Origin of the sequence: Pseudomonas sp. Marseille-Q0931, from assembly GCF_940789645.1 — a bacterium.
Taxonomy (GTDB): Bacteria; Pseudomonadota; Gammaproteobacteria; order Pseudomonadales; family Pseudomonadaceae; genus Aquipseudomonas.
Window position 1 is genome coordinate 1 of sequence record NZ_CALNWT010000010.1, and the last position, 57,671, is coordinate 57,671.

Consider the following 57,671-nt stretch of genomic DNA (forward strand, 5'->3'; position numbering starts at 1 on the left):
ACAGGGCAACGAAGCCGGCGTACACCGCCGCCACGGCCGCAGCCTCGGTCGGGGTGAACATGCCGGTGTAGATGCCGCCGAGGATGATCACCATCAGCAACAGGCCCCAGAAGGCCTCGCGGGCGGAACGCAGCCACTCGCGGAAGCTGGCGCGCGGCAGGGCCGGCAGCTTCTTGATGCGCGCAACGATGTAGATCGCGATCATCAGTGCCAGGCCGAGCATCACACCGGGAATCACACCGGCCATGAACAGCTTGCCCACCGACTGCTCGGTGGCGGCGGCGTACACCACCATCACGATCGACGGCGGAATCAGGATGCCCAGGGTACCGGCGTTACACACGATGCCGGCGCCGAAGGCCTGCGGGTAACCGGAGCGCACCATGCCGGCGATAGCGATGGAGCCTACGGCCGCGACGGTGGCCGGCGACGAGCCGGACAGCGCAGCGAACAGCATGCATGCCAGCACCGCACCGATGGCCAGGCCACCACGGATGTGACCGACGCAGGCGTTGGCGAAGTCGATCAGGCGACGTGCCACGCCACCGGTGGTCATGAAGGCACCGGACAGCAGGAAGAACGGGATCGCCAGCAGGGTGTAGTGCTCGGAGGTCTCGAACAGCTTGATCGCCAGCGAGCGCACCGAGTCGGGGCTGAACAGCATGATGGTGATCGAGCCGGCCAGGCCGAGCGATGCGGCGATCGGCACGCCGATGAACATCAGCAGGAACAGCAGCAGGAAGAGGAACAGCACGGTCATTATTTGGCCTCCTCGTGCTCATTGATTTTCAGCGCATCGGCGGCTTCGTCAGCCAGGCCGAGGCCGGTCTGCTCGTTGCGCAGGATGCGCACGAGGATTTCCAGGAAACGGATGAACACCATGGCGTAGCCGAACGGCACGATCATGCCGATGTGCCATTGCTGGATGCCGTAGTGGCCCAGGTCTTCGGCGCCGATACCGGCCCTGAACAGGGTGCTGACCCAGTCGAAGCTGCCGACGGCGATCAGGCCGGCGTAGCCCAGGCAGGCCGAGCAGGCGATCACGCCGATGACGCGCTGCACGCCGCGCGGAGCGAGTTTGACCAGAGCGTCGACGCCGATGTGGCCGGCGGTACGCACGCCGTAGGCCAGGCCGAAGAAGATCAGCCAGCCGAACAGGGCCTTGGTCAGGGCGTTGCTCCAGGTCATCGCCTGAGCAAGGTCGAGAATGAAGTCGCCGATAGTAAGCAGAGCCTCGTTACCGCCGAAGGTGTCACCCAGCCAATAGAACAGGGTGTAGAAGTTGTTGAGGATCACGTAGACGAAAGTGATCAGCGTCATGGCCGCCAGGAGGAAAGCAATGAAGCCTTCCTCGAAGTGCTCCCAGACGCGCCGCAAGGCGTTCATGGTCGGTTCTCCCGAATGGAAAGGGCGTAGGGTGGGACGGCAGCCGGCCCACCGGTTACAGCATTGAACGACGCCCGTCGCGGGCGTCGTGGTGGGTCAGCGCTGCAGTGCCCTGCCCACCCTACGGCTCTCCGGCCTTATTGCTGGTTGGCGGTTTGCGCGGCCTTGATCAGGTCGGCACCGATTTCGCCTTCGAACTTCTTCCATACCGGCTGCATGGCGTCGCGCCACTGGCCGCGCTGCTCGGGAGTCAGGGTCAGGATCTCGGTAGTACCGGCATCGAGAATGCGCTGCTTGTCGCCTTCGTTGAGGGCGTCAGCCTGCTTGTTCACCTCGACGGTGACCTCGGCGATGATCTTGTCCAGCTCGCTACGTACGTCAGCCGGCAGACCGTCCCAGAACTTGGTGTTGGTGATCAGCATGTAGTCCAGCAGGCCATGGTTGGACTCGGTGATGTACTTCTGCACTTCGTGCATCTTCTGGCTGTAGATGTTCGAGTACGGGTTCTCGGCACCGTTGACCACGCCGGTCTGCAGGCCTTGGTAAACCTCGGCGAAGCTCATCTTGCGCGGGTTGGCGCGCACGGCCTTGAACTGCTCTTCCAGTACGGCGGAGGCCTGTACGCGGAACTTCAGACCACGGGCGTCTTTCGGCTCCAGCAGCGCCTTGTTGGCCGACAGCTGCTTCAGGCCGTTGTGCCAGTAGGCCAGGCCGGTGATGCCCTTGTCAGTCATGGAGGTCAGCAGCTTCTGGCCTTCCGGACCTTTCTGGAAGCGATCGACTGCAGCCATGTCGTCGAACAGGAACGGCAGGTCGAATACCTGCAGCTGCTTGGTGTAATGCTCGAACTTGGCCAGGGACGGGGCGATGATCTGGACGTCGCCGAGCAGCAGCGCTTCCATTTCCTTGCCGTCGCCGAACAGCGAGGAGTTCGGGTAGACCTCGACCTTGACCTTGTCGCCCAGGCGCTCTTCGGCCAGTTGCTTGAACAGCACGGCACCCTGACCTTTCGGGGTGTGCTCGGCAACCACGTGGGAGAACTTGATGACGATCGGGTCGGCAGCGTGAACCACGCCAGCGATGGACAGGGACAGGGCGCAAGCCAGCGCCTTGGCAGTCAGTTTGAACATGCGGATGCTTCCTCTTGTTGTGTTTATCGCATTTGCGCCGAGGCGCTGCTGACGAACGGACAAGAGCAAGTCTAGGCGGCTTGGAGAAAAACGCCGGTGGCATCAGCGAGGCCTGGACTTGTACTTGTGGGTTCGCTTGGAGCTAGCCTAGAGCAACCCTTGTGCCAGTCTGCCATGGGGTGCGTGCCTGCCTAGAGGAAAAGCCCGTGGCTGTGGGCTTTGATGGCGTTTTGCCGAGCGCCTGGCGGGCGTATGCGCCCGCTGACGGCCAGTCTTTGATGATGGCTTTGGCGGTTTGCCGCCAGTCAGTCGAAGTCCTCTGGCGAGCTTCCGCCAGCACCGGAGAAATTCAGCCCATGTTTGCGCAGCTTGTCGTGCAGGGTCTTGCGCGGCACGCCCAGCGCTTCGGCCAGGCTGCGCAGCGAGCCGTGCGGACGACTCAGCTCGGCGGCGATCAGCGCGCGCTCGAAGGCTTCGACCTGTTCGCTGAGCCCGCCGTTGACCGGTGGCAGGTTCGGCGCGTTGCTATCGAGTGCCAACTCCAGGCCCAGGGCGAAACGTTCGGCGGCGTTCTGCAGTTCGCGCACGTTGCCCGGCCATGGATGACGCAGCAGCAACGCACGCTGTCCCGGTTGCAGCTCACGCGGAGCCAGGGCGTGGCGGGCTGCCGCCGCTTCGGCGAAATGCTGGAACAGCAGCAGGGCATCCTCGCCGCGCTCGCGCAGCGGCGGGATGGACAGCGGCGCGACGTTGAGCCGGTAGTAGAGGTCGGCGCGGAAACGCCCGGCGTCGGCAGCCTGGCGCAGGTCTTCCTTGGTGGCGGCGATCACGCGGATATCCAGCGGGATCAGCTGGTTGCCGCCGAGGCGTTCGACCACGCGCTCTTGCAACAGACGCAGCAATTTGACCTGCACGTCCAGGCTCATGCTCTCGATCTCGTCGAGGAACAGGGTGCCGCCGTTGGCGAATTCGAACTTGCCGATGCGGCGCTTCTGCGCGCCGGTGAAGGCTCCGGCCTCGTGGCCGAACAATTCGCTTTCCACCACGGACTCGGCCAGTGCACCGGCGTTGATGGCGACGAAGGGCCCGTCGCGGCGGCTGGACAGATCGTGCAGGGCGCGGGCGACCACCTCCTTGCCGGCGCCGGTCTCGCCGAGGATCAACACGTCGGTGGTGATGCCGGCGAGCGCGCCGATCTGCTCGCGCAGGCGCTGCATGGCGGGCGACTGACCCACCAGGCGGCTGGACAGCTGCTGGCGGTCGTTGAGCGCCATGCGCAGGCTGCGATTGTCCAGTACCAGGCGGCGCAGCTGCAGGGCGCGGCGAACGCTGTCGAGCAGCGCCTCGTTGGCGAAAGGTTTCTCGAGAAAGTCATAGGCCCCAGCGCGCATCGCCTGCACGGCCAGCGGCACGTCGCCGTGGCCTGTAATCAGCAGTACCGGCAGCTCGGCATCGCGCTCGCGCAGTTGCTGCAGCAGTTGCAGGCCGTCGATGCCGGGCATGCGGATATCGCTGACCACCACCCCTGGCCAGCCCACCGGAATACGTGCAGCCAGACCCTGGGCATCGCCCAGGCTGAGGACCTTGAGCCCGGCCAGGTCGAGCGTCTGGCTGAGCGCCTGGCGCAGATGGGCGTCGTCGTCGATCAGCAATACCTGAATGCGGCTGTCGATGGCGCTGTCGCTGGTCATGGCGAAGGGTCCTCAGAAGGTTGCAGGTTGACGCCGGGGCTGGCCAGGCGCAGGCGCAGGGTAATCAGCGCGCCGCCGGCCGGATGATTGGCCAGCAGCAGTTCGCCGTCCAGCGCCCGCACCAGACTATCGCAGATGGCCAGACCTAGCCCCAGGCCCTGGGCGCTGGTCTTGGTGGTGAAGAACGGCTCACGCGCGCGGGCCAGGGATTCGCTTGAGAAGCCGGGGCCGTTGTCGCGCAGCAGCAGGTCGAGATGCTCGGCCTGATGCTCAATGCTGATCCAGATACGCCGTGGCGGCGCCTTGTCGACCAGGGCGTCGAGCGCATTGCCGAGCAGGTTGCCGAGTACCTGACGCAGGCGCGTTTCGCCAGCCTGAACCCAGAGCGTGGCGTCCGGCAGGTCGCGAATCAATTCCACATCCATGGCCCGGCGGCGTTTGGCGAGCAGGGCAAGGGCGTCGTCCAGTGCCGGTTGCAGCGCCACTCGCTCGGGCGCATGGCGGTCGCGGCGGGCGAAGGCGCGCAGATGCGCGATGATCGAGGCCATGCGCTCGGTCAGTTCGCTGATCAGCTTGAGGTTGGCGCGGGCATCGTCGCTGCGCTGGTGGTCGAGCAGGGTACTGGCGTTCTCGGCGTAGCTGCGGATCGCGCCCAGTGGCTGGTTGAGCTCGTGGCTGATACTGGCACTCATGGTGCCGAGCGCGGAGAGTTTGCCGGCCTGGACCAGTTCGTCCTGGGCGCGCACCAGCTCCTGCTGCGCCTGCTCGCGTTCGAGCACTTCCTGCTTGAGTCGGCTGTTGAGCAGCTCCAGGTCCTGCGTACGCTCGGTCACCCGCTGTTCCAGTTCGGCCTTGGCGCTAGCATCGAGGGCGATGCGTTCGAGGTAGTGTCGGCGGCGCAATATCAGCAGGCCGAGCAGCAACAGCAGGGCCAGCAGGGCAGCCGCCCCCACGGCCACAGCGCTGCGCACGGGGCGATCGAGAAGGATGCGCGGGGCGAGAATACTCACCGTCCAGCCGGTTTCCTCCAAGGCCCGGCTTTGCGTCAACCAGGCGTTGGGATCAAGGTCGAGCGCGGGCGGCGCCTGGGTCGGGTAGGGCTGGTTGGCGGCGATCGCCGATTGTTCGACGCGGTCCAGCGGGCGGCTGGCGTGAAAGCGCCAGTCAGGGCGCGAGGTGAGAATCACCACGCCATTGGTGTCGGTGACCAGCAGCTGTTCCGGGGTGTTACCCCACAGCGTTTCGGTGTGGTCGAGGTCGACCTTGACCACCAGTGCGCCAATGTTGTGGTCGTCCTCGCGCACCGGGTAGGCAAAGTAGTAGCCGCGTTTTCCTGAGGTGGTGCCGAGGCCGAAGAAGCGGCCCAGGCGGCCGGCCAATGCTTCGCGAAAGTACGGGCGAAAGGCGAAGTTGCCGGCGACGAAACTGTCCGGCTTGTCCCAGTTGGAGGCGGCCAGGGTGACGCCGCGGGTGTTCATCAGGTAGATCACGTCGGCCCCGGTCTGGCTCTTCACGCGGGCCAGCAGGCGGTTGGCGTTATCCAGTACTGCGGGGTCTTCGGGCGTCTTCAGGGCTGCGCGCAGGCCGGGCAGGTCGCCGAGAATCTGCGGCAGCACCTCGTAGCGGCGCAGCGTGCCAAGCAGGTTGGCAACGTACAGGTCCAGGGTTTGCCGGTTCTGTTCGATCAGGACTTCGCGGTAGTAGCGTTCGGCCAAAAAGTGTACGGGCAACAGCAGGGGCGCGAGCAGCAGCGCCAGCAGCACGAGGCTGCGCCAGCGCAGGCGGCGGGGAGTGGCAGTGTTCGTGCTCATGGAGAACCGTGCAGAAATGATCGGCGCATTATGCACGTTAAGCGTGCGGCCGGTGACGTGCGCCGGCCGCTGGTGATGAAATGTCGGGCGTCAGCCCATGCGCTGCAGGCAGGCGTCCAGTGCCGTTCGCCAGTCCGGCAGGCGAATCTGCCATTCCTCTTCCAGGCGTTCACCGTCCAGGCGCGAATTGAGCGGGCGCTGCGCCGGCGTCGGGTACTCGCTACTGGAGATCGGGCGCAGCCGGGCACAGGGCTTGCCGGTGGCGCGCAGGCGCTCGGCGATGGCGCTGGCGAAGCCGAACCAGCTGGTTTCACCCTGGCAGGTCAGGTGATAGGTGCCCCAGCGATGGCGTCCTTGTTGCCACTTGTCGATCAGCTCGGCGGTGGCGCTGGCGATGCTGCCGGCCCAGGTCGGCGCGCCGATCTGGTCATCGACCACGCTGAGTTCTTCGCGCTCCTGCAGCAGGCGCTGCATGGTCAGCAGGAAGTTGCGCCCATGCTGCGAGTAGACCCAGCTGGTACGCAGAATCAGGTGGTCGCAGCCACTGATGCGCAGTGCCTGTTCCCCGGCAACCTTGCTGGCGCCGTAGACACCCAGCGGGCGCGGCGTGTCCGCCTCGCGGTAGGGCGTAGTCTTGCTGCCGTCGAAGACGTAGTCGGTGGAATAGTGGATCAGCGGGATGTCCAGCTCGAAGCAGGCATCGGCCATGACGCCCGGCGCTTCGGCATTGATGGTGAAGGCCAGTTCGCGCTCCTGTTCGGCCTGATCGACGGCGGTGTAGGCGGCGGCATTGATCACCAGCGCCGGGCGTTCGCGCAGGATGGTTTCGCGCAGGCTTTCCGGGCGTGACAGGTCGAAATCCTGACGGCCGAGGCTGATCAATTCATGCTCGCGCAGGGCCAGTTGCAGCTCGCGCGCGACCTGGCCGGTGTGGCCGCTGATCAGAATCTTCATGCGAACGTCTCGGCGTCGGTCAGGCTCAGGCCTTGTTGATCCTTGGCCGACAGCTGTGGCGTCAGGCCGTCGAGCGGCCAGTCGATGGCCAGCTGCGCATCGTCCCAGCGGATGCAGCGCTCAAAGGCCGGGGCGTAATAGTCGGTGGTCTTGTAGAGGAACTCGGCGTACTCGCTGAGCACCAGAAAACCGTGTGCGAAGCCTTCCGGCACCCACATCTGGCGCTTGTTCTCGGCAGACAGATGCACGCCCACCCACTTGCCGAAGTTCGGCGAGCTGCGGCGTACGTCCACTGCGACGTCATAGACCTCGCCGGCACTGACGCGCACCAGCTTGCCCTGGGCCTGCTGCAGTTGATAGTGCAGGCCGCGCAGTACGCCTCGCGCGGAGCGCGAGTGGTTGTCCTGCACGAACTCTCGGGTCACTCCGGTCGCCTCTGCGAAGCGCTGCGCATTGAAGCTTTCGTAGAAGAAGCCGCGCTCGTCACCAAATACCTGAGGTTCGAGAATCAGCACTTCCGGTAGTGCGGTCGCGATCACTTTCACAGCGACTCCTCCGCCAGTTTGTAAAGGTATTGACCATAACCCGTCTTGCCCAATGCCTTGGCACACGTAAGCAATTTCTCTCGGTCGATCCAGCCCTGCTGATAGGCGATCTCTTCCAGGCAGGCGACCTTCAATCCCTGACGCTTTTCCACCGTTTGCACGTATTGCGAGGCATCGAGCAGGCTGTCGTGGGTGCCGGTATCGAGCCAGGCGAAACCACGGCCGAAGCGCTCCACGCGCAGGTCTCCACGGGCCAGGTAGGCATTGTTCACATCGGTAATTTCAAGCTCGCCGCGTGGCGAGGGTTTAACGGCCTTGGCGATTTGCACCACATCGTTGTCGTAGAAATACAGGCCGGTTACGGCAAAGCTGGACTTGGGTTTCGCCGGCTTTTCCTCGATCGACAGCGCGTTGCCGGCGGCGTCGAACTCGACCACGCCAAACCGCTCCGGATCGCTGACCCAATAACCGAATACCGTGGCCCCACTGTCGTGGCTGGCGGCGCGAAGCAGCATTTCGGTGAAGTGTTGGCCGTGGAAAATATTATCCCCGAGGATCAGGCAGACCGAGTCGTTACCAATGAACGACTCGCCGATCAGGAACGCCTGGGCCAGGCCGTCCGGCGAGGGTTGCTCGGCATACTGCAGAGTGATGCCGAACTGGCTGCCGTCGCCGAGCATCTTCTCGAAGTTGGGCAGGTCTTCAGGGGTGGAGATGATCAGAATCTCGCGGATGCCGGCCAGCATCAGCACCGACAGCGGGTAATAGATCATCGGCTTGTCATAGATCGGCAGCAGTTGCTTGGACACACCCAGGGTGATGGGGTGCAGACGGGTGCCGGAGCCGCCGGCGAGAATGATGCCTTTCATTGAAGCTCCTTAGAGTGCGCCGAGTCGCTGGCCCTGATAGCTGCCATCCTGCACGCGGCGACACCAGTCGAGATTGTCCAGGTACCACAGCACCGTCTTGCGCAGGCCGGTTTCGAAGGTTTCCTGCGGCACCCAACCCAGTTCGCGCTCGATCTTGCTGGCGTCGATGGCGTAGCGCAAGTCGTGACCCGGACGGTCCTGCACATAGGTGATCAGGTCTTCATAGCGCGCGAGGCCGGCGGGTTTCTGCGGTGCCAGCTCTTCCAGCAGGGCACAGATGGCGCGTACCACGTCGAGGTTCTTCTGCTCGTTGTGTCCGCCGATATTGTAGGTCTCGCCGACTTCGCCTTGGCTGACCACCTTGAGCAGCGCACGTGCGTGGTCTTCCACGTACAGCCAGTCGCGTACCTGCTGGCCGTTGCCATACACCGGCAGCGGCTTGCCGGCCAGGGCATTGAGGATCATCAGCGGGATCAGCTTCTCGGGGAAGTGATAGGGGCCGTAATTGTTCGAGCAATTGGTGATCAGCACCGGCAGGCCATAGGTGCGTTGCCAGGCGCGGACCAGATGGTCGGACGCGGCCTTGCTCGCCGAGTAGGGCGAGCTGGGGGCATAGGGGGTGGTTTCGGTGAACAGGTCATCGACACCGTGCAGGTCGCCGTAAACCTCGTCGGTGGAGATGTGGTGGAAGCGGAAGGCCGCCTTGCGCTCGGGGCTCAGGGTTAGCCAGTAAGCGCGCGTGTTCTCCAGCAGGCTATAGGTGCCGACGATATTGGTCTGGATGAAGGCCGCCGGGCCATCGATTGAGCGATCGACATGGGATTCGGCGGCCAGGTGCATGATGGCGTCTGGCTGGAATTCGCTCAGCGTCGCAGCGACTCGCCCGGCATCGGCAATATCGGCCTGAACGAAGCGGTACCGGGGGCTTGCGGCGATCTCCAGAAGGGATTCCAGATTGCCGGCATAGGTCAGCTTGTCGAGATTGAGCACTTCGTGCTCGGTGTCCTGAATCAGGTGGCGAATCAGTGCCGACCCGATGAAGCCGGCTCCGCCGGTAATAAGGATGCGCATTTACTGTGTCCTTGGCGATGAGTGACGGCAGACGAGGCCCTGGATCAATTGAAAGTCGCGGAAGCTGTGGCGCAGCAGGCCACGTAGAGGCTCAATAGCCATAAGCCTGAATGGTTGATGGCGCATTTTGTACATCAAACCGCTTGGGTTGCGCGAGTCGTTTTGGCGGTAGTACGAGCACATGGCGTTCTTCAACAAAGCTTCTTTTTTGCTGGCTTTCTGGCGCCAGAAATTAACTGTGCTATTCATCAGTGCGGATGTTGAAATGCCATCATAAAAGTGGTTAAGTCGCGCCATAAAACAATTTGACGATATTCTGTCGAAAATTTGATTTTTTGCATTTTACTGCCTGTTTTTTGACGTCATCGGATGTTCATGAGCGAAATTAAGGCGGGAGTGACTTTTCATGCGTCTGCAATCAGCCGGTGGTTCCTTGCTGGCGCGTCCTGGGTTCATCGAATATTTCTTGGCGGCCATTCGCCTGGTTCATGGCATTACCGCCATTTTGCCAGGGTTTGCTCTTCTGGTATGGCTATCGGATGAGCCCGTGCTGACACAAAGCTACGCCACGGTACTGCTCTTCTTTGGCGTTCTTACGGTAATGATGTTTCAAGCCCTGGGCGTTTACTCCGAGGAGATATTCAGTAGCCTGTTGCGCTTTCGCATGATGTTCTTTGCCTGGTCTGCGGCGTTCTGTCTGTTGCTCTTCATGCATCAGGCGCTGGCAATGTTCAGCTTCATGGAGTGGCATTTCCTCAGCCTCTGGTTTCTGGCCAGCCTCTTCGCGTTCGGCGCCGAGCGTTTGGCGTTGCTCGCTCTCTATCGGTATTGGATGCGTGCCGGACAATTTCTGCAGAGCGCGGTCATTCTGGGGGCGACTGAAAATGGCCTGCGCCTGGCGGAATTCATGCAGCGTCATAGTGACATTCGCTCCGGGTTGATCGGCTTCATCGACGACCGTATTGGTCGTTTGCCCGATACATTAGGCGGACTACCGCTGCTCGGAGATAGCTGTGCGCTCGAGCGTTTAGTGCGTCAGGACCGCGTAACTCAAGTGTTGGTGGCTCTGCCTTGGTCCGCCGAAAACCGCATCGGTCAGATTGTGCGCGAGCTGCGCAAGCTCCCTGTGAACGTCCTTCTGGTGCCGGACATGCTCGCTTTCCGGCATGCGCGCAACCGCATCACCGAGGTGGCCGGGCTGCCGATGTTCAACGTCTCGGAAAGGCCGCTAGACGGTTGGTCGCCTTTGATCAAGCGCATTGAGGACCTGCTTTTGGCGCTGCTGGCTCTGGCTTTCGCTCTACCTCTGATGATCTTGGTCGCACTGGCGATCAAGCTCGACTCGCCTGGGCCTGTGCTGTTTCGCCAGAAACGTTACGGCTACAACAACAAGCTGATTGAAGTGTTCAAGTTTCGTTCTATGTACTGTGACCGCGCCGACGCCAACGCCGAGCGGCAGACCACGCGCAATGACGACCGCATCACTCGAGTCGGGCGCTTTATCCGCAAGACCAGCTTGGATGAGTTGCCGCAGCTGTTCAACGTATTGCTCGGAAGCATGTCCATGGTTGGCCCGCGCCCGCATGCTACGGCGACCAAGGCGGCCGGCATCCTTTTTGAGGATGCGGTGAAGGAATACACCGCCCGGCATCGTGTGAAGCCCGGTATCACCGGTTGGGCGCAGATCAATGGCTATCGCGGCGAAACCGATACGCTGGAAAAGATCGAGAAACGTGTCGAGTACGACCTGCAGTACATCGAGAACTGGTCGGTCTGGTTCGACCTGTACATCCTCTTCCGCACCTTGCCTGCGGTCATCTTCACCCGCGAGGCCTACTGAATGAGTGCCCTGATTCCCTGTATTGTTGCCGGCGGGGCTGGCACAAGGCTTTGGCCAGTTTCACGCGAGGCTATGCCCAAGCCGTTCATGCGTCTGGCCGACGGGCGCAGCCTGCTGCAGAAAACCCTGGAACGTGTTGCCGGCTTGGATGACGTCGCTCAACTGCTGACGGTGATCAATCGGGAGCTGTTGTTTCGCACGCTGGATGACTATCGCGCGCTGAATCAGAAGCATCTGGGGCTGGATTTCCTCCTAGAACCCATGGGGCGCAACACCGCTCCGGCGATTGCGGCTGCAGCGCTGCATGTCGTGTGTCATTACGGTGAAGACGCCCAGTTGCTGGTGCTGCCTGCCGACCACTTGATTCGCGATCAGGCCGCTTTCGTCGCCGCCATCGGACGGGCTCGCGCTCTGGCCGATGCGGGTTGGTTGGTCACGTTCGGTATCCAGCCGGATCATGCCGAGACAGGCTATGGCTATATCCAGCAAGGCGAGGTGCTGGAGGGCGGTTACCGTGTCGCCAGCTTCGTCGAGAAACCCGACCTGGCGACGGCCGAGGCTTACCTGGCCGGTGGCAAGCACTTGTGGAATGCCGGCATGTTTTGCTTCCGCGCCGATGTACTGCTGCGTGAACTACGTGAACATGCGCCGCAGGTCGTCGAGGGTGTGGAGAAGTGTCTTGCCTTGAGCGCACCGGCGCAGGGCAAGCAGGGCGTGCAGTGTGAGCTGGATGCTGAAAGCTTCGCCGAAGTGACCGATATCTCTATCGACTATGCTCTGATGGAGCGCTCGGCCAAGGTCGCCGTGGTGCCTTGTGATCTGGGTTGGAGCGATATCGGCTCCTGGCAGGCGTTGCGCGAATTGACGCCAGCAGATGCCAACGGCAACCAGATCAATGGCGAGGTGATTCTGCATAACGTGCATGGTTGCTACATCGACTCGCCCAAGCGCCTGGTCGGTGCCGTAGGGGTGCGCGACCTGGTAGTGGTCGACACTCCAGATGCCTTGCTGATAGCTGACGCCCACTGCACGCAGGACGTCAAATTCGTCGCTCAGGAACTGAAGAAGCGCGGTCACGATGCCTATCGTCTGCATCGTACCGTGACTCGCCCCTGGGGTACCTACACCGTCCTGGAAGAGGGCTCGCGCTTCAAGATCAAGCGCATCATGGTTCGCCCCGGCGAGTCGCTGTCACTGCAGATGCACCATCACCGCAGCGAGCACTGGATCGTCGTCAGCGGCATGGCTCGGGTAGTCAATGGCGAGCGCGACTTTCTGCTCAATACCAACGAATCGACCTTCATTCCTGCGGGCCATCAACATCGTCTGGTCAACCCAGGGGTGATCGACCTGGTAATGATCGAGGTGCAGAGCGGTGAGTACCTGGGGGAGGACGATATCGTCCGTTTCAACGATATCTATGGCCGTGTACCGGCCAGCGAGAAGAGCAACTGATGCGTGTTGCCTTGATCATCCCGACTCGCAACGCAGGCGCTCACCTTGATCGTCTGTTACCTGCGATCGCCATGCAGACATTGCAGCCAGATGAGTTTCTGGTGGTCGACAGCGCATCTGGTGATGACACGGTGGCGCGCTTCCTTGAAGTCGGTGCACGGGTCGAGGTTATCGAGCCGAACCAGTTCAACCATGGCGGCACACGGCGTTGGGCCAGTCAGCAGGTCGACGCGGACGCGCTGATCTACCTGACCCAGGACGCGATTCCGGCCGACGCCGGTACCTTCGCCAACATCATCGCCGACCTGCAGGGCGAGGCCGATATCGGGGTTGCCTATGGGCGACAACTGCCGCACCCGGATGCAGGCCTGCTGGGCGCGCAGTCGCGTCGTTTCAACTATCCGCCGCAGAGCCGCACCAAGCGCATGAGTGATGCACCTGAGTTGGGGATCAAAACCTGTTTCAGCTCCGATTCGTTTTCGGCCTACCGGCGTGACGCGCTGGTCGCCGTGGGCGGCTTTCCCGAGGACGTGATCGGCAGCGAAGACGCCTACGTTGCGGCCCGCATGCTGCTCGGCGGTTATGCCGTGCGTTATGCAGCGACCGCCGAGGTGTATCACTCGCACGATTACAGCGTGCTCGAGGAGTTTCGTCGTTACTTCGATATCGGTGTTTTTTACGGACGTGAGCGCTGGATCAGGCAGGCGTTCGGTTCGGCCGGTGGCGAAGGCATGCGTTATGTGAAGGCCGAGATGGCAGCGCTGCGCGCGGCCGGCTGCCTCTACCGTTTGCCCGAAGTCTTTCTGCGCAGTGCGATGAAGCTGACTGGTTACCGTCTTGGTCAGGTGGAAATGTCTTTGCCATCAACCCTCAAGCGTCGCGTCAGTATGTTTTCCGGGTACTGGCGTTAGCCCCTACTTTGCTACAGGAAGTTCGATAAATGAAACATGTGATCTTGTTGTTATCCGTCGTGATGCTGGGGGCATGCACCACACCTGCGAGGGTTATGCTGCCTGATACGGACACCATAGAGGCCGGGCAGCAGGCGCTCGATCAGCTTGCCCTGGTGCCGCCACCGCAAGAGCGTGTGCGGGTGGGCGATACGTTACGCATCGTCCGCGATGCCGGTGAGATGCCGACGTTATCTGCCTTCAATGTCAGCACCATCTACGAGCTGACGCTGTTCACCGTACTCAATGACGGTTCAATCTATTACCCGTTCATCGGCAACGTGCAGGCGGCGCGTCGCACGCCCGGCGAAATCGCCGAATCCCTCACCGAGCGGCTTAAGGAGGTCTACCGCCAGCCCAAGGTAACGGTGAACATCAACAACGCGCCGGGCAATACCGTTTTCGTCGGTGGTGCGGTGCGCAATCCCTCGGCCGTGCCGATTCCGGCGGCCAACAACATCCAGCAGGCCATCATCGGGGCCGGTGGCGTGCTTCCCACGGCGGACAGCCGCAAGGTCGCCTTGCTGCGAGAGGATTCCGAGGGGGCCTATCACGCCTATTTCCTCGACTACAGCCAACTGCTCGTCACCGGAGAGCACGGGCGCAAGACAGTCGGGCTGCAGCGCGGCGATATCGTCTTCGTGCCCAAGTCGGCGGTCGGCGAGCGAATCGAGGGCGTGGACGTCTATCTGAACCAGCTCATTCCTTTTACCAAGTCGATGGGAATCGGCGCCAGTTACACAATCAATCGCTGAGGAGCGACACACTCATGATCGAAATTCGTTCCTTTCGCGACCTGCTGCGTCTGCTGTTTATATTCTTGCGAGAATTCAAGTGGGCGATGGGGATAACCCTGGTTGTGATCCTGCTGGGCGCATTCCTGCTGCCCGCCAAATACGAGTCCAATGCGCGATTGCTGGTGAAGCCGGGGCGTGATGCTGCCTTACCGCTGGAAATCAGCGATCGCCAGGCTATGGTGATGCCCATCAGCCAGCGTGATCCGATTGTCGACGAAGAGCGCATGCTCACCGGCCGGCCGATCGTCCGCGAGGTGGCTGAGCATTACCTGGAAGTGCTGGCCAACCAGCCGCCTCCGCCGTGGGTATGGAAGCGCATTAAATATGAAGTGAAGCGCGTTGTCGGTGCGGTTATCGATGGGGTGCGCACGGTCTTCGAAACCATCGGCGTGATCGAGGAACAGACCGACGTCGAGCGTCTGGCACGTGCCTTGGAGAAGAACTTCGAGGTCGACCATGCGCTGGGCTCGAGCGTTATGGAGATTCGCTTCACCTGGAACGAGCCGGATGTGGCGCAAGCCATTGTCGAGCACTGGATCGAAATCTATCAGCGCCAGCGTACCGATGCGCTTGGCCGAAAGAGCCTGTTCACGTTCTACGAAGCGCAGAGTGCGGCCAGCGCCCTGCAGATCAAGAGCTACAAGGAACAATTACTGCAGAAGATGACCGGGCTCGGCGCCGCCAGCATCACCGACCGTTTGGAGGACCTGTCGGAGCGTATCAACATCCTGCGTGGCGAACGCTTCAATACCCAGCGCCTGATCAGTTCTTCGGACAGCGTTCTGGAAAACACTCGCAATCAACTGAAGGGGCTGCCTCAGGAGGTCGTAACGGTTCGTCAGATCGCCCTGAACCCGGCCCAGCAGGACCTGCGTCGTCTGCTCAATCAGAAGCGTCTCGAGCGCGTCGATATGCTGCGCACCTATGTGACCACCGCCGAGCCCGTGCGGGCGCTCGACGAGTCGATCGCCTCGCTGGAGAAGCAGGTGGCCGATGAGGGGGATACGGTGCAGAGCTCCGAGGACCGTGCCCCTAATACGCTGTCCATTCACCTGCAGCGTGTTCTGCTCGACGAAACCAGCAATAACAAGGCATTGCGCGCTCAGCTCGCGGCTCAGGAATCTCAACTGCATGAACTAGAGGCGCAGCGCAACGAGGCGATGCGCGAGGAGCCTGAAGTGGCTCGCCTGCAGCGTGAGCTGGATGCGGCAGAGAAGAACTATGTGCTCTATACCGACAGCCTGGAGAAGTCCCGGATTGATCGCGAACTGGACAACAGTCAGATCAGCAACATCGCAGTCATCGAGGCCGCGACGCTAAACCCTGCCCGGGTCTTCCCCAAGACGCTGGTGATGCTGCTGCTGGCTTTGCCATTCTCGGCGCTGGTGGGCTTGCTGGTGGTCTATGTGTGCTACTTGCTGGATCAGCGCATCCATGATGGCGGCCTAGTGGAGTCGCGCTTTGGCCTGCCCCTGTGGACGACGCTTCCCGAGCGGAACAATTCCAGTGCCCAGACTAGCAATGCCTTCGCTGCCAGTGTCTACCGGCTGTATGGTTTCATGCCGCTCAAGCGCATCGCCAGCGATGGTTTGATGCTTGGCCTGACCTCGGCACGTCATGGCGAAGGGGTCGGCTTCGTCATCGAGCAGATGCGTCAGTTGCTTGAAGAGAATGGCCTTAATGTACGCGTAGGCGGCGCAGAGCCGGCCCAACCCGGCGAGGTCGTGCTGCTCGATGCGTCTGCTCTGCTCGACAGCCGCGAGGCGTTTGTCACGCTGCGCCGCGCGGACATGATCGCGCTGGTGGTAGAGGCACGACAAAGCTCCATTCCAGTGGTCCAGCACGTGCTGTCGATTCTCACCACCGCGTTCGGCAAGGTGGACGGCATCATCATCAACCGTCGCTGCTTCGAGGTGCCGGGCAAGGTTCTGAAAGTGATTGATCGTTTCCGAGGCGCGTTCTGATGCGCATTGCCCTGCTGGCGCCGTTGCCCCCCGAGAAGAACGGCATTGCCGATTACGCGGGGCATTTCAAGGCGGCGCTGGAAGCCGACGGGGTCGAAGTACTGACCCCGCTGGCCGGGTGTGGCGCAGAGCCGGGGGCCGTCAACGCCCGGGTGTCATCGTTCGACTGGAGCGGCGTCGATCTGGTTCATGGCGAGCTTGGCGGTGGGCGTCTGCGTGAGTTCCACGCGCTGGAGCTGCTGCGCATGCGCTATCCCGCGCTGCCGTTGACGGCGACCATCCACGATCCCGAGCGCCTGGTATGGCGTCAGGCGAAGTTGCCCCGCGTCCTGGCCTGGACGGAACGCTTTCCGGGCCTGCTGCAGCAGGCGGCGGTGGTGCTGAATGACCCGTTCACGTTGCGTCAGGAGCGCAAGCTGGCGCACGGCATGAATCGTCTGTTCACCCTGACCGGGCTCGGGGCATCCTGCCTGCGCCAGCGCATGGGGCTTGCCGACGGGCGGGTCGCCGTGGTCCCGCACGGCAATCTCGACATAGCGCCGGCTGCCCTGCCGGACCTGGATGTGATGCGTCTGCTGTATTTCGGCTTCATCTACCGGGGCAAAGGCATCGAGGATCTTCTGCAGGCCCTGGCCAGGGTTCTGCAGGCCGACGAGTCGCTGCACGGACGCCTGCGCCTCACGCTCGCTGGTGGTACCGCAGCCGAGATGGCATTTGGCGGGCGTAATGATTACCTCGACGAGCTTCGCGAGTTGATCGGTCGCCTTCAACTGCAGGAGAGCATTGATTGGCGCCTGGACCTGCCACGCGAGGAAATCGCCCAGGTCATTCAGCAGCACCATGTCATGGTTCTACCGTACCGGGAGTCGCAGAAGCTGCGCATCCTGGGTGAGCAACGTGGCACCAGTGGTGCACTTTCCTGGGCTGCGGCCTGCGGTCGTGGGGCGATTACCTCGGACGCCAGGGCATTTGCCGAAGAGGTCAGTAGCGGAAACGGCATGACCTATGCTCAGGGAAATGTCGAGGCGCTCGCGCAGGCGTTGCAGGGTATCGCTCGTCAGCCACAACTGGCTGCGGCCTGGGCGGACCGGGCAAGCTCGATCGGGCGTGAGCGCCGGTGGAGCAGTGTTGGGCGGCGTTTTCACGAGCACTTCGCCGAACTGTGCAGACAGGAGCCGATGCCATGAGAAAGATAGCCGCCGCCTTGATGATCGTTCTGCTTGGAAGCCTGTTGTTGTGGGGGATGCGGGTGGACGCCCAGATGCACGCGCTCAAGGCGCCGCGTGAGGTCGTCTGGAAGGATTTCCTGGGCGTGAATGCACAGTTCCTGTGGTTCAGCCCGGAGCGGTACAACCAGCAGATGGAGCGTTTGAAGGCGCTTGGTCTGCAATGGGTGCGCCTTGATCTGCACTGGGACCAACTCGAACTGGCTGAGGACCAATATAATGTAGCGGCCCTGGATGTACTGGTGCGTGATCTGGAGCGCCAGCAGCTCAAGTCCGTTTTCTATCTGGTGGGCTCGGCCCGTTTCATCACTACCGCCCCGCCGGAGTCTCCGTACCAGGATCAGTATCCGCCGCGCGACCCGGAGGTTTTCGCCCAGCGCATGGCGCTGCTGGCCATGCGTTACCCCAGTGTCGATGCCTGGCAGGTCTGGAACGAACCGAATCTGATTGGTTTCTGGCGCCCCGAGGCAGATGCGGCCGGCTACGCCCGCCTGCTCGAAGCCAGTACCAGGGCTCTGCGCAGCGTCGCCCCCGACAAGCCGGTGGTGGGCGCCGGGCTGGCATTCTTCAGCGATCTGCCCGGTGGCGCGAGCATGTTCGAGCAGCTCGGCCAACTGGGTGTGCAGCGGCTGAACACCATCGTTGCCTATCACCCCTACACCCAGCTGCCGGAAGGCAACATGCGTGGCAGCAACGATTTCGCCCTGCGCACACGCGAGCTCAACGATGTATTGCGCCGTTCCGGTGTACCCGCCATCTGGGCGACGGAGTGGGGCTGGTCCAGCTATTCGGGGCCCAAGGAGGCTCAGGACATCATCGGCCGAAACGGCCAGGCCGATTACGTTCTGCGGCGTCTGGCCTTGATGAGTACGCAGGATTTCGACCGGGTTTTTCTCTTCACCCTCAATGACCTCGACACCCGTGCAACCGTCAGAGACCGTGACTATGGGTTGCTTGATCTTGAAGGTAATCCCAAGCCTGTCTACCTGGCGCTGCAACGGTTCCTGAAAATCACCGGGCCGCGCCTGTTACCCGCCGAGCCCCCGCAGATCGCAAAGAAGATCGACGGGCTGTACAACATCGCCTGGAAGGACGAGAAGGGACGGAACCTGCTGATGTTCTGGGCGGAGAAGGGCGCTGAGCTTGAGCTTCCGGGAGTCACCCGCGCCGTTCTCCACGATCCGCTCACGGGGCGCGAAACGGCGCTCGGCAATGGCAGCTGGGTGAAGGTGAAGACCAAACCGTCGCTGCAGATACTGACCTGGGACTGAACCTAGATGCGTTTATTGTGGGTTCTCCCTTATTCGCCCTGGCCCACCACCAGCGGTGGCAAGACCCGCCAGTACAATCTGCTGCGCAGTCTGGCCGAACGTGGGCACCGCATCACGTTGCTGGTGCAGAGCAAGCAACCACTGAGCGCCGACGACCGGGCTATGCTCGAGCCTTTGCTCGAGCAACTGATCGTCGTGCCGCGCCGCCCGCTGCGCAGCTTCGCAAGTCTGTTCGTGGCGCTGTTCGCGCCAGCCCCTCTGCTGGCTGGTGTGAATGGTTATGCCCCACGCATGCAGGCCGCGTTCGTCGAGTTGCTGCAGCAGCGATGGGATGTCGTGCAGGTGGAGCACAGCTATACCATCGAGCCGTTGCGGAAGCCGCTCCGTGAACAGCGGCAGCCGTTCGTGCTGACCGAGCACAATGTCGAGTCATCGCTGGGGGCGGCCACCTATTCCCGCTTTCCGACCTGGGCGCGGCCGTTCGTCTGGTTCGACCAGTGGCGTTACCGGCGCTGGGAGCGCCAGGTGCTCAGGCAGGCGGCACGTGTGGTCGCCGTGACCGAAGCGGATGCGGCCGTGATGCAGCGCCTGGCTGGGCAACCGGTGGCCGTGGTGGTGAATGGCGTGGACTGTGCGCAGTTCGCTGGCGCAACGCCCGACAATGCTTGCCAGAGGATCCTGTTTCTCGGCAATTACGAGTACTCGCCGAACGTCGATGCCGTGCAGTGGGCGCTGGATGAGATCATGCCGCTGCTGTGGCAACGCAACCCGCGTGCGGTCATCAGCATCTGCGGGCATGCGCTGCCGGCCCAATGGCCTGAGCGCTGGCCTGACAAGCGAATCGAGTGGCAGGGGTTCGTCAGCGATCTCCCGGCGCTGCAGTCGCAGTCGTCGGTGTTTCTTGCCCCGTTGCGCCACGGCGGTGGCTCGAAGCTCAAAGTGCTGGAGGCCCTTGCCGCCGGCCTGCCGCTGGTAAGTACCGCGCAGGGGGTGTCCGGCCTGGCGCTGGAGCCGGGGAGCGACTATTTGGCTGGCGAGACGGCGCAGCAACTGGCCGTGGCGTTGTCCGAGGTGCTGGACCAGCCGGCGGATGCCGCGCGACTCGGCCAGGCCGGGCGCGAGTATGTCCGCGTCCATCACGACTGGGCGGTCGCTGCCAGTCAGGTGGAGGCCATCTACGAAGACCTGGCGCGCCAGCCGGTATCGGAGGCGTCATGCGCATAGGCCTCGACTATCGGATGGTGGCGTCTGCGCCGATGTCGGGTATCAGTCGTCAGGTGCTGGCGATGGAGCGCGTGCTGCGCGAACTTCCCGATGTAACCCTCACCCGCTATGCCGTCGCGCCGTCAGGAGCCGATCTGCGCCAGCAGGTCTGCTGTCCGCCCTGGGATTGCGCCTCGGCTTCGATGCACCAGCCTCACAACCGGCTGCGCTTCGAGGCCTGTTTTCTGCCAGGCGAACTGCGCAGGCAGGGTATCGATCTGTACATCGCGAACTTCAACATGGGTCTGCCCCTGCCTCCGCGTCCCAAGGGCACGCGTTACGCGCTGTTGCTGCACGATCTGTTTCAGATCACGCTCAAGAATTACCACGCCAATGCTTTCAAGGCTGCGGTCTACCGTGCCTGTGACCGCCTTTCGATCAGCTATGCGGTGCGGACGGCCGATCAGATCTGGACCCCTTCGCGCTTCACGGCCGACGAGGCGGTGCGGTTGTTTCCTGGCGTGGCCGACAAGGTTCGGGTACTGCCCAACCTGGTAGAAGGTTTCAGTGGGCAACCTGCGGCGCTTACCCGGCCATTGCCTTCACGTTACTGGCTGGTGGTGGGCACGCGGGAGTTGCGCAAGAACATCCCATGGTTCGTCGAAGCCTGGGCGCAGGCCAGGCGTGAGTCTGCTGAAATTCCTGATCTGGTGATGGTCGGCAGCCTGGACCACTTGCCTCAGGCGCAGCGTGACCTGCCAGGCCTGCATGCCTTGTCGGGACTCGATGATGCGCAGCTTCACGCCGTGTATGCGCGAGCGCAGCGGCTCTGGCAGCCCTCATACGCCGAAGGATTCGGTCTGCCGGTTGTCGAGGCCCTGAGCCTGGGTGTGCCGGTGGCCGTGGCTCGCGGCTCCTCCCTCGAAGAGGTGGCGCCTGCGATCAGCCCGCGTTTCTCGCCCAGTGATGGGCCGGCACTGGTACAGCTCATGCTGGGGCTGTCTGCGGAGCCGGCCGAGGACCCACAACTGTTGCGTCAGTGGGCTGAGCGATTCGGCCCGGCAACCTATCGTAATCGCCTGATCGAATTGATCGCGGAAGTGAGTTCGTAATGCCAGGAAAGCTAATTGCCATCGTCGTTGGCGTCGTATTTGGTGCGCTGCTGCTGTTTCTGTCCCCGGTCAAGGCCGTGGCGGCCGTCTTCGCGGTGGCGGTGGCCCTGAGCGTACTGCGCTTTCCGCTGTGGGGGCTGCTGCTGTTCGCGCTGCTTGCCACCTTCATGCCCTACGCGACGGTCAACCTGGGAATTCGTACCACGGTCAGCGAGGCGCTGCTGGCGCTGACCTGGGGTGCCTTGCTGTGGCAGGCGTTCATTTCCCCGGCCTCCCGGGTCGCGGTCACCGGCACCACCGAGCGCTGGCTCATGGTGCTGATGCTGTTCAGTATCCTGCCCTTCGTGGTGGGGCAGCTCACCACACAAGGCACCGCCAGCGGTCTGTCCAACTGGCTGCGCTGGTTGCTCAACCTTTCCGTCGTGTTCCTCGCTGCCAAGCTGCTGCAGGAGCGCAAAAACCGGGAGTTGCTGGTTGTCTGCCTGTTGCTCGGCACGTTGGCGATGCTGCTCCTGTCGATCGCGGTATTCCTGAGGACCCGCTCAGCTTCCGGCATGCTGCCGGTGCTGACGTTCTTCAGTTACGGCAACCTGGATATGCTCGGCTTCGCCCTGAATGCGCTTTCATCGCGCATGGGCTCGCCCTGGATGCACCCCAATGCCACGGGCGGCATCATGGCGCTGTTGTTGCCCCTGGCGCTGTGTTTTGGCCTTGCCAATGAAGGCTGGCGGCGCTGGCTGGGGCTGTGCGTCGCCTTGCTGGGGGCTGCGGCACTGCTGCTGTGCAGTTCGCGCGGGGCGATGCTGAGCCTGACCGTGGTACTGATCTGGATGGCGGGACGGCGAGTTCCCTATACCGGTCGCCTGTTGATGCTCGGTGCCGTGCTTGTCGTTGCGCTGGTGATGAGTTACCCGCCTCTGCAGGAACGCCTGGCGACGATCTTCTCCTCGGATAACGCCAGTACACAGGAGCGATTCGACGAATACCGGATGTTCCCCAGGGCGGTGCTTGCCTACCCGTTCGGTCTGGGCTTCAAGCTGGAGCCGCCTATCGAAGGCACTGACCTGATCGGCATCTCCAACCTGTGGCTCAACTTCATGTACAAGCTAGGGCTTGGCGGCATGCTGTTGTTCATCGCCGTCACCTGGCGCTGGTGGCGCGAGAGTCGGCCTGAGCAGGGGGCTATCGTGCTGACGCGGGACAATGCGATCTGGCTGGGTAGCCTGGGTGGTGTGCTGGCAGCGCTGATAAGCGGTCTGTTCGACCATTACTTCAGCTTCGCGGTGGTGATGATCGGCCTGTTCTGGTTGCTGGTGGGTATCAATCTGCTGGAGGCCAGGCGGCTGTTCCCTGCTCGCAAGCTCCATCGCGGATTGCAGCGCCAGCGCCTGGGTGTCGTGGTCAACGAGCGAGGCTGAGGGGCGACCATGCTTGGCTCCGCCGCGTCGCTCACCCTGGTTACCCTGTTCGGCCTGGCGCTGGGCTTTGCCCGTGAGTGGCTGCTGGTCAGCGCATGGGGCGCTGGCGCGCAGAGCGATGCCTTCCTTGTCGCACTGTTTCTGCCGGAGGCGGTTCGCATGTCGCTGGCCGGTGGGCTGCTCAGTGCCGCTGCGTTGCCTCTTTATCTGGCCGAGGACGAGGTGGGGCGTCGTCGCTGGATGGGGGCGCTGTTGCCGCAGCTTGCGTTGATCGGTCTGGCCGTCGCGCTGCTGGTACTCGTTACGGCTCCATGGATTGTCGGTGTGATCGGCCTGGGCCTGAGCGATGCCGGGCAGGTCCAGGCAGGTGACACCTTGCGGCTGCTTGCGTGGTGCATACCGGGTTTCGTGCTGCATGCGCTGCTCAGTGTGCCGCTGCAGGCCAGTGAGCGCTTCGTGATGGCGGGATTGGGCTCGGTGCTGTTCAACGCACCGCCCGTGATCTATCTGGCAAGCATGGGGACGCAAAGCAGTGTCTCCGGTGTAGCCGAGGCCTGCGTGCTGGGCAGCGTGCTAATGGCCGGCTCGCTGCTGCCCTGGCAATGGAAACAGGGCTGGAGGCCATGGCGCAGCAACGGCTCCCTGCAGGCACTTCGGCTACTGGGGCAGCGCATGTTGCCGTTGGTTGGCAGCAACGCGGCGAGCCAGGGGCTTGCCCTGCTTGAGCGTTCAGTCGCGTCGCTGCTCGGGGAGGGCGCTGTTACCTGGGTCAACCTGGCCCGCAAGCTGGTGAACCTTCCGCTTGTGGCATTGATGAGCCTCAATCAGGTGCTGCTGGGCCTGATGAGCAGCCGAGCCGATACGCAGCGTATTCCTTTGCTCAGACGTGGGGTCGAGACGGCAAGCCTGCTCGCGTTGCCGGCCGGCATCGGCCTGGTGGGCGCCGCCCCTGCGCTGGTGGCATTGCTGCTGCCGTCATCGCTGGGGGCTGATCCGCTACCGGCGCTGCTTGCCTGGTTTGCCCTGCCGCTGGTGTTCGGTTGTTGGAATGCCTTGCTCGCCCGTTATGCCTATTCAACCGGCGACACGGTTCAGCCGCTGTACTGCGAACTTCTGGGCAGCGGCGTCAACGCGCTGTTGTTGCTGGCGCTGCCCTGGTGGCTGGGGTTGGCCGGTATACCGCTGGCAGCCGTGGCAGGCGTGCTGGTCACGGCCCTGGCGCTCATGCGCCGCCAGGCGCTTCTGGGCCAGTTGGCCTGGGTGCGGTACTGGCTGTGTGCGGGCTTGTTGCTGGGTATCAGCGCAGGAGGTCTTTTCGGCGTGGCAGACACCTGGTTGCAACTGGGGCTGACTACGCTGTTCGCGGCGGCGACGCTCGCCGGCATGGCATTGATACTGCGGCCCTGGCGTGCCGCCTGAGCGGTGCGGGTACGTCTCACGAACACACGAACAGTCAGAGCCCCGTAGCGGGCTTTCTTGAAGGGGAAGCAAGGTGGAGCAGCGCTGGATTCAGATTGATATCGCCAAGGGCGTGGGTATCCTGATCATTGTGTTCGGGCATGGATGGTTCGTGGCCAGCTCGCCGGATTTTCTCTATCCGCTGGTGGCGTCCTTCATTCTGCCGCTGTTTTTCTTTCTCTCCGGGGTTTTCTTCAAAACCACTGGTACCTTCGCTGAAACGGCTATTGGCAAGGCCGATGCCCTGCTCAAACCTTTCTTCTTCACGATGTTGTTGTATGTCGTGGTGCGTGATGTGTTGCGAGGGCAGCCCCTGCTACCGGATATCGTAGGCTTGTTCTATGCCTCGGTCAGCACACTGCCCTGGCAAGCATTGTGGTTCCTGCCGCACTTCTGGCTGGCAATTCTATACAGCTGGTTGTTGTTGCGCCTGCTTGAGTCGTTGCGGTGCCCCGCTCCGATCATGTGGCTTGTCGTGGTCGTTCAGATGCTGCTGGGAATCTGGCTGCTTGGCTGGTCGTGGCATTCGCCGGTCACCTTTTTTGGCCAGTCCTATAGCATACCTGGGCTGCCGTTCAGTGCCGATGTTGTTTTTATCAGTAGCGCATACTTCTTGCTTGGCTATCTATTACGCTCGGCTCTGCGTGCACATAAAACCTCGTTGATAGGTCTATTAGTTAGCGTCGTATTGTTCGGTATGATTTTCTTTTTTCATCCCGTGACTATGGATTTGGCGCAACGACGTTATGATCATTGGCTGTGGACCACGTTGTTGGCAGTTCTGGGGGTGTATATCTGTTGGGCGTTGTCAGGTCTGATGACACATTGGAGCTGGCTTTCCAAAGCTATGACATATATCGGGCAATCGACTCTGGTTATCCTGATCTTCCATGGTGAGATTCAAAACAAAAGCTTCGCCTTGCTGAGATGGTTTTCTGTTCCTGACCATTTAGGTGCCGCTATTGCGCTTGTGTTTACCGTGATTGCTTCCTTGCTGATTGGTGAATTTATTAAGCGATTTAGTTTTTTGCGTGTGATGTATTTGCCTGTTTGGAAGAAAAAGAATAAGAAAAAATTGAAAAAGGCGACAGCCAGTCAGGTCTCAGAGTAAGAGAAGGGTTTTTTAATATTACGTTGGATTTGAGTTGCTCCGGCTTTTTAGGTTTATTTGTTTAGGTCAGGCCGCCAAGGCCTGACCTGTTTGTTGTTTTGTTACTAGTGGGGTTGGGTTCGCCTCCACAGGCGAAGTTATCGTTTTGAGTTCAGGAGGCGTCGGTAGTTTTTACTAGTTGTCTCGTGGCTCCTCCTAAGCGACAACCAGTCCGGCCTTGTACATTTAAGGGCCTTAACCAAGGCTTTTTTGTAATTGTCGCCCGTCCTGCCAATTGAAGGCTCGACGCCGTCTCTGCCAGCCGCTTGTTGTGGCGTTTAGAGGCATTCTGGCATGGCCGCTTGATAGATCAGTCCACCGGCGCGCAGCATGGCGACCATGCTGAACGTGAAGTCTTGCTTCTAATAATGGCGCTGGCTGTTTAGCCGAGGGTGAGCGGTGCAAAACGCTCGAACGCCATCACATACAGCTAACCAGCTAGGTCAAGGCATAGGGGAATCTGGGACCCAAAAGGCGTCGGTGAGGTAGCGATGGGGGCGCTCGTCATGCACTCCGAGCTGCTGCGCTCGATATAGACGCCACGCCCCTCTTGTCTTCGGTGCGGCGTGCCCAGTCTTCGGCATCACGCTTGGTTCGGAAGGAATTGGAACAGGTTGGCCAGCCAGTCTTGCGGATGACTGCTTTCCATGTGTCAGAAGGGGTTTACGAGGGTCGCCATATGTTCTCCGAGATGTACTCGGTACGGGACTGTAACGAAACTCTACCTCGGGAACATATGATTACGGGGTTAGGAAATTCCAAAGCCCGTAGGCTTGATGTAAATGGTGCCGGCACCAGGAGTCGAACCCGGGACCTACTGATTACAAGTCAGTATTACACACCTTTTATCAACAGCCTGCGTGGAAAATATTTCCATGCAAGAGTTCTTTTAAATGCCTGAATTAGCTAGGGATTAGCGTAATTACTGGCTTTCGTGGGTGAATATACGCGCTGTTCAATAAGTAGTCAAATCCCTACCCCAACCCTACCCCAAGGACTATAATCCCTACCCCAACCCTACCCCAAAAACGGTCAGGATTTCGGTATGAACACGCGCGTCGCCATGAATGAGCACACCCTCAAACGGCTTAAATTTGACCCGCAAAAAGGCCGTGTAGAATACCTCGATCCCCCCATGCCAGGGCACGGTACTTTTGGTGTGCGGGTCAACAAGACATGCAAAAGTTTCATCTTCCTGTACAGCTTTCATAACCATCCGCGGCGCCTGACGCTGGGCAATTACCCCGATTTGTCACTCGCCGAGGCCCGCGCCAAGGCGGCGCAGGCCGCTGAACTGCTCAAGCAGGGGATCGATCCCGGGCAGAAGAAGATTGTCGAGTTGGTCGAGTACCGTACGAGCCCGACTTTTGAGGAGGCCGTTGAAAGCTATCTGGACTGGGCCCGGGCCAACAAGAAGTCGTGGCGTGAGGATGAGCGCATGCTGCGCACTGAGTTTGTACCCCACCTGGGCAGGGCCAAAATCGGTGATGTCAGGCGCAAGGAGGTGATTGCGCTGCTTGATCACAAAGCCAAAACCGCGCCGGTGCAGGCCAACCGCCTGCTGTCCGTGATCCGCAAGCTGTTCAACTTCTGCGTGGAGCGGCAGATTCTTGAGGCCACACCGCTGGTGAAGATGCCGCGTGTCGCCAAGGAAAAACGCCGCGAGCGCAGCCTTAACCGGCATGAGTTGGTGTGGTTTCTGCACCAGCTGGCCGGTGCCTCGCTGACAACCAATACGCGGTTTTCGCTGTTGCTGAGTCTGATGCTGGCGCAGCGTTCCGGGCGCATCGTCACCATGCGTTGGGTCGACATTGATCTCGACGATGTGATCTGGGACCGCAGTGGCCTGTTTGAAAAAAACGAAAACCCGATTGCCATTCCGCTTTCCGAGGATGTGCTGAGCATTCTGAAATACCTGCGTGAGCGGCAGGTTCAGAACGTGATGTCGAGTGACCCTGAGCGCTGGGCTGACAGTAGAAAATTGCCGAGCCCGGGGCAGTACGTGTTTCCGGGGCGCTGGCCCGCCAAGCCGCAGACACAGCCCTCACTCAACCGCGCCATGCGCCGCTTCTACGATGACTATCTGAAGGACCCAGAGCGTGTTGAAGAGGAGAGCCTGCTGCGGGTCGCAGACGGCTATCCGCGTCCGACCGTGCATGACTTGCGCCGTACGGCAACCACGCACATGTCCAAGCATGGCTTGGGCAAGGACGTGCGCAGTCGCATCCTCAACCATAAGGACCTGTCGGTGGATGCGATCTATGACCGTTACTCATACTTTGAAGAAAAGGCTGAGGCTCTCCAGGGGTGGCATGCCTATCTGAAGGGGTTGCTGCAGAAGGAGTTTGGTGACGTGGACTGGGTAGGGTTCTACGGGCGGCGCATGGAGGCCTCTGCACCAGATGATGAGGGGGAATAAAGCTATGTCCTGAGCAGCCTCGCTGCTGCGGGCGATCAGGGGCTGTGGGTCAATGATTAGCCCGAGCCGCCTCCCGACCCAGCCCCCAGGCTGGTGGCGCGGGGGATCGGTAGTGTCAGCGTACTCTGTCTCACTGGTACGTAGGATTTTCAGTCCTACAGTCTTTTGCCTTCAGCAACGCCTACTCACCTGTAGAAACCTTGCTTCGCCCCGCATTTGCTAATGCGTTTCAAGTCGCATCGTCTCACTCAGCCCGAACCTAACCAGATGGTTTACTATCCAGAAACTGTGAGGCGGAGCACGGTGCTGGGTGATTCGCGCATTTGGAAGCGAGTAAAAGCAGAGGGTTAGGAAGCGTGGCTAAAAAGCAGAATGTGCTGCTCTGCTGGGTAGGTGGAAACGACCTCAAAGCACCATCAGGAAGTGATGCTGGGCCTGTGCTTTCGACGCTGAAAGCGGAGTCTTTCGATCAGGTCGAACTGCTCTCTTCTTACCCGGCTGCGCAGGTTGAGCCCTACCTGGCCTGGCTGCGTGAGCAGGTGAATTCGCAGGTCAATCTTAGCTATGAGTCGCTTAGGTCTCCGGTGCATTTCGGAGATATCTACCAGGCTGCCAATGCACACCTAAAGCGGCTGCATGTCTCTGGCACACAGCTATCCATCCTGCTCAGTCCCGGCACGCCAGCCATGCAGGCGGTTTGGATTTTGCTCGGTAAGACCCGCTATCCAGTCACCTTCTACCAATCCTCGTTAGAGCAGGGGGTGCAGAAGGTCGATGTGCCATTCGAGATTGCTGCGGAATATGTGCCGGCAGCCAACACCATTACGGGTGACAAGCTGCTTCAGCTTGCTGACGGCCAGGCCCCAGTCAACGCGGCCTTTGACAGCATCGTTACACAGAGTGAGCGCATGTTCAGGCTCAAGGCGCAGGCGCAGGTTCTTGCTCAAAAGCAGGTGCCTGTCCTGATCTATGGCGAAACGGGCACTGGCAAGGAGCTATTCGCCAGAGCGATTCACAATGCCAGTCCTCGATCATTAGGGCCATTTGTAGCGGTCAACTGCGGCGCTATTCCGCCGGAGCTGATTGACTCCACATTGTTTGGTCACCGCAAAGGCGCGTTCACAGGCGCTGTTGAGAATCGAGCTGGTGTCTTCCAGCAGGCTGATGGTGGAACCCTGTTCCTGGACGAGTTTGGTGAGCTGGCTCCTGATGCCCAGGTGCGTCTGTTGCGGGTGCTGCAGGAGGGTGTAGTGACTCCGGTAGGTGGCAGTCAGGAAGTCAGAGTGGATGTGCGTCTGATTACCGCGACTCACCGCAATCTGATGCAAGCCGTAGCAGAGGGTGGCTTCCGTGAGGATCTTTTCTATCGCGTTGCCATCGGTGTCCTGCATCTACCGCCACTGCGTGAGCGCGAGGGTGACCTGCTGTTGTTGGCCGACTCCCTGTTGAGTGGGATTGTCGCAGGGGACGAATCGCTAAAGGGTAAGAAAATTTCCGCAGAAGCAAAAAATCTTATCCTTAATCACCCGTGGAGAGGCAATGTGCGGGAGTTGCAGTCCACCTTGTTGCGCGCCGCCCTCTGGTGCCCGGGTGATGTGATTGGCGCTGCGGATATTGAACAGGCGATGTTCCAATCGCCTCGTGAGCAGAAGAGCTCCTTGTCTCAAGATGTATCTCAAGGCATTGATTTACAAGGGGTAATTGCCGAGGTTGCCGGGCATTATCTGCGCAAGGCGCTGACGCTTACCGGCAATAACAAGACCCGGGCGGCCAGCCTGCTAGGCCTCAAAAGCCAGCAAACGCTGAGCAACTGGATGGACAAATACGGCATCGAATAAAACTGGCACGGTCCTCGCTCTAGGACCCTCATGGACAGAATCGCCTACATGAAATCAGTCAACTTCGAGTTCCTCCGCACCGGCAACGAATTGCTGGCGAACCTCGCAGGCCTCGCTGAAGCCGTCCTGCATATCGATCCGGGCAGCGCACTCACTCGCCTGCGCAGCTTTGCCGAAGAGCTGACCAAAGCCATCTACAAGGAAGAGCTGCTGCCGCGCATGCCGCAGTCAACCTTCTACGACCTGGTGAAAAACTCGGTTTTTGTCGATTGCGTCAGCAAGCCGCTGGTGCACCAGATCAATTTCCTGCGCATCCAGGGTAACGACACCGCACACGGCGCTGAAGGTGACCTGCGCAATGCACAACTGGCACTGAAGACCGCCCATCAGCTGGCCATGTACATGGCCATCAAGTACTACGGTACCGCACAGGCCGATATTCCGCCCTTTGCCGAGGTGCAGGATCCGACCGCGACCCTCGTCCGCCTGCAGAAAACCGTCTCCAGCTATGAGAAGGAACTCAACCAGCAGCAGGAAGCGCTGCAGAGCGTGATGGACAAGCTGGAGCAGGAGCGCACCCGCCACCTCGACAAGGTCGACCCGCCTGCCAAGCCTGATCAGCAAAAGCGTCAGCAGCAGAGCCAGAAGGTGGCCGACAGCCTGCAGTGGAACGAAGCCAAAACCCGCGCATTGCTGATCGACGCCATGCTCCTGCAAGCCGGCTGGGATGTCAGCAACCCCGCGCAGGTCGGCCAGGAAGTGGAGGTCGATTTCCCCGGCAACGTCTCCGGCAAGGGCCGTGCGGACTACGTGCTATGGGGCGACAACGGTCAGCCCCTGGCCGTGATCGAGGCCAAGAAATCCGGCAATGTCAGCCTGCAAGCCGGGCGCGAACAGGCGCGCATGTACGCCGACGGCTTCGAGCGCATGGGCATGCAGCGCCCGGTGATTTTCTACAGCAACGGCTACGAAACCTTTATCTGGGACGATAAGCAGTACAACACCTACCGCCCGGTGTACGGCATCTACAGCAAGGACAGCCTGGAATACCTCGCCTATCAGCGCCAGTACCGTGTCCCCACGCTGGAGAAACACAACCCAGAGCTGAGCATTGCCGACCGCCCCTACCAGATTGAGGCGATCAAAACCGTCGCCGCCCACTTCCAGCAGCAGCGCCGCAAGGCCCTGATCATCCAGGCCACCGGCACCGGCAAAACCCGCGTGGCCATCGCCCTGGCTGAGTTGCTGCTGCGCACCGGCTGGGCCAAGCGCGTGCTGTTCCTCTGCGACCGCAAAGAGCTGCGCGTGCAGGCCGATGACGCCTTCAAGCAAAACCTGCCCAGCGAGCCGCGCTGTGTGATCGGCGAAACCGGCAAGGTCGACCAGACCGCGCGCATCTACATCGCCACCTACCCGGGCATGATGAACCGCTTCGCCCAGCTTGATGTGGGCTTCTTCGACCTGATCATCGCCGACGAAAGCCACCGCAGCATCTATAACAAGTACCGCGACCTGTTCGACTACTTCGACGCGCTGCAGGTCGGCCTCACTGCCACGCCGGTGAAGTTCATCAGCCGCAACACCTTCGATATTTTCGACTGCGAAACCACAGACCCGACTTTCGAGTTCGGCCTCGATGCTGCCATCAATAATGAGCCGCCTTATCTGGTGCCATTCCGCGTGAAGGACCTCACCACGGACTTCCTACGCGACGGCATCCACTACAACGACCTCAGCGACGAGCAGAAGCGCCAGCTCGAAGAGGACCTCGGCGAGGAGGAGGCCAAGCGCACCACCATCGCCGGCAAGGACATCGGTCGCAAAATCTTCAGCGAAGACACCGACCGCATCATCCTGGAAAACCTGATCAACAACGGCATCAAGGATGAGACCGGCTCACTGGTCGGCAAAACCATCGTCTTCGCCCAGCGTCAGGACCACGCCGAGCACCTGGAAAAGCTCTTCTGCAAGCTCTACCCGCAGTACGGCACCAAGGTCTGCAAGGTCATCCACAACGCCATCCCGCACGTGGACACCCTGATCAAGGAATTCAAAAAGCCGGATAACGACTTCCGCATCGCCATCTCGGTGGACATGCTCGACACCGGCATCGACGTACCGGAAGTGGTCAACCTGGTGTTCGCCAAGCCGGTCAAATCCTGGGTTAAGTTCTGGCAGATGATCGGCCGCGGTACGCGCCTGCGCCCCAACCTGTTTGGCCCCGGTAAAGACAAAACCGAGTTTTTGATCTTCGACCACTACGGCAACTTCGATTTCTTCGAGCAGGAGTATCAGGAGCCGGAAGACACCGGCAGCAAATCCCTGCTGCAAACCACCTTCGAAGCTCGCCTGGCGCTGGCCCAAGCCGCCCTACGCCACAACCATGCCGCTGCCTTTGACGCCGCCATTGCCCTGCTGCGTGCCGACATCAACGACCTGCCCGACACCAGCGTGGCGGTAAAGCGTGAACTGCGCGCCGTGCACCAGTTGCAGCAAACCCAGCAGCTGCAGCAGTTCGATGGCAAAACCCAACACCTGCTGACAAACACCATTGCCCCGCTGATGTCGGCCCGCGTGCTGCGCGACAAACACGCCACTGCGCTGGATAAGCTGATCGCCGGTATTCAGTGCTGCCTGGTCGAGCAGGCCACCTGCTTCGAGGACGGCAAAATTGCCCTGCTGGCCGAGTTGGACAAGCTCGCCGTGAATATCCAGGCCGTCCGCCAGAAGGATGCCCTGATCGCCGAAGTACGCAGCGCCGACTTCTGGCTGCAGCCGAGCATCGACAAGCTGGAAAACGCCCGCCAGGAACTGCGCGGCATCATGAAATATCGTCAGACCGGCACCGGGCCAGGTGATGGCATAGGAACCACCAAAACCAAGGATGGCAACCTGCTGGGCGACGAGCGCGCGGTGTACATCACTGGCGCCAGCGAGGCCATGATCTACCGCCGCCGCCTCAAGGACATCCTTGCCGGCATGCTCGCCGCCAACCCGACCCTGCAAAAAATCCACAAGGGCGAACCCATTGCCGAGAGCGAGCTGAAAACCCTGACCTCGACCATCCTCACCAGCCACCCCGGCGTCAGCCTGGAGGTGCTCAACGAGTTCTACGGTCGCACAGCCGATCAACTGCACCTCACCGTACGCGAGATCATTGGCCTGGATGCACACGCCATTGAGGAACACTTCAAACAGTTCCTCCATGCCCATCCCAGCCTGACCGCCCAGCAGGTGCGCTTTATGAACCTGCTGAAAAACTACATCGCCCAGCACGGCAGCATCGTGATTGAAACACTCTACGACGCGCCGTTTTCCAGCATCTCCCACGAGGGCATCGACGGCGTGTTCGCCCCCGCCGATGTCACCGAACTGGTGGCCGTGCTCAAACCCTTTTTGAAGAACCCCGACCAGCCCGGCCCCCCCGCCTGATGGCCGCACAACCTATAGATCGAGACCACTGAATGCTCACCGGCAAAATCCGCAACGATATCGACAAGCTCTGGGAAAAATTCTGGACCGGCGGCATCACCAACCCGCTGACTGTGATCGAACAGATCAGCTACCTGATGTTCGCCCGCATGCTCGACATGCAGGAAGACGTGGCCGAGCGCAAAGCCAATCGCACCGGCAAGCCCTTCGACCGCCTCTTTCCCAATACCCCGGAAGGCCAGCTGCTGCGCTGGAAGAACTTCCGCAACATGAGTGGCAAGGAGCTGCACAGCCATCTCAAGCAGAAGGTCTACCCCTTCTTCGCCCAACTCGGCGGTGCTGAAGGCGAGGGCGGTGAGCGCGAGGGCCTCGGTCATATCAGCGAGTACATGCAGGACGCCGATCTAGAGATCAAGAACGAGTCCGTACTCACCTCCGCTGTGGAGATGGTCAATGACCTGCCGCTGACCCAGAGCGACGTCAAGGGCGATATCTACGAATACCTGCTGAGCAAGCTCACCACCGCCGGCATCAACGGCCAGTTCCGCACCCCGCGCCACATCATCGACGCGATGATCGAACTGATCGCCCCGCAGCCGACCGAGGTAATCTGCGACCCGGCCTGCGGCACGGCGGGCTTTCTCGCCCGCACCATGGAATACCTCAACCGCGTGCATTCAAGCCCGGAAGGCACCTTCACCGACGAAGACGGCAACCTGCATTACTCCGGCGACCTGCTCGAACCCTACCGCCAGCACATCAACAGCCAGATGTTCTGGGGCTTCGACTTCGACACCACCATGCTGCGCGTCTCCAGCATGAACATGATGCTGCACGGCGTGAACGGCGGGAACATCCGCTACCAGGACTCCCTGAGCAAATCCATCAAGGAGCACTACCCGCGTCAGGAACAAGACTTCTTCGACGTGGTGCTGGCCAACCCTCCGTTCAAAGGCAGCCTGGACGAAACCAACACCAACCCCGACGTGCTCGGTCTGGTGAAAACCAAGAAGACCGAGCTGCTGTTCGTTGCCCATATCCTCCGCTCGCTCAAGCTCGGCGGCCGCGCCGCCGTGATCGTGCCGGACGGCGTGCTGTTCGGCTCGTCCAAAGCCCACCAGCAACTGCGCCAGGAGCTGCTCGACAACAACCAGCTCGAAGGCATCGTCAGCCTGCCCAGCGGTGTGTTCAAACCCTACGCCGGCGTCAGCACTGCCATCCTGATTTTTACCAAGGGCGGTACCACCGAACGTGTGTGGTTCTATGACCTGCAGGCCGACGGCTACTCGCTGGACGACAAGCGCACCGAGCTGAAAGGAGAGGGCAGCAACGACCTGCCCGATGCTATAGCCCAGTGGCATAAGTACCGGCAGATGATTGAGGGCAACCTCAGCGCCAGCACCATCAATACCCTGTTCGGCGACAAGCGCAAAAAGGCCTTTGTCGTGCCCGCAGAGGATATTGCTGCCAACAAGTACGACCTCTCCATCAATCGCTACAAGGAAGTGGAGTACCGGCAGGAACAGTACGAGGATCCCAAGGTGATTCTGCAACGGCTAAAAGGGCTGGAGCAGGAAATTCTGGCGGATCTGGATGAGCTGGAGGGGATGCTGTGAGCTGGCCTCTTGTTGCCATAAAAGAAGTGGCAAAGGTTGTTACAGGGAAGACACCATCAACGGTGGATGATCAGAACTTTGGCGGGGATATTCCGTTTGTCACTCCTGCTGAGCTTGGACTGGAGACTTATGTAACGAGTGCGCCAAGAACCTTGTCCGCTAAAGGCGCCTCGGCAATTAAGCTGGTACCAAATAATGCTGTAATGGTTTGCTGTATAGGCTCGCTTGGGAAGATGGCGATTGCGGGTACGCCTGTTGCCACAAATCAACAGATCAACTCAGTGATCTTTGACGAGAATAGAGTTGACGCAAAGTATGGCTTCTACGCTTTGCAGCTTTTAAAGCCAAAAATGGAGGCTATGGCTCCATCAACTACCGTAGCGATTATTAATAAGGGCAATTTCGAGGCGATGCAAATCCCTCTCCCACCTCTGCCCGAACAAAAGCGCATCGCCGCTATCCTAGACAAGGCCGATGCCATTCGCCTCAAACACCAGCAAGCCATCCAGCTCGTCGACGACTTCCTCCGCGCCGTGTTTCTGGACATGTTCGGCGACCCGGTAAGCAATCCGAAGGGATGGCCCAAGAAAAGCCTTAAATTACTGGGTAAGTCAGCAACTGGCAGGACGCCCCCAGGTGAGAAAGTTGGTATGTGGGGCGAAGGTTTGCCTTTTGTAACTCCTGGTGATTTGTGTGGGAAAGTTGACTCTTCTGTTCGGGAGGTGACCCGAGAGGGGGCTGAGTATTCAAAAATTTGCCGCAAAGGCAGCTTGTTGGTCTGTTGTATAGGTACTGTTGGGAAGGTTGGGATTGCTGGCCGCTCTTTAGCATTCAATCAGCAGATAAATGCGCAGGAGTGGGGTTCTGAAATTTCAGATATTTATGGGTTTTTTGTATTTAAGCTGTCTCCTGGGTTGGTTAGCTCTAAAGCAATTCAGACTACACTTCCGATTCTAAAAAAATCACTATTTGACGAAATTGAAATCCCTGTCCCGCCGATAGGCCTTCAGGAGAAATTTTCCGCTATTGCGCAGAAAGTATCGGAGTCTAGCCTCCGCCACGAATCTGGGTTGAATACGCCACTTTTCGAATCGCTATCCCAGCTGGCGTTTTCAGGACAGCTTTAGATAAGGAAATCCCCATGCGCCTCAAGTCCGTCAAGCTCACACATTTTCGCGGCTACCGCGCCACTACCGTCATTCCCATCGACGAAGCCATGACCGGCATCGTCGGGCGCAATGACTATGGCAAATCGACCATCCTCGAAGCCCTGGCGATCTTCTTCGAGAGCGGCGACGTCAAGGCCGACAAGAGCGATATGAACTGCTTCAGCCTGGCCGAGGGCGCCGAGCAGTTCGAGATTGCCTGTGAGTTTGATGATCTGCCTGAGGCGCTGGTGCTCGATGAAAATGCAGAGACCTCCTTGGCGCAGGAGTACTTGCTCAACGCCGAGGGTGCGCTGGAGATTGTCAAAACCTTCAAGGCCAATACCGGCAAGCTGGAGCGCACCGCTATCCGCTGCCAGCACCCTGCGGATGAAGCGCTGGCTGGGCTGCTGAGCCTGAAGATGACCGAACTGAAAAGGCTCGGTGAGCAGCAAGGCGTTGCTGAGCAAGTAGCAGACAAGCGCGTGGCTTCACAGTGGCGGCAGGCTATCCGTGCTGCAGCGCAGCCCATTGCCTGTCAGGAGAGGCTGCTGGACGTTAGCAAAGGACTTTCGACCGACAGCAAATCCATTTGGGAAAAGATCGAGGCCCAGTTGCCTACCTTTGCCCTGTTCAAGGCGGATCGTGAAAGCAGTGACGGCGATGCTGAGGCCAAGAACCCGCTGCAGCAGGCGGTCAAGGAAGCTCAGGCTGCGCTGCAGGATCAGATCAGCGCGCTGGAGCAACAGATCGAAGCCAGTGTGCTGGATGTCGCTGAGCGTACCCTCGACAAGCTGCGGGAAATGGCCCCCGAGCTGGCCAATGAACTGACCCCACGTTTCAAGGAAAAGCCCAAGTGGAGCTTCAGCTTCACCCTGGATGGCGAGAACGGTATCCCCATCAACAAGCGCGGCAGCGGCGTGCGCCGGCTGATCCTGCTCAATTTCTTCCGCGCCGAGGCGGAGAAGGCGGTAATGGGCTCCCAGCGTAATGTGATTTACGCCATCGAAGAGCCGGAAACCTCCCAGCACCCGAACTACCAGATGATGCTGATGAAGGCGTTGCTGGAACTCTCCAACCAGCCCAACCGGCAGATCATTGTCACCACCCACGTTCCCGCCCTGGCCGGCCTGATGCCCATCGATGGCATCCGCTACGTCACCAAGGATGAGAACGGCATCCCCATCGTCAAGATGCCAGATGACAATGTGCTCAAGGAGGCCGCCGAGAGTTTGGGTGTGCTCCCCGAAACGGGGATGGAGCGTGCGAAGGGAATCATCCTGGTGGAAGGCAAGAGCGACATCACCTTCCTGCGTCACACAGCTAGCACCCTCAAGGCAGCAAGCGTTATTGACCGCGATCTCGATGATCAGGGGCTTATCCCGATTCACGTTGGCGGCTGTGGAAACGTGAAGCATTGGGTCACTCATCAACTTGCCGACGAAATTGGCCTGCCTTGGTGCGTTTTCCTCGACTCAGATCTTGGTGATCCCTTTCAGCACAAGACAAACCTCAAGCGAAAACAAGAAGTTGAAGGGCTTGGACGGGCGTTTTATTCGACTCGTAAGCGTGAAATCGAGAACTACCTGTGTCCAGATTTGATTCTGCAAGAAGCCGGTGTCGTGGTTAATTTCACCGATACCAGCGATGCCAAGCAGATCATTGGTGACGCAGTAGGGATGAAACCAGACGATGTTTCAGATCGATTTTGGCCACTGATGAGTGCCGACAAAATCCTCCAGCGCTCGATGTACCAAGATGGCGACAAACAGCGCTCGGAGCTGAAAGAGCTCGTTGAGAGTTTGCTGGCGTTGGTTCCTTGAATCCCGCGTGGTGTATGGCTCTGCTGAAGCGGTTTGGTCTGCCTGCTCCCAGTGCAGGGGATAAACGGGACAGATTTATTTATTCAGGATTTGAGGCAGTTATATGTCAATCTGGACGGGCTTGAAACGCACTGTCGCTGTGCTGGGTTCGGCTGCGGAGGCCGTTTCGCGAGCGCTTACAGTGCTCAACGACTTTCTGGATGACGTTAATCGCTCATCGGCTGAATTTAACCGTTCACTCAAGGAACGCCTTGAGGCAGGAAGGACTCCTGCTCTGGAAACGCAGGTGAAAGTTCTTGAGGCTCAGATTGCCCATCCGGAGATTTTTGCGGTTTTACCGCGTCAGGTCATGGCCAAGCGTAAGGAGCTTTTGCAGGTGTATGAGGAGCTGGCTGGCCGCCTGACGGGAGAAGCCGCAGATGAGGTTCTGGTGAAAAGGGACAAGCTCCGGGCGGAACTGCGCGAAAAGACTGCAAGGTAGTCTTGGTATTGGATTAGGGTTTCTGAGTTGTCTCTGGGCTCGCCTGTTGTGTAAGGAATATGGATGGTTTCGGATAACTTTGCCCCGCTGAAGTCTCGCTGGCCCGAGCTGTATCAGCATGCCTCGCTGGCAGAACGCTATGTGTTTGCTGACCCGCATACCGCCGTGGTCAAGTTGCGTTGTTTTGCCGAGGTGCTGGTGGGGGTGCTCTACCGGGATTTGCGCCTGCCCTGTGAACCAAGTGATGGCTTTTTCGAGAAGCTCAAGTCCCCGGCCTTTGTGGAGCTGGTTGGCGACATCGTGCTACAGAGGCTGCATGCGCTGCGGATGATCGGCAATAAGGCCGCCCATGGCGGCTTGATCGACTCCAGCGTTGCGCTGGCCCTGATTGGTGATGCGTATCTGATCGGTCAGTGGTTTTACAAAACCTGTGGCGGTGAGTCTGCCGACAGCTATCCGCCTTTCACTGTGCCTGTCGAAGCCAATGAGCAGGGCAGCCCTGCAGAAGACCATGCCGAGCAGTTGGCCATGGCGAAAGACGAGTTGAGCCGCCTTGAGGCTGCAGAGAAAGCGGCGCAGGCAGAAGCTGCGTCACTCAGTCCGGCGCCAGAACAGGCCAGGATTGATGATTTCAAGTGCGCCTCGGCTCAGGCGCAGCGCACCATCGATTTCAACGGCCCGAACACGCGCCGACATATCAGCATTCACGACGCCTTTGCCGGCTATACGCTGACCAGTGGCCAGACGGAGCTGGTCAAACAGATCGAGCGCTTCCTAAGTAGTAGGTCGGAGAGCGTTTTCCTTCTCAAAGGCTACGCGGGCACCGGCAAAACCTTCATCACCAAGGGGCTGACCGAGTATTTCCGGGCCATTGGCCGCAACTACGTGCTCGCCGCACCCACCGGCAAGGCCGCGAAGGTGATCGCCAGCAAAACCCAGTCGCCGGCTTACACCCTGCACAAGACTCTCTATGCGTTCGACGATATGGACGAGTACCGCGATGCAGACACCGAGGGTACCGAGACTTTCAAGTTCTACGCCAAGCTGGCGGTGAACACGCTCTCGGTGGATACGGTGTACATCGTGGATGAGGCGTCCATGGTGGCGGACATCTACCAGGAGGCAGAGTTCTTCCGCTTTGGTTCGGGCTATCTGCTTGCCGACCTGTTCGAGTTCGTTAATCTGGACCATAACGATCACCGCAAGAAGGTGATTTTTATCGGCGACGACGCGCAGCTGCCACCGGTGGGGATGAACTTTTCCCCTGCTTTGGATGCGGAGTATCTGTTGCGCCATCACCGCGTCCGTTGCAGCGAATACGAGCTGTCTGAGGTGGTGCGGCAGAAAGCGCAGAGCGGCATTCTGGCCAACGCTCAGCCCCTGCGACAGTCATTGCAGAGCAAGGTGTTCAACCGCCTGACCATGGACCTCGCCTATCCAGACGTTGAGAAGGTCGAACATCAGGCGCTGTTGCAGCGTTACTTGGACTCCTGCGGTGGCAAGATCAACGGCGAGTCCATCGTCATTGCTCATTCCAACGCTGACGTGGGCGATTACAACCGGCTAATTCGCGAACACTTCTTCCCCGGCTGGGCGCAGGTGCGTCCGGGGGACAAGGTGATGGCTGTTGCCAATAGCAACGCGTACGGGTTCTTTATCTCGAACGGTGACTTCGGCCTGATCCGTGAGGTGCTCGGAGAGGTTGAAGAGCGCAGCGTCAAGCTGAAGCGGAGAAATCCCGAAACCTCAGTGGTCGAGGAAATTGTTGTGCCGCTGCGCTTCAGGGACGTGCTGGCAGGCTTCCGTGATCTTGATGGCTCGCCCCGGTTTTTCCAAGCCAAGATCATGGAAGATCTGCTCTACAGCAAGGAGCCCACGCTTTCGTCAGATGAGAACAAGGCGCTCTACCTCGATTTCTGCATGCGTCACAAGCACTTGCCAAGGCGGACTAAGGCGTTCAAGGACGCCCTGATGGCGGATCCGTATTTCAATGCCTTGCGGCTCAAGTTCGGTTACGCCATCACTTGCCACAAGGCACAGGGCAGTGAGTGGAACCATGTATTCGTTAAATGCAAAAGCCATCAAAGCCAGCTGACGGCTGACTATTTCCGCTGGTTCTATACGGCGATCACGCGAACGGCGCGCCACCTTTATCTGCTCGATCCACCGAATATCCAGCCGTGGAGTGGTATGCAGATGGTGGCCAATCCGGCGCTGGAGTTGCTCGGCGCAGCGCCCAGCATGCCCGCGGCTCCGGCTCCGGCTCCGGCTCCGGCTCCGGCTCCGGCTCCGGCTCCGGCTTCCAGCGTTGCTGCGCCTGCATCTGCAGCGGTTGCCCCTGCGCCGCAATCCGAAACATTTGGCATCCCCGCCAGCGCAACAACGCTGCTCGCGTTGCTGGCCGAGGTGCGCAGGTTGATTGCCGGGCGGGGGATCAGTATCGAGGACGTCCTCCATCACCAGTACCAGGAGGTTTACCTCTTCAGCCGTGAGGCAGAGTCTGCCCGCATAGACATTACCTATAACGGAAGAAGCAAGATTACCGGTGTAGCGGCACCTTACCTCTCCGAGTTGAGCAGCGAGCTGAGTGCTGTGCTGGCCGCGCTCAAGGGCTTGCCGCTTGCAGATGGCGGAACGGCCGGAGTTGCCGAGGCCCATTTCGCCAAGCCGTTCCTCAATGAGCTCCACGCCAAGGTGCTTGGCCTGTGCGCTGACAGTGGTATCACGTTGCAGAAGGTTGTTGAGCTGCAGTGGTGCCAACGCTACAGCTTTGCCCGCGATGGTGCCGTGGCTGTTTATGACATCTGGTACAACGGCAGAGACCAGTTTACGAAATGCCAGCCCGTGGTCGCAGCGTGCTCCCCGGGCACCTTGGCCGCTGAGGTGGGGCAGCTTCTTACGGTAGGTATGCAAGCGTGATTAGCAACAAGGAGGTTTTCGCCAAGCGCAGGGAAGGAGCGATCGACGAGGCCTACAAGATGGCGCTTGAGTTGATGGCTGCGCCGCAGGTAGATGACTGGGACCGCAAGGCATTTGCCTGGTGTCTGGTCGACCTGATCAAGCGAGACGTCAAGGGCGGGGATCTGGAGAACCTGCCGCACTATCGCAGCCAGTTGGAGAGTCTTGCTGTCGATCCTGGTGACGATGTGCTGAGTAAAGGCGTTCGCCATGCGCTATCGCTGTGCAATCCCTTTGGCCAGCAGATCAGCGAGGCCAAGGGGCTGAGTAAGAGCGGGCAGCATGCGCAGGCTGCAGCCATCTACCGCAAGGTATGGATGAACGGTGCTGCCGATCAGGAGATCCAGACCAGTTTCGGCTGGGAGCTTTACCAGCACACCAAGGCGCTGCTGGCCAAGGAGAACTTCAGCGTTGGCGAGGTCAAGCGCAATTTAAGTGACTATCTCAAGCTGGAGATCGAAAAGCCCTCTCCGCTCCACTCTCGCATGCTGCAGTTGGCCGCCAAACTGGCCGGGCAGGACAAGCTGAAAATGCTGGCCTTTTCCCGCCATTGGGATCTCCAGCACCTGCGCGGGGAAGACTATGAGCGTTACCGCGCCGAGGATGGCAGGGAGTATCCGTCACTGGCTGAGAAGGTCATCCAGCTCGCGGGCAAGGAGGCGGCCGCTGCGGATGATGCTGACGGACAGGAGTACATACTGCCCTTCATTGATAGTGCCATGGGCCGCTTCCCGGACAACGTATTTCTCAAGCTGAACAAGGCCAAGCTGCTGCTGGCGCTGGGCCGGCATGACGAGGCGCTGGCTTTCGGGATTGCGGTGACCAAGGCCAAGTCCAACGATTACTGGGCCTGGGGGCTGCTGGGGGAAATTGTCTCGCAAAAGGATCAGGACGCTGCGCTGGGCTGTTATTGCAAGGCGCTGACCTGCTCGGCAGAGGACAAGTTCACCGGGAAAATCCGCCTGAAAGTCGCCGAGCGCATGCTGGAGGCTAATGACCATGCAGCAGCCAAGCATGAGGTCGAGGCTATTGTTCGAGCCAAGGAGCAGGAGGGCTACAAGATCCCTGAAGAGGTTGCCAGTATAGCGGCGCAGGACTGGTTTGCCGGTGTGCAGGCCAAGGTATCCAACCGTGACTACTACAGGCTGCATGCAAAGGCGGCTGAGGCGCTGCTGTTCAATGACTTGCCCTGGATTGATGCTTGCCTGGGCGAGACCTTTGTCGTGCCGGGTAGAGAGAACAAGCCCAAGCGCAAGGTTTTCCTGAAAACGGGCTCAATCCCCGCGGAGGTGTCGATTCCTGAGTCAAAGGTCGCGCGGATGAGTTTGGCGGCCGGGGATGCCGTCAGGATCAAGGGCGAGTTTGATGAGAAGCAGCGCTTCAACCTGTTTGTGCTGGAGCGCCGGCCTGGCGCTACTGCGTGGGATGTGGCACCCGAGCTTTTAGGGGTTGTGAGCCAGGTGAATGAGGACAAACAGGTCATTCGCTACATCGTCAGCCGGGAGATCAATGGTGAGATCCCGATGTCGGTGTTGCCGTGTGCGTTTGCCGAGGGCGATGCCATCGAGGTGCAGCTTGTTCGCTATGTTTCGAAGCGTGGCCCTCAATACCGCGTGCTTTCCGCAAAGGCGAGCGAAAAAGTGCCAGGCGATTTGTTGCGCAAGGACTTCACCGAGGCGGTTCGCGTCTCTAACGGCATGGGATTTACCCCAAGCGAAATATTTATTCCTCCGCCATTGGTGGAGCGCTGCGAGATCGAAGACGGTCAGCAGGTTTCCGGTACGGCGGTACAGGTCTACAACAAAAAGCGTGAAAGCTGGGGATGGAAGGCCGTATCCATTCAGCCGTTGTAGACGGCTACATGTTGGTCGTTCTCTGGCTTTTGAGAGTTCACAAATAATTGCGAAAGAGAATTCTGCAGTCCGGCTTTTTCAAGGCAGCACCCCTGGCCGCCGCCCCAAGCCTGATCATGGGTGCACTTCCACTGTTGGGTTACGCGCCGTGGGGGCGTACCACCGCCTGGAGGGCCTCAAGGCGAACCTGGCTGCTAACTGTCTGCCGGACAATCTGGATGCCTACGCGCCGGATCAGTTCGACGAGTTTCTGCTCGAACGCCGACAGCGGATGGCGCAGAAGATTAAGCAGTATTACTGGGGATTGTGAGGGGTATTTCCCACAGCGTTGTGAATGAGCCCCTGTTCGTGTCGGTAAACAAAATTACCAATAAATAACGGTTTTTACGTATATAACGATATTTCTCGGCCTTCAAGATTGCATAACATACTGTTTTTAAAAGAAAACATGAGTTGGCACGGAATGCGCTTATAGGGAGATATCCAATTGACTATCAAGGAAGTACACAGTGTCAGAACTCAAAAAATTCCAGGTCCAAACCGCCCGTCCGCTGCCGATCATCGTTCTGGCTGACACCAGTGGCAGCATGTCTGTGGATGGCAAGATCGAGGCGCTGAACAAGGGCCTGAAAGACATGATCAGCAGCTTTGCCGGCGAGAGCCGCCTGCGGGCTGAACTGCAGGTCAGTTTGATCACCTTTGGCAGTCAAGCAGAGGTGAATTTGCCTTTGACTCCGGCTCATCAGTTGCAGGGCTTCACCCCGCTTACTGCTGCGGGGGCGACTCCGCTGGGTGGTGCTCTGGCACTGGCCAGCCAGATGATCGAAGACAAGGACAGCATCCCCTCCCGCGCCTACAAACCGGTAATCGTGCTGGTTTCCGATGGCCACCCTACTGATGACTGGCAGGGTTCCTTTGCTCGTCTGGCCAATGGCGAGCGCTCGTCCAAGGCCACTCGCTTTGCCATGGCCATCGGTGCTGATGCCGATGAGAGCATGCTCGGTGATTTTGCCAATGACCCGGAGGCACCGCTGTTCCGTGCCGAGAATGCTGCGGATATCCACCGTTTTTTCCGCGCTGTGACGATGAGCGTCAGTGCACGTAGCCGCTCGGCGACGCCGAATCAGTCTGCTCCGCTGCAAATCCCGACGGATGATCAGGACTGGGATTTCTGATGCGCTTGTTGGCGAGTGGGGCTTCGGTGAGGGGCCCCGCCCACCAACAGGATGACTCACCTAACCAGGATGCCCTGGCCGTCAGTGGTATACGCGGCGGTTGGTGCGTTGCAGTTGCCGATGGATTGGGCAGTCGCCCCTTGAGCCACTTCGGTTCGCGCAAGGCGGTGCAGTTGTCACGGCACGTGCTTCGGTGCCAGGCGGACATTACTCATGCAGCGGTTACTGACGAGGTTCGCAAGGCCTGGCTGGCCTGTTTTGGCGAGCGTTATCGCCTACATGAAACGACCTGCCTGTGGGCGCGCGTGGATGCCCGTGGCCGGGCTGTTGCCGGGCAGATTGGCGATGGATTGCTGCTGGCAAGAAGCGCTGGCGCTTTCAGGGTGCTGACCGATCAACGCCAGGGCTTCGGTAATCAGACCCTGACCTTGGCCCAGGCGGATGCCCGGAATACTCGCAGCTTCGAGTTTGAGTTGAGCCAGCCGGGTGATGGCGTACTGCTGATGACGGATGGTATCTCGGATGATCTGATTCCATCGCAGCTTGAGTCGTTTTTTGATGCCATTTACCGGCGCCAACTGCGTTGTAGTAGCAAGCGCAGCATGCGCCGCTGGCTGACGGGTGAGCTGCTGGACTGGTCGACGCCACGCCATGGTGACGACAAGAGCATTGCTGGAATTTTCTTAACGGATTGATACAGATGAGCACGAACAAGGCCGCGCCGCAGAAGCAGCGCATGGTGCAGGACAGCAAAGGTTCGGTTTATGAGCTCACGAGTGAGTTGAGCAGTGGTGGGCAGGGCGTTGTTTACCGCACCCAGTACCCACAAGCTCTGATCAAGGGGTTTACCAATAAGGATGAGCAGGCGCGCCGTCGTTGGCGTGAGCACATCGAATGGCTGACCCGGCAGGATCTGGCCGATTTGAAGCTGGCTAGACCGCTTGAACTGCTGGCTGAGCCACGCTGCGGTTATGTGATGGAGCTGATGGACGGGCTGGTGCCTTTGCAGGGGCTGCTGGGCAGTTTTGCTAATGCTGAAGAAGAGGCACCTGAAGATTATCTGCGCCAGGGCGGGCTGCGTCGGCGTATTCGTATTCTGGGCCAGATGGCCAGAACACTGAATCAGTTGCACGGGCGCGGCATGCTCTACGGTGATCTGTCGCCGAACAATATCTTTGTCTCGGATGATTCTGCACATGCCGAGACCTGGTTGATTGACTGCGACAACATCAGCCTCGATAGCCACAGTGGCTTGACCCTGCACACCGTGGACTATGGCGCACCGGAAGTGGTGCGTGGTGAGGCGTTGTTGTCCAGCCTCACCGATTGCTGGAGCTTCGCCGTTATTGCCTATCAGTTGCTGACACACAACCACCCGTTCAAGGGTGAGATGGTCAGCGACGGTGAGCCTGAAGTCGAGGATGCCGCGCTGCGAGGTGAGCACCCCTGGATCAACGATAGCGAGGACGACAGTAACGCTTGCTTCGTTAATCTGCCGCTGCAGTTGCTGGAGCACAGCAAGCTACCCCAACTGTTTAGCCGTTGCTTTGAGGGGGGGCGAGCCAGCCCCTATGAGCGCCCGGCTATGGCCGAGTGGCTTGAGGCGCTGGTTGAAGTGGACGAGCGCATCTATTGCTGCCCTGGCTGCGGCAGTACCAGCCTGTTGCCAGTGGACTTGCGGGCAGCGGACGAAGCGGAGTGTTTTTTCTGTGAGGCGCCAGCTGACAGCCGTCTGGTTCTGTTTGAGGAGTTCATTGCCTTGCCTGCCGAGCAGGAAGGGGATGTGGAGACTCCTCAAGAGCTGGTAGCGACGGGGCGCAAGGTCTGGCTGCAGCCGGGAGGGCAGGTTGAGCTCAAGCGCTTGCTGCCGACGTTCAGCTATGACCGTTGGCCGGCTGACCATATCCGTATCGAGTACAGCGACAAGGGCCTGGGGATTTTCCCGCTGCCTGAGAGCCAGTTGCAGTTGCAGCGCGGGGAGAACATTAAACCGTTGCAGCGTTATCAGGGCCTCAAGGAGAGCCTGCGTGGCCAGGATGAGGAACCCTTCCTGATTCATGTAGGTGAGCCTGCGAAGTCAGGGCATAAGGACTCCGGGTTGCCCTCCAGCAAAGTCGTCTGGCAATTCCGGTGGTGATAGCAAATGGAATTTAAAGATTTCCCCATGCTGTCAGCCGATGTGCTGGCGCTTTCTACAGATGAGTCTGTGGATGCCTTGCAGGACGGGCAGGCTATTTTCCTGCAGCGCTATCAAGATGACTGGCTGGCGGTACAGGGAGATGTGCGCATCCGCGTCAATTGTGCCAAGGCCGATGCCGAAATATTTGGCCGTCTGGCCCTGCGTGATCAGACCCGCTGGTTGCTGACCGGTACGAAGAAAAACGAGCTGCTGGTGCAATACTGCGCACCGGTTGAAGTAACGGCAATGCAGCTTGAACTGGGTGTTGATGAGCTGCTTGCTGAGGATTTGCACGCCAAGCGCGAAATTGCCGGCAGCACTGTTGAACTGGCCTGTCGCTGGTTTGTCGAGCACTTTGTGGTGAAGGGTCTGGCCGAGGGGGACTGGCTGACGGTTGCTCGTTTCAGCAACACCGCTAGCAAGGGCGGTTTTCAGTTGCTGGGTAATGGCTGGCGTGCCGATGTCGAGCAGCGCCAGGATGGCAGTTTTCTGCTCAAGCGTGTTAACCGTCATACCCATCGTGATGGTGCATTCTCCATCCTGCTTGGCCAATTTGAATTTAAGGATGCCTCTGTTGCGGCTGCGCTCGGCAGCGCCAGTCAGCAGGCTCTGCTGAGTGCGGCGCTGCGTGACAACGCCAGCTATCTCGAACTCTGGAATCTTTACAACGATAAAGAGTGGCAAAGAGCTTTAGAGCAGGCAGAAAGTTTGGGTTCTCTGGCTTACGCCGAGTGCCACGGCTTTCAGGAGGGGCGTGGCAATGCCTGGCGTCTGATTCCCAAGTCGCAGGAGCAGTATCAGGCGTTCCGCGAGCGCTGGCGCGATCTGGAGCTGAGCAGCAATGATCAGTTTGATCTGGGCGATCAGCGCCCGGACTGGCTGGAAGAGCTTTCATCCGAGAAGGCTCAAAGGACTGCCAATGCTCCGCGGGGGACTATTCGCTTCGAGCCAGATTGCGTGATTTTCAAACAGGCGGCGGGTAAGACCAACATCCGACCGAAAGCGGGGGAGGGCTGGTTGTATCTGTCTCTTGCCGGCCAACGTTCGATGGGTAAGCGTCGCTTGGCAGCCAAGCAGTCGATTGACTCGGGCAAGCGGCTGCCGCAATTGAAATGGCTGCTGGAAGGGGTTGCGGTTCCTGCTGCGCGACGACGCCCGATCAGCGGGCTGACCCCATACGTGCTGGAGTCTTTCAAGGGTGGCAAGCCGACCGAGAAGCAGGCGCTGGCGCTGGATTGCGCGCTCAATACCCCTGATCTGGCAATCATCATCGGCCCTCCTGGTACCGGTAAAACCCAGGTTATTGCAGCATTGCAGCGTTGTCTGGGTGAGCGAGCGGAGAAGCAGAATATTGCGGCGCAGGTACTGGTCAGCAGTTTTCAGCATGATGCCGTCGACAATGCACTGGAGCGTAGCGATGTATTCGGCTTACCTGGCGCGCGGGTGGGCGGCAAGCACGGCGAGAGTGATCAGGCGGCTTTGATTGAGCCTTGGCTGGAACGCCAGGCGGCTCATTTGCACCGCAAGATTGCGCAGGAATACAGCCGCTTCCCTGAGCTTGAGCAGTTGCGGGCCATTTCCGCGAGGTTGGCCCTTGCCCGGGTAGCGAGTACCGGCCCTGCACAGCAGGCGGATGAGTTCCAGCGCCTTTTGCATGACTTGCGTGAACTGGAGCAAAGCGGCCTGGCATTGCCGCCCCGGCTTGAAAGTCAGTTCGAGGAGTATATCGATACGCTTGCCGGTCAAGCGCCGGCTACAGCTGCGGGAGGTCTGCCTCCCTCTCAGCTGCTCAGGCGTATCCGTGCTCTGCGTGTCGAGGTTGCTGCCTTTACCGATGATGGCGGCGAGCGTGCCTGGGATCTGCTGAGCTGGCTCAAGCGCCATGAAAAAGGTGTGGCCCCGGAGCTGCTGCGCCTGCTGGAAGAACTTGCCGACAGCTCGCACGTTGAGCCGGCGACCCTTCAGGCTCTGAAGATCTGGAAGGATCTGTTGCTTGATCAGCACTTGCCGGATTACCGGCCGGCTGCGCTGAAACGCCAGGTAGACCCTGATGGCCTAGCGCTGCTTGATGAGGTGGATCGCTATCTGGAAGACCGCATGGCCAAGCGCAAGCAGGGGGTTGCATGGGTCTTGGAGCAACTGGTCGATAGTCTGGAGTCCGATCGTTCCGCTGCGCGGGCTGTGGTCAATGAGTATTCGATGGTGGTCGGTGCAACCTGCCAGCAGGCTGCGGGCAAGCAGATGGAAATGTTGAAAGAGGTATCCACTAGCTCCAACTCGGATATCGAGTTCGATACGGTTGTCATCGACGAGGCAGCACGGGCCAATCCATTGGATCTGTTTATTCCGATGTCCATGGCCAAGCGGCGGATTGTTCTGGTGGGCGATGACCGCCAGCTCCCGCACATGCTTGAGCCGGATATCGAGGGGCAGTTGCAGGAGGAGCATGAACTGACCGAACTGCAACTGGCGGCTTTCCGATCCAGTCTTTTCGAGCGTATGCGGGTCAAGCTACAGGATTTGGAAAAGCAGGATTCGATTCGCCGTGTGGTGATGCTTGATACCCAGTTCCGCATGCATCCGGTCTTGGGCAACTTTGTCAGTAAGCACTTCTACGAATGTGAAAACCTGGGGGTTCTGCATTCCGGCAGGCCGGCAGATGCGTTTGTATTCAGCCAGGAGCTGCTTTCCAGGCTGGGGCCGCTGGCGGAGTCCTACCGCGGCCATGTTTGTCAGTGGATTGATGTGCCGGCGGTGCAGGGGCGTGATCAGCGCCGGGGAACTAGCCGGGTTCGAGAGATTGAGGCGCAGCGCATTGCTGACGAAGTGGTAAAGCTGATGCAGGCCGGCGGTGAGGCGTTGTCTGTTGGCATCATTACTTTCTACGCGGCACAGCGCGATCTGATCATGGAGAAGCTCGCTCAGCAGAAAATCGACGGTACTCCCTTGATGGTAAAGCGCGAGGGGGGCTACGAGCCGCATGAGCAGTTCAAGTTGACCCGCAAGGTGCAGGCAGATGGAAGCGTGGTTGCAGAGGAACGCTTGCGGGTTGGCTCGGTGGACGCCTTCCAGGGCAAGGAGTTCGATGTGGTGCTGCTGTCTTGCGTGCGCAGTTTCCAGCCCAATCGCTCGGTGCGAGCTGCTGCCAGCGAGGGGGGTGAGCGTGAGCTGCAACTGAACCGTCAGTTTGGTTTCCTGCGTTTGCCAAACCGCATGAACGTGGCCATGAGCCGGCAAAGGCAGATGCTGATTTGTGTCGGGGATGCTGCTTTGGCCAGTAACCCGGATGCACAAGAGGCTGTACCAGCTCTGGCTGCTTTTTATCAGCTGTGTGGGGGTGAGCATGGCTGCATTCGCTGAAACCGGTACTTATCTGCAGTTTGCTGAAAAGCCTCGCGGCGAGGCTAGGCCCTTGTTGTGGCCGGTGCTGGTTCATCGCGTGCTTTATCCCGAGGCAAAAGAGGCTCAGTTGAATCTGTTCCAGCGCGCTGTGCTGGGGTTGATCCGGGCACAGTTGACGCAAGCGGAGGCAATCGCTGAGTTGACCGGGCTGCATGTCAATCTGATCAAGCTGATACTGGCTCAAGGGGTGAGTAACGGCTGGCTGACTGATAGTGCCCGTGGGCTGACTGAAAAAGGCGAGCAACTGCTGGATGGTGAGTCTGTTGAGGATGACAACCTGAAGGCTGGTTATCTGTTCCAGGATGCTATCAGTGGTCAGTTCTGGCCACGCTTCGCTGAGCAGCTTGATTCGATCGAGCCCGAAGATCCGCTGCAACGCTATCCCGTATTCAAAGGGGAGCGGAAAAGCGGCAAGTCAATCCGGCCGTTTGTGATGGCGGCGGGCAAGTCATCACTGCCGACGTTGGATCATGAGGCTCTGGCGATAGCTTATCGCGACTATCGGGATGATTGCCGGGCAGCTCGGCAGCTCGATAGCGGCCAGTTCCCGCAATTCCTTAAGTTGTCTGGGGTGCAGCGGCTGGATGATACCGCCAAGCCTGCAAGGGTACTGCTCTGGGCCAAGCCTGATGACGAGGGGCTGGAGCTGTGGGCAGTCGACGATCCGTTTGCGCTGCGAGCCAACGCCTGGTGGTTACAGGATGCTTTGCGGGAGCAGACTGAGGGGGGTAGCAAGTACCTGCTCAACCATTTGCAGCCTTTGGTTTCTGTTCCGCGTGCGGATGATCAGACGGTTGAGCAGTGGCTGCAGGCCATGCGCCAGCAGGCGGATATGCAGGTGCTCACGGAATACCCCTGGGCGGCGCGGCAACCGGATATCAAGCGGCATTTGGCAGCCCTGCTACTGCGTATGAACAAGCTGGAACAAGGCGACCAGAGTGAGCAGGAACTGGATGCTGCAGTGATGGAGTGCCAGAAACTGCTTGAGGTCCTCATGCAGTGGTTGATTCACCAATATCCAGTTGAAGCAGGCCATCTGCCCAAACAGAAAAACCTTGGCCGAGGGCTAAATGCGCGCGTGCTATCCGCCTTGCAGTTGCCGGCGTTTACCGACGGGGTAATCAGCAAACTAGCCGGGCAAAACATCAATCAGATCATTTTGGCTTGCTCTCGGCCAGGCAGCTCCCTGAAGGCTTTGCTGTTTGCTGCAGCAATGGGAACGCTCAACCACTCCGGGCACCCGTTCAAGACGCTGTTAGCTCGCGAGCTGCAACTTGACAGGCTGTTGCTGCTTGCGGATTTGCGTAACCGCAGCAGCCATGCGCAGAGCCGCTTTACCGGACGAGAAGTCGCCCCCCTCACCTATGAGGAAACGCTGGATAACATCCAGTACGCGCTGGGCTTCACCGAATTTTTTAAGGAATGGATGTAATGGGCAAGAAAAGCTCGAACAAGTTTGGTCCACAGCAAATCCCTGCAGCGGCACCGTCTGCGGTCGGTATGGCCCGTGCTTCAGTGGAGCAGCAAGTGAATGTATGGAGCGCTTCTTTCGAGAACGCTTCCAAGGCCTATCAGTCTTTTGACATGACACTGGATATTTCTGTCGAGCGTGAGTGGTTGCGCGGCGTCTGCGAGCGTTTTGAGGGCGACAGTGATCTGGTTCGCTGGATTGAGCAATTCGCCACGCTCTGCAAGGAGTTGGTGCGCTTCAAGGAGCGTTTGCATGACGAATATGCCGAGAGGTGGGCTGCTGCCAGCAAACTAGCTGAAACTGCCGAGGCGGCGGCACTGGCGCAGGTAGCCGAACAGGAAGCGCTTGTGGCCGTCCGCTCCGGACTGGATGCAGAGAAAGCTGAGCTCAAGGCTGAGTGGGACAAGCTGCTTGAGGCTCAGCAGGAATTGGCGCTGAAGATGGCCGAAAATTTGGAGGCCGAGCGTTCCCTGAATATGCGAGAGGCCAATGCGCAAGCCGGCTTTGTTGCGGAAAACGAAGCGGCTTTACGTAAGCTGGAGGCGCAACAACGTCAGCAGGTGCGTCAGCATGAAGCGGATCTTCAGTCGTTGCGCGAAGACAAGCACCAGCTCGACGGTGAAATTTCCCAGGCAGCAAGGCGGCTGGCGGAGGTCAAGTTCAGTTGCACGGAGGCAGAGGCTGAACGTGTCAGGTTGCTTGATCAGCGTGAGCACGACATCAAGCAGAAAGTGGTCGAGTTAGATCGTGCGCGTAGCCGCCTGGATCGTGAGTGGGCGGATATCCAGGCAGAGGAAAAGGCCTTGCAGCAGCGTCTGGATGAGGAAATGGCATCCGAGCGGGCGAATCATCACCAGGTTGTTGCCAAGCTGGAAGAGCAGCGTGAGCGGGCCTGGAGCAAGGCGAATGAACTCAAGGAGCAGCTGCTCGATATTCAGGAGCTCAAGCAATCCCTGGGCGAAGTATCCGGAGCTGAGATCCTGCAGCAACTGGAAGCGCTGCGTCAGGAAAACCGTGAACTCAAGCGCAGCCTGGAGCAATCGGATACGGCGCAATTGCAGCGCGATAATGACTACCTGCGTGACAGCAAGGCTGATCTTGAAAGAGAAGTAGCTGAGCTACGCCCTGAGCGGGATGAGCTGCGTCGTGAGTTGAGCAACAAGCGTGTCGCGGCTACAGAGCTTGAGGCTGTGGCGCGTGAGAAACGTGTTCTGGAGCAACACAAGAATACCCTTACCGTTCACATTGATGATCTGGAAAGCCGCATCGAGCAGCTGACCAGTGCGCAGAAGACCCAGACGCCATTCCCTGCCATGTCGCTGATGGATAGTGAGCGTGATTACCGGGCGCGTATGGAACTGGATGAAGTGCCTGATCTAGAGACATTTGCCACCCAGTTACAGCATCGGATTGCTAAAGCTGAAAAGCATGTAGAACTGTTCTATCCGATCGAGGATATCCGCGTGCTGCTGGGTGGTTTGGCCATGAGCCAGCTGCATGTCTTCCAGGGTATCAGTGGTACCGGTAAAACAAGTCTTGCCAAGGCTTTTGCCAAAGCAATGGGGGGCTTCTGCACAGACATCTCAGTGCAGGCCGGTTGGCGTGATCGGGATGATCTTCTTGGTCATTACAACGCCTTTGAGCGACGGTTCTACGAGAAGGACTGCTTGCAGGCGCTATACAAAGCGCAGACCCCGCGTTGGGAAGACACCTGCAACATCATCCTGCTGGACGAGATGAACCTGTCGCGCCCTGAGCAATACTTTGCCGAGTTCCTCTCTGCCCTGGAGAAGAACAACCCCGATGAGCGCTTGATCAGCCTCTCGGAAACGTCGTTGCCCAATGCACCTGCGATGCTGGCCGAGGGACGCAAGATCAGGGTGCCAGCCAATGTCTGGTTTATTGGTACCGCGAACCATGATGAAACCACCAATGAGCTGGCGGACAAGACCTATGATCGTGCTCATGTAATGACTCTGCCCAAGCAGGATAAGCGCTTCACGATCAAGTCGTTTGAGCCGGCCAACTACTCTTATCGCTCCTTGCGCAAGGCATTTGGCAAGGCACGTGCTGAGCGCAAGGAGGAGGTCGTCAAGCTGCTGAAGGACTTGACCGGCGATGCCTTCACCGAACAGTTGGGCAGCCAGTTTGAGCTGGGCTGGGGGAACCGCTTTGAAAAACAGGCGCTGGATTTCATCCCTGTCATGCTGGCCTGCGGGGCCTCTTCGGGGGAGGCGCTCGATCACTTGCTGGCCACGAGAATCATGCGTCCTGGCAAAGTGACCGGCCGCTACAACGTTTCTGCCGAGACGCTGCGTAATCTGAAGGGCGCTCTGGAGGAGTTCTGGATCAGCGCTGATCTGGCGGGTGATCCGCGCAAGTCTATGGAGCTGTTGGAGGCTGATATTCGTCGCCTGGATGGGCGTAGCTGATGTGGATTGATCGTTTTACTGGTGAGCAGTGCCGGCACTTGCCCGCCCTCATTCCGCCCGGTCGCTATCAGTCTGTGGGTGACGGGCCTGCGTTCAATGGACATACACCGGTATTTACGGGTGTGCTGGTGAGTGATGGGGACCAGCGCTGCCAGTTGGGTGATGAGGCTTGCACTTTTACGCCGTCGCAAAAAAGTCTGGCGGCGGCAACGGAATTGCTGAGCAAGGTCATTACGACTATTGATGCCGAGGCGCTGCAGGCGCCTTTGATGTCCCCCCTGATGCCCGCTTCCATCATTGATGCCAAGAGCCATCTGCAGCCCTTTGAGGAGCAGCTTCTGGATGTGGTGAAGCAAGGGCATCTGCATCACATCTCGCAGCGTCCGCGCCTTGATCTGCATTATGAGGATGAGGTGGCTGATATCGGGCGCGCACGCCGTTTGGCAAAAGGGGCTTTGGTGCATCTGGCCTCGCACTCGGAGTGCTGGCAGCGGCAGACCTTGAGTGGCGTGATCCCCAAGAAGGTACTGGCCCGCTTCAGCGAAGATGACTATGGCATCTATGAGAATCGTGTCTTTGCGCGCTTGCTGGATAAGATTGAACGCTATTTGCACGGACGCCTGGCGGAGTTGCGTGGCTTGCAGGCGACGCTGAATCAGGCGCTGCGCTTCTATGAGGCGGAGAATGTCGATTACCGTCTGCGTGAAGAAATTTGTCGCTTGTGGGGGATGACATTCAGCGCAGAGGAAACCAGTAACGCATCAACGTTGCTTGGTAAAACGCTTAATCAACTTGAGGGCTTGTACCAGACGATTACGGGTCTGCAGCAAAGTGGTCTGTATTTGTTGGTCAGTCGGCAGGCGCAAGTGACAGGTGCGCTGCATATGACCAACATACTTGGCCACGACCAGCATTATCGGCATCTGGCTATCTTGTGGGATCAGTTGGCGAAGGTGGCGCAGGCCAAGCGTGCCACGCCAGCAGAGCGCTTCAGGCAGAACCAGTCTCTTGCTTCTGTCTATTCTCGTTACGCCGGTCTGGTTATGAGGAGGGCACTGCTGCCTTATCTGAATGGCCAGGACGAAGGTGTCTGGGCCGGAAGGCACATACTTCTTCGGCAACGTGGGCTGGAGTGGCAATTGCTTTGCAGTTCTCCTGGCCTTTCAGCGCCAGAGGAGGTATTGCTTACCATTGTGCCTTGGTTGAGTGATGCGCCTGCTCCTGAGGTGACCCCACAGAGCAAGGAGCGGTTTATCGCCTGGCCGGCAATGGGGCAGGAGATTGATGCGGCTTATTGCCCGGAGCAGTGGATACCGCTGTCTCCCACGGACATGTATTGCACGGAGCGCTTTGGCTTGCTGGTTGACCAGGTGCTTTGCCGAATGGCTCTGATTACGTATGCGCAGCCGTTGCAAAAAATCCCGCAAAAAGTGCTGGAACAGGCAAAGCAGGTTGCGGGGGTTCAGGTTAATTCAGAGCAAAATGAACTGATTGTTACTGAGGCCTTGGCCGGGGAGGCAGTGACGGCGCTCAAGGAGGCATTGGTTGCCTCTAACTCCACTGCGCAAGCGTCAGCCCTGGAAGGTCACAACCAGGCGATTCTTGCTTTGGAAAAGTGCCCGGTGTGCTCTGGCAGGGCTCCGCTGGTTTTCCAAAGCCCTTTAGGGTTCAAAGCCAACTGTTTGGATAAAAAGTGCGCAACGCGCTATCTGCGCTTGGAGCAGACCGGGCGTGTTTTTGAACAGTCAATACCGGAGTCCACTGGGTTTACGGTGGTTGGACGAAGGGCATTTACGATTAGGCAGATGGCTGGCGCCTGAGATGATACCCGGCCGCTAACGCTAACGTTCATTTGCGACAGGGTGTGCAGTTGTTCGTCGGTTTGTCAGGCGCTGTGGCGCCTCGATACGGCCGACCACTCGTTCTCGACCAAAAACAGCAGGCTGTTTGGGGTGGCGAACTTTTGACAAGTCAGCGTCCTGTGCAGGTCTGATATGCAATTTGTGACCAGCCCCAGATCGACGGTTCCCATAGACGCTGATGGATTCAATGGATTGGTGCCCCATCATGTAGGCGAGAGCTTCATCGCTTTCACCTGACGCTTTCAGGTTCGAACCAATCTGGTGCCTGAAGCTTTTCAGGGTCGGCTGCTGTTTGCGCCGTGGCCACAGAGCACGGCACTCCTTGCGCAGGCGATCCCGAATAGCTGTATTAGTGCGAGGGCAGATACGCATCCATTTCGCGGCGCCAGCCACAACCTGGAGCACGGCAGGGTCGTCAATGACCAGTGTTCTGTCGGCGCCCCTATCCTGCGGAGCATTTTTTTTGCCGCCAATGATATGAACGTGATTGCCTGTCACCGTGATCGAGCGCATCTCACAGGGGCGTACCCCCAAGTAATAGGCAAGTACGAGCGACCAGGCCTCGTCCATGAATTCACGCGCTAACAGATGCTCCTGAAGCTCTCTGTAGTCTTCTTCAGTGATCGAGCGGATTTGCTTGAGTTTGGGTTTCTTGGGAAGTGTTGAACCTTGCGCTGTCACTGGGTTGACAAGCTGCTTGATGGCTTTGGCCGCTTGGTGTGAATCGCCCCTAGTTTCGTAGACACCTCCAAGCCTCATAATGAGGCCTATCAGGAGGTGCCATGAGCAACCAGCGTTACCCCGAAGAATTCAAGATCGAAGCGGTCAAGCACATCACTGAGCGCGGCTTGCGTGTTGCCGATGTGGCAGAGCGTCTAGGTGTGTCCGCGCATAGCCTGTACGCCTGGGTAAAGCGCTACAGCAAGCCCCAAGTACAGCGGCAGCAGGTAGATGATCAGCAAGCCGAACTGCGTCGTTTGCGCGCTGAACTCAAGCGAGTGACCGAAGAGCGAGACATCCTAAAAAAGGCCGCCGCGTACTTTGCCAAGGAGTCCGGCTGAAGTACGCCGTTATCAGCAAGCTGTCGGTGGAGTACCCGGTGCGGCGCCTCTGCCAGACCCTCCAGGTACATCCCAGCGGTTACTACGCCTGGCTGGCCGAGCCGAAATCTGCACGCGCCAAGGAGGATCAGCGTCTGCTCGGATTGATCAAGCATGCCTGGTTGGAAAGCGGCGAGGTCTACGGCTACCGCAAGATCCACGACGACCTGCGTGAGCTGGGCGAGTCTTGTGGCCGGCACCGCGTGGCTCGCCTGATGCGGGGAGAGGGACTGCGCTCGCAGACCGGTTATCGTCGGCGCCCCGGGTACTATGGTGGCAAGCCGACTGTGGCCTCGCCCAACCGTCTGGAGCGGAAGTTCAACGTCAGTGAACCGAACAAGGTCTGGGTCACCGACATCACTTACATCCGCACCTATGAGGGTTGGTTGTACTTGGTGGTGGTACTGGATCTGTTTTCGCGCCAAGTGATTGGCTGGTCGATGAAGCCACCCGCGCCTTCTTCCACTCGGCGTAGACGTAGGGTTGCACCGGCAAGGGGCGCAGCGCCAGACGATCCAGAGCCTCGAAGGCCGAGTGCCGGGAGCCCGGCAGCTTGCGAAACGGGCGGCGATTGAGCCGCTCCAGCAACACGGAGATGGCGCTGTTGAGTTCATCCAAGGAGAAGAACTGACGGTTGCGCAGGGCCGCGAGGATCCAGCGCTCGACCACCTGCACGCCGACTTCGGCCTTGGCCTTGTCGCGCGGCTTACGCGCCCGCGCCGGCACCACCGCCACTCCGTAGTGCTCGGCAAGGTCGCGGTAGCTGGGGTTGATGTCCGGCTCGTAACGATGGGCCTTGCTTACCGCGCTGCGCAGGTTGTCCGGCACCACGATCTCCGGCACGCCGCCGAGGAAGGCGAAGCAACGGGTATGCGAGCCTAGCCAGTCCGGCAGCTGCTGCGACCAGGTGGCTTCGGCGAAGGTGTAGCTGGACGCGCCAAGCACCGCGACTAACACCTGCGCCCGGCGGATCTCGCCGCTGTGGCGGTCGATAACCGGCACCGTCTGCCCGGCGTAGTCGACGAACAACTTCTCGCCGACGCGATGCTCCTGGCGCATCACCACGTCCAGCTTGCCCTGCCAGGCCCGGTAGTGCTCGCAGAACCAGCTGTACTGAAAACCCTGCGGCTGGTTCAGGCGGTACTCCTGCCAGAGCAGCGCCAGGGTCACGCCGGGGCGACGCA

The 57,671-nt window shown here is 59.6% G+C and carries 38 protein-coding genes, 1 tRNA gene and 4 pseudogenes (1 of these 43 running past the window's edge); 30 read left to right on the forward strand and 13 right to left on the reverse strand.

All coding sequences use genetic code 11. The features are described from left to right. From dctM to rfbB, 9 genes and pseudogenes are all read right to left on the reverse strand, one after another. Positions 1–760: pseudogene (gene dctM, locus P3C50_RS16120) on the reverse strand (C4-dicarboxylate TRAP transporter large permease protein DctM); the annotation flags it as partial. Then, on the reverse strand, positions 760–1,386 hold the full coding sequence (locus tag P3C50_RS16125) for a TRAP transporter small permease (protein WP_275546787.1): 627 nt from the start codon (positions 1,384–1,386) through the stop codon (positions 760–762). The gene P3C50_RS16125 and the pseudogene dctM, both read right to left, overlap by 1 nt. A gap of 137 nt (positions 1,387–1,523) precedes the next feature. Then, positions 1,524–2,516 carry a C4-dicarboxylate TRAP substrate-binding protein DctP gene (dctP, locus tag P3C50_RS16130; protein WP_275546788.1) on the reverse strand — a complete coding sequence of 331 codons (993 nt, stop codon included), beginning with the start codon at positions 2,514–2,516 and terminating at the stop codon, positions 1,524–1,526. 305 nt (positions 2,517–2,821) lie between these two features. Beyond that, entirely contained in the window at positions 2,822–4,207 is a 1,386-nt protein-coding gene (locus P3C50_RS16135; protein WP_275546789.1) for a sigma-54-dependent transcriptional regulator, read from the reverse strand. After that, entirely contained in the window at positions 4,204–6,018 is a 1,815-nt protein-coding gene (locus tag P3C50_RS16140; RefSeq protein WP_275546790.1) for an ATP-binding protein, read from the reverse strand. Before P3C50_RS16140 ends, P3C50_RS16135 begins: the two co-directional genes overlap by 4 nt. A 90-nt stretch (positions 6,019–6,108) precedes the next feature. Continuing rightward, the gene (rfbD, locus tag P3C50_RS16145; RefSeq protein ID WP_197859207.1) at positions 6,109–6,972 is read right to left on the reverse strand and encodes a dTDP-4-dehydrorhamnose reductase; all 864 of its coding nucleotides are present in this window, start codon (positions 6,970–6,972) and stop codon (positions 6,109–6,111) included. Continuing rightward, on the reverse strand, positions 6,969–7,517 hold the full coding sequence (gene rfbC, locus P3C50_RS16150) for a dTDP-4-dehydrorhamnose 3,5-epimerase (RefSeq protein ID WP_275546791.1): 549 nt from the start codon (positions 7,515–7,517) through the stop codon (positions 6,969–6,971). The genes rfbD and rfbC overlap by 4 nt, the downstream gene beginning before the upstream one ends. Then, positions 7,514–8,386 (reverse strand): glucose-1-phosphate thymidylyltransferase RfbA, encoded by an 873-nt coding sequence (gene rfbA / locus P3C50_RS16155; RefSeq protein ID WP_275546792.1) that lies wholly within the window; start codon positions 8,384–8,386, stop codon positions 7,514–7,516. Before rfbA ends, rfbC begins: the two co-directional genes overlap by 4 nt. Before the next feature lie 9 nt (positions 8,387–8,395). Continuing rightward, entirely contained in the window at positions 8,396–9,457 is a 1,062-nt protein-coding gene (gene rfbB / locus P3C50_RS16160) for a dTDP-glucose 4,6-dehydratase (RefSeq protein ID WP_275546793.1), read from the reverse strand. A gap of 406 nt (positions 9,458–9,863) precedes the next feature. On the opposite strand from rfbB, the gene P3C50_RS16165 reads away from it, so the two are divergent. The 12 genes from P3C50_RS16165 to P3C50_RS16220 all read left to right on the forward strand — a co-directional run bounded on the left by P3C50_RS16165 (position 9,864) and on the right by P3C50_RS16220 (position 25,262). Continuing rightward, the gene (locus P3C50_RS16165; RefSeq protein ID WP_275546794.1) at positions 9,864–11,297 is read left to right on the forward strand and encodes an undecaprenyl-phosphate glucose phosphotransferase; all 1,434 of its coding nucleotides are present in this window, start codon (positions 9,864–9,866) and stop codon (positions 11,295–11,297) included. Beyond that, complete coding sequence (locus P3C50_RS16170) at positions 11,298–12,752, forward strand: mannose-1-phosphate guanylyltransferase/mannose-6-phosphate isomerase (protein WP_003464328.1); 1,455 nt, start codon at positions 11,298–11,300, stop codon at positions 12,750–12,752. Beyond that, positions 12,752–13,663: a glycosyltransferase family 2 protein gene (locus tag P3C50_RS16175; RefSeq protein ID WP_003464325.1), complete on the forward strand. Its 912-nt coding sequence runs from the start codon at positions 12,752–12,754 to the stop codon at positions 13,661–13,663. The genes P3C50_RS16170 and P3C50_RS16175 overlap by 1 nt, the downstream gene beginning before the upstream one ends. A 29-nt stretch (positions 13,664–13,692) precedes the next feature. Further along, on the forward strand, positions 13,693–14,457 hold the full coding sequence (locus P3C50_RS16180; protein ID WP_003464321.1) for a polysaccharide biosynthesis/export family protein: 765 nt from the start codon (positions 13,693–13,695) through the stop codon (positions 14,455–14,457). A 14-nt stretch (positions 14,458–14,471) separates the two neighbouring features. Continuing rightward, positions 14,472–16,463 (forward strand): GumC family protein, encoded by a 1,992-nt coding sequence (locus P3C50_RS16185; RefSeq protein ID WP_003464319.1) that lies wholly within the window; start codon positions 14,472–14,474, stop codon positions 16,461–16,463. Then, positions 16,463–17,650, forward strand: coding sequence for a glycosyltransferase (locus P3C50_RS16190; RefSeq protein ID WP_003464317.1), 1,188 nt, complete (start codon positions 16,463–16,465; stop codon positions 17,648–17,650). The genes P3C50_RS16185 and P3C50_RS16190 overlap by 1 nt, the downstream gene beginning before the upstream one ends. Before the next feature lie 20 nt (positions 17,651–17,670). After that, positions 17,671–18,960 carry a GH39 family glycosyl hydrolase gene (locus P3C50_RS16195; RefSeq protein WP_242408944.1) on the forward strand — a complete coding sequence of 430 codons (1,290 nt, stop codon included), beginning with the start codon at positions 17,671–17,673 and terminating at the stop codon, positions 18,958–18,960. A 6-nt stretch (positions 18,961–18,966) separates the two neighbouring features. Then, entirely contained in the window at positions 18,967–20,184 is a 1,218-nt protein-coding gene (locus tag P3C50_RS16200; protein ID WP_003464311.1) for a glycosyltransferase family 4 protein, read from the forward strand. Further along, a complete protein-coding gene (locus tag P3C50_RS16205) occupies positions 20,175–21,275 on the forward strand; it encodes a glycosyltransferase family 4 protein (protein WP_275546795.1) in 1,101 nt (366 codons plus the stop codon). The genes P3C50_RS16200 and P3C50_RS16205 overlap by 10 nt, the downstream gene beginning before the upstream one ends. Then, positions 21,275–22,693, forward strand: a complete 1,419-nt coding sequence (locus tag P3C50_RS16210) for an O-antigen ligase family protein (RefSeq protein ID WP_275546796.1) — start codon at positions 21,275–21,277, stop codon at positions 22,691–22,693. The genes P3C50_RS16205 and P3C50_RS16210 overlap by 1 nt, the downstream gene beginning before the upstream one ends. A 9-nt stretch (positions 22,694–22,702) precedes the next feature. After that, a complete protein-coding gene (locus tag P3C50_RS16215; protein WP_275546797.1) occupies positions 22,703–24,112 on the forward strand; it encodes a lipid II flippase MurJ in 1,410 nt (469 codons plus the stop codon). Between the two features lie 73 nt (positions 24,113–24,185). Continuing rightward, positions 24,186–25,262 (forward strand): acyltransferase family protein, encoded by a 1,077-nt coding sequence (locus P3C50_RS16220; protein ID WP_275546798.1) that lies wholly within the window; start codon positions 24,186–24,188, stop codon positions 25,260–25,262. A gap of 541 nt (positions 25,263–25,803) precedes the next feature. Here the strand turns inward: P3C50_RS16220 and P3C50_RS16225 are convergent. Then, positions 25,804–25,980: pseudogene (locus tag P3C50_RS16225) on the reverse strand (site-specific integrase); the annotation flags it as partial. A 104-nt stretch (positions 25,981–26,084) separates the two neighbouring features. Beyond that, positions 26,085–26,161: transfer RNA gene (locus P3C50_RS16230), tRNA-Ser, on the reverse strand. A 185-nt stretch (positions 26,162–26,346) separates the two neighbouring features. On the opposite strand from P3C50_RS16230, the gene P3C50_RS16235 reads away from it, so the two are divergent. The 17 genes from P3C50_RS16235 to P3C50_RS16315 all read left to right on the forward strand — a co-directional run bounded on the left by P3C50_RS16235 (position 26,347) and on the right by P3C50_RS16315 (position 55,345). Beyond that, on the forward strand, positions 26,347–27,720 hold the full coding sequence (locus P3C50_RS16235) for a tyrosine-type recombinase/integrase (protein WP_275546799.1): 1,374 nt from the start codon (positions 26,347–26,349) through the stop codon (positions 27,718–27,720). Positions 27,721–28,076: 356 nt separating this feature from the next. Next, on the forward strand, positions 28,077–29,558 hold the full coding sequence (locus tag P3C50_RS16240) for a sigma-54 interaction domain-containing protein (protein WP_038664508.1): 1,482 nt from the start codon (positions 28,077–28,079) through the stop codon (positions 29,556–29,558). Between the two features lie 48 nt (positions 29,559–29,606). Next, the gene (locus P3C50_RS16245; protein ID WP_092378496.1) at positions 29,607–32,990 is read left to right on the forward strand and encodes a DEAD/DEAH box helicase family protein; all 3,384 of its coding nucleotides are present in this window, start codon (positions 29,607–29,609) and stop codon (positions 32,988–32,990) included. 32 nt (positions 32,991–33,022) lie between these two features. Next, positions 33,023–34,606, forward strand: coding sequence for a type I restriction-modification system subunit M (locus P3C50_RS16250; protein ID WP_038664505.1), 1,584 nt, complete (start codon positions 33,023–33,025; stop codon positions 34,604–34,606). Next, positions 34,603–35,733 (forward strand): restriction endonuclease subunit S, encoded by a 1,131-nt coding sequence (locus P3C50_RS16255; RefSeq protein WP_038664502.1) that lies wholly within the window; start codon positions 34,603–34,605, stop codon positions 35,731–35,733. The genes P3C50_RS16250 and P3C50_RS16255 overlap by 4 nt, the downstream gene beginning before the upstream one ends. A gap of 14 nt (positions 35,734–35,747) precedes the next feature. Further along, entirely contained in the window at positions 35,748–37,574 is a 1,827-nt protein-coding gene (locus P3C50_RS16260) for an AAA family ATPase (protein WP_038664499.1), read from the forward strand. A gap of 103 nt (positions 37,575–37,677) precedes the next feature. After that, entirely contained in the window at positions 37,678–38,055 is a 378-nt protein-coding gene (locus P3C50_RS16265) for a hypothetical protein (RefSeq protein WP_038664496.1), read from the forward strand. A 63-nt stretch (positions 38,056–38,118) separates the two neighbouring features. After that, positions 38,119–40,974 carry an ATP-dependent DNA helicase gene (locus P3C50_RS16270; RefSeq protein ID WP_275546800.1) on the forward strand — a complete coding sequence of 952 codons (2,856 nt, stop codon included), beginning with the start codon at positions 38,119–38,121 and terminating at the stop codon, positions 40,972–40,974. Further along, positions 40,971–42,866 (forward strand): DUF7017 domain-containing protein, encoded by a 1,896-nt coding sequence (locus P3C50_RS16275; protein WP_038664490.1) that lies wholly within the window; start codon positions 40,971–40,973, stop codon positions 42,864–42,866. The genes P3C50_RS16270 and P3C50_RS16275 overlap by 4 nt, the downstream gene beginning before the upstream one ends. 148 nt (positions 42,867–43,014) lie before the next feature. Continuing rightward, a complete protein-coding gene (locus tag P3C50_RS16280) occupies positions 43,015–43,176 on the forward strand; it encodes a hypothetical protein (RefSeq protein WP_153574101.1) in 162 nt (53 codons plus the stop codon). 199 nt (positions 43,177–43,375) lie between these two features. After that, positions 43,376–44,041 (forward strand): vWA domain-containing protein, encoded by a 666-nt coding sequence (locus P3C50_RS16285; RefSeq protein WP_038664489.1) that lies wholly within the window; start codon positions 43,376–43,378, stop codon positions 44,039–44,041. After that, positions 44,041–44,736 (forward strand): PP2C family serine/threonine-protein phosphatase, encoded by a 696-nt coding sequence (locus tag P3C50_RS16290; protein ID WP_038664486.1) that lies wholly within the window; start codon positions 44,041–44,043, stop codon positions 44,734–44,736. The genes P3C50_RS16285 and P3C50_RS16290 overlap by 1 nt, the downstream gene beginning before the upstream one ends. A 5-nt stretch (positions 44,737–44,741) precedes the next feature. Next, positions 44,742–46,178, forward strand: a complete 1,437-nt coding sequence (locus tag P3C50_RS16295; RefSeq protein WP_275546801.1) for a protein kinase domain-containing protein — start codon at positions 44,742–44,744, stop codon at positions 46,176–46,178. A 6-nt stretch (positions 46,179–46,184) separates the two neighbouring features. Beyond that, complete coding sequence (locus P3C50_RS16300) at positions 46,185–49,580, forward strand: DEAD/DEAH box helicase (protein ID WP_038664480.1); 3,396 nt, start codon at positions 46,185–46,187, stop codon at positions 49,578–49,580. Next, positions 49,564–51,054: a hypothetical protein gene (locus tag P3C50_RS16305; RefSeq protein WP_038666039.1), complete on the forward strand. Its 1,491-nt coding sequence runs from the start codon at positions 49,564–49,566 to the stop codon at positions 51,052–51,054. The genes P3C50_RS16300 and P3C50_RS16305 overlap by 17 nt, the downstream gene beginning before the upstream one ends. After that, positions 51,054–53,525, forward strand: a complete 2,472-nt coding sequence (locus P3C50_RS16310; protein WP_038664477.1) for an AAA family ATPase — start codon at positions 51,054–51,056, stop codon at positions 53,523–53,525. Before P3C50_RS16305 ends, P3C50_RS16310 begins: the two co-directional genes overlap by 1 nt. Further along, positions 53,525–55,345, forward strand: coding sequence for a hypothetical protein (locus P3C50_RS16315; RefSeq protein WP_230585268.1), 1,821 nt, complete (start codon positions 53,525–53,527; stop codon positions 55,343–55,345). Before P3C50_RS16310 ends, P3C50_RS16315 begins: the two co-directional genes overlap by 1 nt. 21 nt (positions 55,346–55,366) lie before the next feature. On the opposite strand, the gene P3C50_RS16320 is transcribed toward P3C50_RS16315, so the two are convergent. After that, complete coding sequence (locus P3C50_RS16320; protein ID WP_051605121.1) at positions 55,367–56,146, reverse strand: site-specific integrase; 780 nt, start codon at positions 56,144–56,146, stop codon at positions 55,367–55,369. A 23-nt stretch (positions 56,147–56,169) separates the two neighbouring features. Here P3C50_RS16320 and P3C50_RS16325 point away from each other — a divergent pair. Continuing rightward, positions 56,170–56,936: pseudogene (locus P3C50_RS16325) on the forward strand (IS3 family transposase); the annotation flags it as partial. On the opposite strand, the pseudogene istA reads toward P3C50_RS16325, so the two are convergent. After that, positions 56,935–57,671: pseudogene (gene istA / locus P3C50_RS16330) on the reverse strand (IS21 family transposase) (its annotated part continues 247 nt past the right edge of the window); the annotation flags it as partial. The pseudogenes P3C50_RS16325 and istA sit on opposite strands and share 2 nt — an antisense overlap.

Bases quoted from the DNA above. Each gene is read 5' to 3' on its own strand.
- P3C50_RS16125 (WP_275546787.1), bottom strand. From the start codon at position 1,386: ATGAACGCCTTGCGGCGCGTCTGGGAGCACTTCGAGGAAGGCTTCATT.
- dctP (WP_275546788.1), bottom strand. From the start codon at position 2,516: ATGTTCAAACTGACTGCCAAGGCGCTGGCTTGCGCCCTGTCCCTGTCC.
- P3C50_RS16135 (WP_275546789.1), bottom strand. From the start codon at position 4,207: ATGACCAGCGACAGCGCCATCGACAGCCGCATTCAGGTATTGCTGATC.
- P3C50_RS16140 (WP_275546790.1), bottom strand. From the start codon at position 6,018: ATGAGCACGAACACTGCCACTCCCCGCCGCCTGCGCTGGCGCAGCCTC.
- rfbD (WP_197859207.1), bottom strand. From the start codon at position 6,972: ATGAAGATTCTGATCAGCGGCCACACCGGCCAGGTCGCGCGCGAGCTG.
- rfbA (WP_275546792.1), bottom strand. From the start codon at position 8,386: ATGAAAGGCATCATTCTCGCCGGCGGCTCCGGCACCCGTCTGCACCCC.
- rfbB (WP_275546793.1), bottom strand. From the start codon at position 9,457: ATGCGCATCCTTATTACCGGCGGAGCCGGCTTCATCGGGTCGGCACTG.
- P3C50_RS16165 (WP_275546794.1), top strand. From the start codon at position 9,864: ATGCGTCTGCAATCAGCCGGTGGTTCCTTGCTGGCGCGTCCTGGGTTC.
- P3C50_RS16170 (WP_003464328.1), top strand. From the start codon at position 11,298: ATGAGTGCCCTGATTCCCTGTATTGTTGCCGGCGGGGCTGGCACAAGG.
- P3C50_RS16175 (WP_003464325.1), top strand. From the start codon at position 12,752: ATGCGTGTTGCCTTGATCATCCCGACTCGCAACGCAGGCGCTCACCTT.
- P3C50_RS16180 (WP_003464321.1), top strand. From the start codon at position 13,693: ATGAAACATGTGATCTTGTTGTTATCCGTCGTGATGCTGGGGGCATGC.
- P3C50_RS16185 (WP_003464319.1), top strand. From the start codon at position 14,472: ATGATCGAAATTCGTTCCTTTCGCGACCTGCTGCGTCTGCTGTTTATA.
- P3C50_RS16190 (WP_003464317.1), top strand. From the start codon at position 16,463: ATGCGCATTGCCCTGCTGGCGCCGTTGCCCCCCGAGAAGAACGGCATT.
- P3C50_RS16195 (WP_242408944.1), top strand. From the start codon at position 17,671: ATGATCGTTCTGCTTGGAAGCCTGTTGTTGTGGGGGATGCGGGTGGAC.
- P3C50_RS16200 (WP_003464311.1), top strand. From the start codon at position 18,967: ATGCGTTTATTGTGGGTTCTCCCTTATTCGCCCTGGCCCACCACCAGC.
- P3C50_RS16205 (WP_275546795.1), top strand. From the start codon at position 20,175: ATGCGCATAGGCCTCGACTATCGGATGGTGGCGTCTGCGCCGATGTCG.
- P3C50_RS16210 (WP_275546796.1), top strand. From the start codon at position 21,275: ATGCCAGGAAAGCTAATTGCCATCGTCGTTGGCGTCGTATTTGGTGCG.
- P3C50_RS16215 (WP_275546797.1), top strand. From the start codon at position 22,703: ATGCTTGGCTCCGCCGCGTCGCTCACCCTGGTTACCCTGTTCGGCCTG.
- P3C50_RS16235 (WP_275546799.1), top strand. From the start codon at position 26,347: ATGAACACGCGCGTCGCCATGAATGAGCACACCCTCAAACGGCTTAAA.
- P3C50_RS16245 (WP_092378496.1), top strand. From the start codon at position 29,607: ATGAAATCAGTCAACTTCGAGTTCCTCCGCACCGGCAACGAATTGCTG.
- P3C50_RS16250 (WP_038664505.1), top strand. From the start codon at position 33,023: ATGCTCACCGGCAAAATCCGCAACGATATCGACAAGCTCTGGGAAAAA.
- P3C50_RS16260 (WP_038664499.1), top strand. From the start codon at position 35,748: ATGCGCCTCAAGTCCGTCAAGCTCACACATTTTCGCGGCTACCGCGCC.
- P3C50_RS16265 (WP_038664496.1), top strand. From the start codon at position 37,678: ATGTCAATCTGGACGGGCTTGAAACGCACTGTCGCTGTGCTGGGTTCG.
- P3C50_RS16270 (WP_275546800.1), top strand. From the start codon at position 38,119: ATGGTTTCGGATAACTTTGCCCCGCTGAAGTCTCGCTGGCCCGAGCTG.
- P3C50_RS16290 (WP_038664486.1), top strand. From the start codon at position 44,041: ATGCGCTTGTTGGCGAGTGGGGCTTCGGTGAGGGGCCCCGCCCACCAA.
- P3C50_RS16295 (WP_275546801.1), top strand. From the start codon at position 44,742: ATGAGCACGAACAAGGCCGCGCCGCAGAAGCAGCGCATGGTGCAGGAC.
- P3C50_RS16300 (WP_038664480.1), top strand. From the start codon at position 46,185: ATGGAATTTAAAGATTTCCCCATGCTGTCAGCCGATGTGCTGGCGCTT.
- P3C50_RS16305 (WP_038666039.1), top strand. From the start codon at position 49,564: ATGGCTGCATTCGCTGAAACCGGTACTTATCTGCAGTTTGCTGAAAAG.
- P3C50_RS16310 (WP_038664477.1), top strand. From the start codon at position 51,054: ATGGGCAAGAAAAGCTCGAACAAGTTTGGTCCACAGCAAATCCCTGCA.
- P3C50_RS16315 (WP_230585268.1), top strand. From the start codon at position 53,525: ATGTGGATTGATCGTTTTACTGGTGAGCAGTGCCGGCACTTGCCCGCC.
- P3C50_RS16320 (WP_051605121.1), bottom strand. From the start codon at position 56,146: ATGAGGCTTGGAGGTGTCTACGAAACTAGGGGCGATTCACACCAAGCG.